Origin of the sequence: Bifidobacterium [indicum] DSM 20214 = LMG 11587, from assembly GCF_000706765.1 — a bacterium.
Lineage (GTDB): Bacteria > Actinomycetota > Actinomycetes > Actinomycetales > Bifidobacteriaceae > Bombiscardovia > Bombiscardovia coryneformis.
This window is the reverse complement of the sequence record NZ_CP006018.1, coordinates 749730-807400: the sequence shown is the minus strand read 5'-3', so window position 1 is coordinate 807400 and position 57671 is coordinate 749730. Positions and strand designations below refer to the sequence as shown.

The 57671-nt window shown below is 59.4% G+C and carries 55 protein-coding genes and 3 tRNA genes (2 of these 58 cut by a window edge); 7 read left to right on the top strand and 51 right to left on the bottom strand.

Features of this window, described 5'->3' with window-relative positions; genetic code table 11:
* From BINDI_RS03065 to BINDI_RS03055, 3 genes are all read left to right on the top strand, one after another.
* On the top strand, positions 1–2442 hold the 3' portion of the coding sequence (locus tag BINDI_RS03065) for a DEAD/DEAH box helicase (protein ID WP_033490021.1). Its footprint begins 129 nt before the window's first position; the window shows 2442 of its 2571 coding nt (coding positions 130–2571); its start codon lies off the left edge, out of view; its stop codon occupies positions 2440–2442.
* Between the two features lie 88 nt (positions 2443–2530).
* Positions 2531–2878, top strand: a complete 348-nt coding sequence (locus BINDI_RS03060; protein ID WP_033490019.1) for an RNA polymerase-binding protein RbpA — start codon at positions 2531–2533, stop codon at positions 2876–2878.
* A gap of 62 nt (positions 2879–2940) precedes the next feature.
* Positions 2941–3666, top strand: coding sequence for an HAD hydrolase-like protein (locus BINDI_RS03055; protein WP_033490017.1), 726 nt, complete (start codon positions 2941–2943; stop codon positions 3664–3666).
* A 136-nt stretch (positions 3667–3802) separates the two neighbouring features.
* Here BINDI_RS03055 and BINDI_RS03050 read toward each other — a convergent pair whose 3' ends face one another.
* The 25 genes from BINDI_RS03050 to BINDI_RS02930 form a co-directional block, all read right to left on the bottom strand.
* Positions 3803–4303, bottom strand: a complete 501-nt coding sequence (locus BINDI_RS03050; protein ID WP_148301966.1) for a hypothetical protein — start codon at positions 4301–4303, stop codon at positions 3803–3805.
* Between the two features lie 89 nt (positions 4304–4392).
* A complete protein-coding gene (locus tag BINDI_RS03045) occupies positions 4393–5028 on the bottom strand; it encodes a MerR family transcriptional regulator (protein WP_033490014.1) in 636 nt (211 codons plus the stop codon).
* A 32-nt stretch (positions 5029–5060) separates the two neighbouring features.
* Positions 5061–5501: an FHA domain-containing protein gene (locus BINDI_RS03040; protein WP_033490012.1), complete on the bottom strand. Its 441-nt coding sequence runs from the start codon at positions 5499–5501 to the stop codon at positions 5061–5063.
* Positions 5502–5507: 6 nt separating this feature from the next.
* A complete protein-coding gene (locus tag BINDI_RS03035; RefSeq protein ID WP_045921781.1) occupies positions 5508–6305 on the bottom strand; it encodes a DUF881 domain-containing protein in 798 nt (265 codons plus the stop codon).
* A 40-nt stretch (positions 6306–6345) separates the two neighbouring features.
* Positions 6346–6678 carry a small basic family protein gene (locus BINDI_RS03030; protein ID WP_033490011.1) on the bottom strand — a complete coding sequence of 111 codons (333 nt, stop codon included), beginning with the start codon at positions 6676–6678 and terminating at the stop codon, positions 6346–6348.
* A gap of 2 nt (positions 6679–6680) precedes the next feature.
* A complete protein-coding gene (locus tag BINDI_RS03025; RefSeq protein WP_033490009.1) occupies positions 6681–7640 on the bottom strand; it encodes a DUF881 domain-containing protein in 960 nt (319 codons plus the stop codon).
* Entirely contained in the window at positions 7633–8247 is a 615-nt protein-coding gene (locus tag BINDI_RS03020; protein ID WP_033490850.1) for a CDP-alcohol phosphatidyltransferase family protein, read from the bottom strand. Before BINDI_RS03020 ends, BINDI_RS03025 begins: the two co-directional genes overlap by 8 nt.
* A 4-nt stretch (positions 8248–8251) precedes the next feature.
* Positions 8252–9103, bottom strand: coding sequence for an ATP phosphoribosyltransferase (gene hisG, locus BINDI_RS03015; RefSeq protein WP_033490007.1), 852 nt, complete (start codon positions 9101–9103; stop codon positions 8252–8254).
* A 51-nt stretch (positions 9104–9154) separates the two neighbouring features.
* On the bottom strand, positions 9155–9418 hold the full coding sequence (locus BINDI_RS03010) for a phosphoribosyl-ATP diphosphatase (protein WP_033490849.1): 264 nt from the start codon (positions 9416–9418) through the stop codon (positions 9155–9157).
* A gap of 30 nt (positions 9419–9448) precedes the next feature.
* Positions 9449–10114, bottom strand: a complete 666-nt coding sequence (gene rpe, locus BINDI_RS03005; RefSeq protein WP_033490006.1) for a ribulose-phosphate 3-epimerase — start codon at positions 10112–10114, stop codon at positions 9449–9451.
* Positions 10115–10150: 36 nt separating this feature from the next.
* Positions 10151–11116 (bottom strand): prolipoprotein diacylglyceryl transferase, encoded by a 966-nt coding sequence (gene lgt, locus BINDI_RS03000; protein WP_052108712.1) that lies wholly within the window; start codon positions 11114–11116, stop codon positions 10151–10153.
* 37 nt (positions 11117–11153) lie between these two features.
* On the bottom strand, positions 11154–12029 hold the full coding sequence (trpA, locus tag BINDI_RS02995; RefSeq protein WP_033490847.1) for a tryptophan synthase subunit alpha: 876 nt from the start codon (positions 12027–12029) through the stop codon (positions 11154–11156).
* Positions 12029–14134 (bottom strand): tryptophan synthase subunit beta, encoded by a 2106-nt coding sequence (gene trpB, locus BINDI_RS02990; protein ID WP_033490005.1) that lies wholly within the window; start codon positions 14132–14134, stop codon positions 12029–12031. The genes trpA and trpB overlap by 1 nt, the downstream gene beginning before the upstream one ends.
* 42 nt (positions 14135–14176) lie before the next feature.
* The gene (hisI, locus tag BINDI_RS02985) at positions 14177–14611 is read right to left on the bottom strand and encodes a phosphoribosyl-AMP cyclohydrolase (protein ID WP_033490003.1); all 435 of its coding nucleotides are present in this window, start codon (positions 14609–14611) and stop codon (positions 14177–14179) included.
* Between the two features lie 124 nt (positions 14612–14735).
* Entirely contained in the window at positions 14736–15512 is a 777-nt protein-coding gene (gene hisF / locus BINDI_RS02980) for an imidazole glycerol phosphate synthase subunit HisF (protein ID WP_033490001.1), read from the bottom strand.
* 119 nt (positions 15513–15631) lie between these two features.
* Positions 15632–16819, bottom strand: a complete 1188-nt coding sequence (rlmN, locus tag BINDI_RS02975; protein ID WP_033490000.1) for a dual-specificity RNA methyltransferase RlmN — start codon at positions 16817–16819, stop codon at positions 15632–15634.
* Between the two features lie 97 nt (positions 16820–16916).
* Entirely contained in the window at positions 16917–17906 is a 990-nt protein-coding gene (locus BINDI_RS02970; RefSeq protein ID WP_033489999.1) for a phosphatidate cytidylyltransferase, read from the bottom strand.
* A 24-nt stretch (positions 17907–17930) separates the two neighbouring features.
* Positions 17931–18485, bottom strand: a complete 555-nt coding sequence (frr, locus tag BINDI_RS02965) for a ribosome recycling factor (protein ID WP_033489998.1) — start codon at positions 18483–18485, stop codon at positions 17931–17933.
* A gap of 102 nt (positions 18486–18587) precedes the next feature.
* Positions 18588–19400 carry a UMP kinase gene (pyrH, locus tag BINDI_RS02960; protein ID WP_081830771.1) on the bottom strand — a complete coding sequence of 271 codons (813 nt, stop codon included), beginning with the start codon at positions 19398–19400 and terminating at the stop codon, positions 18588–18590.
* A gap of 230 nt (positions 19401–19630) precedes the next feature.
* Positions 19631–20485, bottom strand: coding sequence for a translation elongation factor Ts (gene tsf, locus BINDI_RS02955; protein WP_033489997.1), 855 nt, complete (start codon positions 20483–20485; stop codon positions 19631–19633).
* A 75-nt stretch (positions 20486–20560) separates the two neighbouring features.
* Positions 20561–21385 carry a 30S ribosomal protein S2 gene (gene rpsB, locus BINDI_RS02950; protein ID WP_033489996.1) on the bottom strand — a complete coding sequence of 275 codons (825 nt, stop codon included), beginning with the start codon at positions 21383–21385 and terminating at the stop codon, positions 20561–20563.
* A gap of 232 nt (positions 21386–21617) precedes the next feature.
* Positions 21618–22100 (bottom strand): peptide deformylase, encoded by a 483-nt coding sequence (locus BINDI_RS02945; protein WP_033489995.1) that lies wholly within the window; start codon positions 22098–22100, stop codon positions 21618–21620.
* A gap of 5 nt (positions 22101–22105) precedes the next feature.
* Complete coding sequence (locus tag BINDI_RS02940) at positions 22106–24079, bottom strand: AMP-dependent synthetase/ligase (RefSeq protein WP_033490845.1); 1974 nt, start codon at positions 24077–24079, stop codon at positions 22106–22108.
* A gap of 39 nt (positions 24080–24118) precedes the next feature.
* Positions 24119–24682, bottom strand: coding sequence for a hypothetical protein (locus tag BINDI_RS02935; RefSeq protein WP_148301965.1), 564 nt, complete (start codon positions 24680–24682; stop codon positions 24119–24121).
* 271 nt (positions 24683–24953) lie between these two features.
* Complete coding sequence (locus BINDI_RS02930; protein WP_033489993.1) at positions 24954–26078, bottom strand: GuaB3 family IMP dehydrogenase-related protein; 1125 nt, start codon at positions 26076–26078, stop codon at positions 24954–24956.
* Between the two features lie 189 nt (positions 26079–26267).
* Between BINDI_RS02930 and BINDI_RS02925 the strand changes: the two genes are divergently transcribed.
* Together BINDI_RS02925 and BINDI_RS02920 are read left to right on the top strand one after the other, a co-directional pair.
* Positions 26268–27494, top strand: a complete 1227-nt coding sequence (locus BINDI_RS02925; protein ID WP_033489992.1) for an NADP-dependent isocitrate dehydrogenase — start codon at positions 26268–26270, stop codon at positions 27492–27494.
* Positions 27495–27686: 192 nt separating this feature from the next.
* Positions 27687–29357, top strand: coding sequence for a type 1 periplasmic-binding domain-containing protein (locus BINDI_RS02920; RefSeq protein ID WP_237742971.1), 1671 nt, complete (start codon positions 27687–27689; stop codon positions 29355–29357).
* Positions 29358–29404: 47 nt separating this feature from the next.
* On the opposite strand, the gene BINDI_RS07655 is transcribed toward BINDI_RS02920, so the two are convergent.
* From BINDI_RS07655 to BINDI_RS02850, 14 genes are all read right to left on the bottom strand, one after another.
* A complete protein-coding gene (locus BINDI_RS07655) occupies positions 29405–29728 on the bottom strand; it encodes a M23 family metallopeptidase (RefSeq protein WP_237742970.1) in 324 nt (107 codons plus the stop codon).
* Positions 29729–30425: 697 nt separating this feature from the next.
* Positions 30426–30498: transfer RNA gene (locus BINDI_RS02910), tRNA-Asn, on the bottom strand.
* Positions 30499–30594: 96 nt separating this feature from the next.
* Positions 30595–31638 (bottom strand): tRNA (adenosine(37)-N6)-threonylcarbamoyltransferase complex transferase subunit TsaD, encoded by a 1044-nt coding sequence (gene tsaD / locus BINDI_RS02905; protein ID WP_033489990.1) that lies wholly within the window; start codon positions 31636–31638, stop codon positions 30595–30597.
* Entirely contained in the window at positions 31631–32134 is a 504-nt protein-coding gene (gene rimI, locus BINDI_RS02900) for a ribosomal protein S18-alanine N-acetyltransferase (protein ID WP_081830769.1), read from the bottom strand. Before rimI ends, tsaD begins: the two co-directional genes overlap by 8 nt.
* Positions 32134–32937: a tRNA (adenosine(37)-N6)-threonylcarbamoyltransferase complex dimerization subunit type 1 TsaB gene (tsaB, locus tag BINDI_RS02895; protein ID WP_033490842.1), complete on the bottom strand. Its 804-nt coding sequence runs from the start codon at positions 32935–32937 to the stop codon at positions 32134–32136. The genes rimI and tsaB overlap by 1 nt, the downstream gene beginning before the upstream one ends.
* 23 nt (positions 32938–32960) lie before the next feature.
* Positions 32961–33548 (bottom strand): tRNA (adenosine(37)-N6)-threonylcarbamoyltransferase complex ATPase subunit type 1 TsaE, encoded by a 588-nt coding sequence (gene tsaE / locus BINDI_RS02890; protein ID WP_052108911.1) that lies wholly within the window; start codon positions 33546–33548, stop codon positions 32961–32963.
* A gap of 11 nt (positions 33549–33559) precedes the next feature.
* Entirely contained in the window at positions 33560–34543 is a 984-nt protein-coding gene (gene holA / locus BINDI_RS02885) for a DNA polymerase III subunit delta (protein WP_033489989.1), read from the bottom strand.
* Between the two features lie 41 nt (positions 34544–34584).
* Positions 34585–36264, bottom strand: coding sequence for a ComEC/Rec2 family competence protein (locus tag BINDI_RS02880; RefSeq protein ID WP_158332589.1), 1680 nt, complete (start codon positions 36262–36264; stop codon positions 34585–34587).
* 272 nt (positions 36265–36536) lie between these two features.
* Positions 36537–37304, bottom strand: coding sequence for a ComEA family DNA-binding protein (locus BINDI_RS07430; RefSeq protein ID WP_052108706.1), 768 nt, complete (start codon positions 37302–37304; stop codon positions 36537–36539).
* Positions 37305–37421: 117 nt separating this feature from the next.
* A complete protein-coding gene (gene leuS, locus BINDI_RS02870) occupies positions 37422–40391 on the bottom strand; it encodes a leucine--tRNA ligase (protein ID WP_033489988.1) in 2970 nt (989 codons plus the stop codon).
* A 171-nt stretch (positions 40392–40562) separates the two neighbouring features.
* The gene (locus tag BINDI_RS02865; protein WP_052108704.1) at positions 40563–41408 is read right to left on the bottom strand and encodes a glutamate ABC transporter substrate-binding protein; all 846 of its coding nucleotides are present in this window, start codon (positions 41406–41408) and stop codon (positions 40563–40565) included.
* Positions 41409–41415: 7 nt separating this feature from the next.
* The gene (locus tag BINDI_RS02860; protein WP_033489982.1) at positions 41416–42375 is read right to left on the bottom strand and encodes a magnesium transporter CorA family protein; all 960 of its coding nucleotides are present in this window, start codon (positions 42373–42375) and stop codon (positions 41416–41418) included.
* Between the two features lie 185 nt (positions 42376–42560).
* Positions 42561–43331, bottom strand: coding sequence for a DUF1287 domain-containing protein (locus BINDI_RS02855; RefSeq protein WP_237742968.1), 771 nt, complete (start codon positions 43329–43331; stop codon positions 42561–42563).
* A 53-nt stretch (positions 43332–43384) separates the two neighbouring features.
* Positions 43385–44386: a D-2-hydroxyacid dehydrogenase gene (locus BINDI_RS02850; protein WP_052108909.1), complete on the bottom strand. Its 1002-nt coding sequence runs from the start codon at positions 44384–44386 to the stop codon at positions 43385–43387.
* A 243-nt stretch (positions 44387–44629) separates the two neighbouring features.
* Between BINDI_RS02850 and BINDI_RS02845 the strand changes: the two genes are divergently transcribed.
* A tRNA-Ala gene (locus BINDI_RS02845) sits at positions 44630–44702 on the top strand.
* A 235-nt stretch (positions 44703–44937) separates the two neighbouring features.
* On the opposite strand, the gene BINDI_RS02840 is transcribed toward BINDI_RS02845, so the two are convergent.
* The 12 genes from BINDI_RS02840 to glyA form a co-directional block, all read right to left on the bottom strand.
* Positions 44938–46023 (bottom strand): glycerol dehydrogenase, encoded by a 1086-nt coding sequence (locus BINDI_RS02840; RefSeq protein ID WP_033489980.1) that lies wholly within the window; start codon positions 46021–46023, stop codon positions 44938–44940.
* A gap of 131 nt (positions 46024–46154) precedes the next feature.
* Entirely contained in the window at positions 46155–47156 is a 1002-nt protein-coding gene (locus BINDI_RS02835) for a hypothetical protein (protein ID WP_052108700.1), read from the bottom strand.
* A gap of 171 nt (positions 47157–47327) precedes the next feature.
* Positions 47328–48059 carry a histidine phosphatase family protein gene (locus BINDI_RS02830; protein ID WP_033489978.1) on the bottom strand — a complete coding sequence of 244 codons (732 nt, stop codon included), beginning with the start codon at positions 48057–48059 and terminating at the stop codon, positions 47328–47330.
* Entirely contained in the window at positions 48056–48544 is a 489-nt protein-coding gene (gene rsfS, locus BINDI_RS02825) for a ribosome silencing factor (protein ID WP_033489976.1), read from the bottom strand. Before rsfS ends, BINDI_RS02830 begins: the two co-directional genes overlap by 4 nt.
* Before the next feature lie 135 nt (positions 48545–48679).
* Positions 48680–50056: a bifunctional UDP-N-acetylglucosamine diphosphorylase/glucosamine-1-phosphate N-acetyltransferase GlmU gene (gene glmU, locus BINDI_RS02820; protein ID WP_033490834.1), complete on the bottom strand. Its 1377-nt coding sequence runs from the start codon at positions 50054–50056 to the stop codon at positions 48680–48682.
* 14 nt (positions 50057–50070) lie between these two features.
* On the bottom strand, positions 50071–50868 hold the full coding sequence (locus BINDI_RS02815; protein WP_033489974.1) for an HAD-IIA family hydrolase: 798 nt from the start codon (positions 50866–50868) through the stop codon (positions 50071–50073).
* A 68-nt stretch (positions 50869–50936) separates the two neighbouring features.
* Positions 50937–51007: transfer RNA gene (locus BINDI_RS02810), tRNA-Gln, on the bottom strand.
* A 111-nt stretch (positions 51008–51118) separates the two neighbouring features.
* Positions 51119–52135 carry a ribose-phosphate diphosphokinase gene (locus BINDI_RS02805; protein ID WP_033489972.1) on the bottom strand — a complete coding sequence of 339 codons (1017 nt, stop codon included), beginning with the start codon at positions 52133–52135 and terminating at the stop codon, positions 51119–51121.
* A 108-nt stretch (positions 52136–52243) separates the two neighbouring features.
* Positions 52244–52936: a nicotinate-nucleotide adenylyltransferase gene (gene nadD, locus BINDI_RS02800; protein ID WP_081830865.1), complete on the bottom strand. Its 693-nt coding sequence runs from the start codon at positions 52934–52936 to the stop codon at positions 52244–52246.
* 29 nt (positions 52937–52965) lie between these two features.
* Entirely contained in the window at positions 52966–53535 is a 570-nt protein-coding gene (locus BINDI_RS02795; RefSeq protein ID WP_437123908.1) for a phosphoribosylglycinamide synthetase, read from the bottom strand.
* Positions 53536–53552: 17 nt separating this feature from the next.
* Positions 53553–54887, bottom strand: coding sequence for a glutamate-5-semialdehyde dehydrogenase (locus BINDI_RS02790; RefSeq protein WP_033489969.1), 1335 nt, complete (start codon positions 54885–54887; stop codon positions 53553–53555).
* Positions 54888–55155: 268 nt separating this feature from the next.
* A complete protein-coding gene (gene glyA, locus BINDI_RS02785) occupies positions 55156–56463 on the bottom strand; it encodes a serine hydroxymethyltransferase (protein WP_033489967.1) in 1308 nt (435 codons plus the stop codon).
* Positions 56464–56755: 292 nt separating this feature from the next.
* Between glyA and thrC the strand changes: the two genes are divergently transcribed.
* Positions 56756–57671, top strand: partial view of a threonine synthase gene (gene thrC, locus BINDI_RS02780; RefSeq protein ID WP_033490832.1) — the 5' portion only. It continues 575 nt past the right edge of the window; only the first 916 of its 1491 coding nucleotides appear in the window; the start codon lies at positions 56756–56758; the stop codon falls past the right edge of the window.

The following is a 57671-nucleotide window of genomic DNA, read 5'->3' as shown; positions in this document are numbered from 1 at the left end:
TTCGCTCTGGACGGGTTCCAGGTCGAGGCGATTGAAGCCCTGGAGGACGGCCAGAACGTCCTGGTCGCGGCTCCGACAGGGGCCGGCAAGACCATCGTGGCTGATTTTGCCGTCTTCCTGGCCCACGAGCAGAACGTCAAGACCTTTTACACCACACCCATCAAGGCTCTGAGCAACCAGAAGTACCACGACCTGGTGGCCCGGTACGGTGAAGACCATGTAGGACTGCTGACCGGCGACACCTCGATCAACTCCGAGGCAGACATCGTCGTCATGACCACCGAGGTCCTGCGCAACATGCTCTACGAGCGTTCATCCACCCTCTCGGCCCTGAGATACGTGGTTCTGGACGAGGTTCACTTCCTGGCCGACAAGTTCAGGGGGCCGGTCTGGGAGGAGGTCATCATCCACCTGCCCAGCTCCACCCGAATTGTCGGACTCTCGGCTACGGTCTCGAACGTGGAGGACTTCTCGGACTGGATTTCGTCGGTCCGAGGCAAGACCAAGCTGGTGGTCTCGGAGCGACGTCCGGTGCCTCTGGAGCAGCATGTCCTGGTTCAGGCAGACAGACACACCGAGCCTGAAATCATCGACCTGTATCGACATGATGGCTCCGGACGACAAACAAACAAAATCAACCACGGTCTCATTAACCGATTGTCGCAGCTCAAAAGGCAGGGTGAGTTCCGTAGGAGCGCGCGGGGTCAGGCCGGTAATCATCGGCATGGTCGCCATGGCCGCGGGGGAGAGGGGGCCCAGAGCCGCCGTCAGGGTGAGCGGTACCGTCCCAGCCGTGCGGCTGTTGTTGACGAGCTGGATTTCATGGATATGCTGCCGGGAATCTACTTCATCTTCTCCCGTACCGGCTGTGACCAGGCCGTTCAGCAATGCACGCGTGCAGGTCTGCAACTGACCACCGACACCGAGGCACGTAGAATTCGTCAGATTGTCGACTCCATGGCCGAAGGTCAGCTGAGCCGCGATGATTTGAAAGCTCTGGGTTTCGCTCAGTTCAGATTCGCCCTGGAGCAGGGCTTCGCCGCCCACCATGCCGGGGTGGTGACCCTCTTCCGCCAGATAGTCGAACACCTGTTCGAACTGGGATTGGTCAAGGTCGTGTTTGCAACCGAAACCCTGGCTCTGGGCATCAACATGCCCGCTCGCTGTGTGGTGGTCGAGAAGCTCGAGAAGTTCGACGGGACCGGGCACGTCGGTCTGACCCCGGGGGAGTTCACCCAGTTGACAGGGCGCGCCGGACGTCGCGGCATCGACGATATCGGTCACGTGGTGGTCGTGGATCATCGGGACTTCAGCCCCGAAACAATGGCGGCCCTATCCAGCAAGCGCGTCTACCCGCTGCACTCCAGCTTCAAACCCACCTTCAACATGGCGGTCAACCTGCTGAACAGCAGCACCTACGACAGGGCCCGCAAGACCCTGGACCATTCCTTTGCCCAGTGGGAGGCGAACAGGTCGTCCTCCGAGCTTGAAGCCAGGATACAGACCCTGACCGAAGCCCTGGATGGATATCGTGAAGCGGCTCAGTGCAGTCACGGAGACCTGATTGAGTTCATGGAAATCCGTGCCGATCTCTCCTCCGCTCAGAAGAACGAGCGCCGCCAGCTGAAGAAGCAACGTTTCAGCAATGAGCGAGAGCGTACCCAAGCCTTCAGGAGCCTGGACGAACGCATCGAGCAGCTTCGCGAAAAGGAGCGCAACCATCCCTGCAGGCAATGCCCGGACCTTCCCCGTCATATGCGGTGGGGGAATCGCTGGATCCGTGAGCACAAGGAACTTCAGAAGGCCGAGGACAGGTACGAGTCGCGCACCGGTTCGGTCTCGAGGCAATTCGACCGGATATGCACCATCCTGACCGACCTGGGATACATCCGACAGATCGATCTGGAGGATTACCAACTGACCCGGCGCGGGCAACTTCTTCGACGAATCTACAGCGAGCAGGACCTGACCCTGGCCCAGATTCTGGACAAGGGAATACTGGACGACCTGGAGCCGGAAGAGCTTGCCGCGGCCGTGTCCGGCTTGGTCTATGAATCACGTAGGGGAGTCGCGGACAGGGATGATTCAAGGCGGCAATCCGCCCCGCTGGCAGGTGCCATTGCCAGCATGAACCGAGAGTGGGAACTGGTGCGGGATGAGTGTGAAGATGCAGGTCTGGATCTTCCTGGTGAGCTGGATTTCGGCCTGGGAAGAACGGTCTACGACTGGGCCTGCGGGGATTCCCTGGCAACCATCCTCAAGGACACGGACCTCACAGCCGGGGATTTCGTCCGGAATGCCAAGCGCCTTTCGGATGTTCTGACCCAGATTGTCCAGGTTGAGCCCTTCCTGGGGTCAGGTGGCCACAGCCTGGCACTCCGGGCAAGAATGGCAGCCGACCAGGTCAATCGCGGTATCGTGGCCTATACGGGTGTGGAGTAGGGTGCCGGGCTCGAGCCTGGGGAATAAAAAGCAAGTCAAACCTGTTCTGTAGCTTGGGAGTACAGGACCTGAACGTTATGGAGGAAGTATGGCAGAGCGCAGCTTACGCGGCATGAGCATCGGTGCAAAATCACTGGAGTCTGATCAGAACGTGGATTTCGCAGCCCGCAGTGAGGTCGCCTATGTCTGCCCCAACGGCCATCGGACCATCCTGCCACTGGCCGAAGGCGCCGAGATTCCGCAGGAGTGGGAGTGCCGGTGTGGCCAGATTGCCCGTCTGGAAGGCAACGACGACGAGGAGATCGGCAAGAACGGAAAGCCGACCAGGACCCACTGGGATATGCTCCTTGAACGCCGCTCCGAGGAAGAACTTCAAACAGTCCTCGACAAGCGCCTCAAGATGCACAGAGAAGGCTGGTTCCCGGACTACGAGTAACCTGACCATCGGTTACATCATTTTTGCTCTTATGCCTATACAGAGGTAAGGGGATTCGGAACTTGAACACGACGACCACCAGGGCGAATCGAAACGTGGTGCTGCTTGACCTCGACGGCACTCTGACCGCCTCACATCCAGGCATTCTGTCCTCGGTGGTCAAGGTCTTCGAGGAACTTGACCTGCCCGTGCCCGATGAGGCCGCCTTACGCCGGTTCATCGGCCCGGCCATCTCGGTCTCCTTGAGGCGAAACCATGTACCGGAAGACCAGATTGAGCGTGGCGTACGGATTTACCGACATTACTATGCCGACATATCCGCCTTCGAAGACCCTTCGCATCCTGGTACTTTGGTACCCGGTCGTCTCTACGCCTCGGTTTTCCCTGGCATAATCGACCAATTGGATGAAATGAGGCAACTCGGGTTCACCCTGGCTGTGGCCACCTGCAAGCCCGAGTACCAGGCCATACCCGTCTGCGAGTATTTCGGACTGCGTGACCATCTCGATGCGGTCTACGGGGCCAGCGTCGATGATAGCCGCGCCACCAAGGACAAGGTCATCGCCTATGCCTTTGAGGGGCTTGGATTCTCATCTGACAGAGGTGACCGTGCACTCATGGTCGGCGACAGGTGGACCGATGCAGATGGTGCACGAGAGATGGGTCTTGACTGCCTGGGTTGCGGCTGGGGCTACGCTGAGCCCGGAGAGCTGAAAGACCATGGCGCATACAAGGTCATCGACCGAGTCGATCAACTCGCCGATACCGTTAAGAAGTACTTCGCCTGAGGGTATTCTGCAACAGAAAAGCCTCTACAGCCCACCAATACGGTGGAATGCCGGATATGCATCAATAAACCCGTAACGCCGATAATGTACGTTATGTCAGATTCGATAAGCGGTGCAGTCAGAGAACCATCAAGCCTCACTCGCCCAGAGCTGGTGGCACTGCCGGGTATGGCACATTATCGTCCTGACCAGGCAGGTGCCCTGGCTCATAGATACAGCCCGCCTTGTGCAGACAGTCGCTATCTGCCTGGACAATGTAGGTGGTCAGATTTAAGCTGCTGTCTTCCATCAGGTCGCAAAGCCGGTAAACCCTGTATGCCCGCATAGCCGTGACCCAGACAAATGGCGACACAGATACCGAGGGTGAATCAGGAATGTCGAGTGGCTTATCCGGAGCCCACTGCAAGGCAGCGCCATCTTTGAATTGCCGGTCCTCACTGATGGTTTCAATCAATGTCTGGTTGGTATAGGCAGCATCCAGAACATTCCTGTAAGCCAACTCAGTCTTTCCATAATGCCTGTTCGCATCATTTGCCAGAAACCAGGTGCCGAGTAGGCACATCCCGTAGGCAATCAGACAGATGAGCGCAACTTTCACGGCCTTTCTGGCTTTTGAATTTCCCTGTGCGCGAGTCATCCTCGTCCCCTCTTCACTCAGATCCATGGATAGAGCCCAGTGCAGAAGGAAAAGGTGCTCTCTAGGCTTTACTGCTACAGGCAGGTTGTTCAGGCCTGCTGACGTTGCCTGTGCTGGAGTTCCAAACGCTTGCGCATACGCATGGCCGTCAGCTCATCAATTGGCCTGTCGGGCACCCCGGAATGAATCTGACCGCTTTCCAGATCAACATGGTCGCACGCCTCCAGGTCCGCTTCCATGCGGCGCCAGATGGCGCCCACGGAAATGGCGAACACGGCCCTCCCGGATTTCATCAGTGAAAAGACCTGATCGGGACCGCTGCATTCGATAACCTGATCCCCATCACAGACCACGGTCACATCTTCGAGCTGGGTTATGGTTCTCCTGGACAGATAGTTCACTGTTGCCGTGGCATTGACCAGATTGACACCCGCATCCAGGAGCCGTTTCAACACGGCGAGGATGACCACGTCCTTAAATGAGTAAAGTCTCCGGGAACCGGATCCGTGCGATGATTTGATGGACGGCTCGACAATCCTCTTCCGGGCCCAATAGTCCAGCTGTCGGTATGTGATGCCGGCCACCTTGGCGGCTACCGTACCGCGATAACCGCGTGTGATTCCTTCGGCCTGCTCAGGAGTGAAGAGCTCCCCCTGGACCGGCTGATGTGCAAGGCCAACATGAGAGACCACTCCCCCATCTTCGGATTCCGTCCGATTTGCCATCGGCTTCTCCCCCTGCCCTGCAGAAACGATCACTACCTGGATGCAACCGCCGTGTTGTCAAAAAAGACAAGCCGGAACTTGCCAATCATGATCTCGTCGCCATTATGAAGATCGGCCTGTTCAACCCGTTCGCGGTTGACGTAGGTTCCGTTCAGGCTTCCCGTGTCCTGGACCTGAAAGCCATTGGGCACCTTCCTGAAAATGGCGTGGGTCCGGGAGACCGTGGAATCATCAAGGAGAATATCCGCCTTGGGATCCCTGCCCACGCTCACCTGGTCCTGATCAAGCAGGTATCGGGAACCCGACACCGCACCCCTGGTCGAAATGAGCAGGGCCGTCCCTTCGGGCAGACGGGCCATCGTCTCCAGGTCATCCTTGGTCAGAGGCCTGTCACCATTGGACGTCACCGGGATGTTCAGTGCGGGCATGCCGATGACGGTGGTCTCACCCGCAGTTGGAATAGGTTCTGTCATAGTCCTCTATTCTACAGTCTTTGCGTACTGATAATCCTGGCCGCGGCGAACCTGGTCGATTTTGACACTATCGGACTGTTCGACGCTGATTGAGGCATGGTATTGGACCTTGATCCTGGAACCGACTCCACCCGCGATCTGTATGGCGTTCTGAAGGGCATCCGGGTCCCCTATCGCCTTGATTGTATAGGGCGCCGCCATCTTTCTTCCGTCACACTGCAGACCCGACTTGGTATCCAGGAAGTAGGTACTGGTAACGACGCGCACATCGCCGAAGGAAATGACCTCGGCGCCGGCATTACGCAGCTCCTCGATCAGGTTGAACATGGTCGATGCATCAATCCTGTCCGAGGTTTCGGAAATGGTGATGGTCACTCCCCTGCCCTGAGCCGGAAGCCGCCCGGATAGGATGCCCGAGTTCTGCTCGTTCTGTTGTGCCACCCTGGCCGCCTCTTTTTGCTTATCCGCGGCCGATTTGATGGACGTCAGCTGTTGGTTGAGCTGGCTCTTGCGCTCTTCCAGCTTGTCGACCTGGGTGCTGGTCTCATCCAGGAGGCGGACAAGCTCCTCTTCGGAAAGGGTCTCATAGGACGACCGGTTGTTGTGAACCTGGACGGCATACCCGAACCCCAGTAGTGCACACATCAGGGCCACCAGGACACTGGTAATGATCCTGACCCTCGTGGCATTGGCGTTGAGCGACTTGGGTGGCTTGCGGCGAACCACAGGAAAGGCGCCGGTCTCGATGTCATCGTCGCTGGTATGCACCTGCACCTTGGTCTTCGGCGGGATGCTCACGGGCATATCGCCCGCATTGTCTTTTCTGCTGTGCCTCATATTGCGGTCATCCCTTGAAGATGAAACGACGGATGGAAGAGACGTTGGAGAAGATGCGGATGCCCAGGACCACAATCACGGCCGTGGAGAGCTGGGATCCGACACCCAGCTGATTGCCCAGGAAGACCAGGAGGGTCGCGGTGATGACGTTCGATATGAAGGAGACCACGAAGACCCTGTCGGAAAAGCTGCGCTCGAAATAGGAGCGGACAGCCCCCATCAGGGCATCCAGGGCCGCCACCACCATGATGGGGAGGTAGGGTTGCAGTCCGATGGGTATGTCGGGTTGCAGGAAGATACCCGCTACAACCCCTAGGACCAGTCCGAGAATTGCCGCCATAATCACTGACTCCTTTTGGCATAGGAAAGGTTGGGAAGCCCGACTGCATTCATGGTGATGTCGTTCTCCTTGGAGATGTTGACCGTGATATTGGCCTTCTTGAAGCCGCTGAGCCTTCCCTGCAGGTCCTCACGGTCGAGGATGCTCTCCAGACTGGACTGATCGCCGATGGCCTCGATCTGGTATGGGGCCTGGATGGAGGTCGTCCCCACAAGAATCGTCTGCCCGGCCGTCCTGACTGAGGTCTGCGTACCGATTCGGTTCCCGTTGATGGCTATGGCTTCGGCCCCGGCGGACCAGAGCTTGGTCAGGAACCACTGGAGGTCCTGATCGGTCACCGTTTTGATCTGGTCGTTCTTTTCGGGAGAATCCTTGGAAGAAATGGGGTTGGCCAGGTTCAGGACAATACCGTCCCCCTTGACGCGGGAGGACCCGTTGGCTACGTCATCATTTGCCTGGGTCCTACCGACGGCAGAAGCACCGGCCTCGGAAGAAAGACCGTCGATCTGTCCCCTGAGTGACGATATATCATCGGAGAGCCCGTCGGAACGCTTGTTTACCACCTCTACCTGGGTGATCAGTTTCTCGCGGACCTTCTGACGAGGATCCTTATGCAGCACCTGAACGATACCTGTGCCGGCCAAACCCACCACGAGACAGATGACGAAGACGAGAACCCTGTTGAACCAGATGCTGAAGGTCGAACGACCCTCCCGAGGCAGAAGCCGGGCATCTTCGAACATGGGGTCCATGGGCCGGTTGGTCAGATCATCAATCAGTCTCAGGGACTCGTCGGCCATGCGCCTGCGTCGAGTCGCCGCCACCGCAACCGTCTCCGTCGGAAGGTCCACATACCTTGTTCCCAGATTGGCCGTCGAATGCGAAAAGACCGCCCTCCGGTGGATCAAGGCCCGGTCGGGCGGTACTGGGAAGGAGTCCGGAGTCAGCCTGGGCTCAGTCATGGGTACTGTCCGCCCTAAGGAGGCCTATTCCCTGATAGGCATATATCAACCCGGCAAGCCAGTAAAGCGCCACGCCCCAAATGACGGCGCCCAGAGCCACCAGGTGGAAGACACGGAAGAACATGTTGTGGCCCACATCGGCAAAAATCAGCGCGGGTATGGCCAGCATCAGGACCGCCGTGCCGGTCTTCCCGGCGAAGTGAACAGGAAGGGGGCCGTAATCATGCTGGGCCAGGACCAGTGTCAGAATACCCAGGAGAACATCTCTGACACCCACCAGGACCATAAGCCACCAGGGCAGGATATTGGCCATGCTCAGAGCCAGAATCGAGCAAAGAATAAGCAACCGGTCGGCCACCGGGTCAAGAATCTGCCCCAACTTGCTCACCTGGTTGAAGCGTCGGGCAATGATGCCGTCCACCCCATCCGACAAGGCGGATATAAGCAGAACCACCAGCGAGATAATCAGGTGGCGATTGGCTACCAGATAGGCGATGAGGGGTATGGAACAGATGCGAAGCAGGCTGATGACATTCGGCACGGTGAGAATCACCGACCTGGGTTCGGGACTGTACCTGCTGCGTGAGATTCGATCGATCAGAGCCATCATGCTACATTCTAGAGGCTTGCAGGGCCGTTACGATAATGGCGCGCGCACCGACACCATAGAGACGGTCCATGAGGTTGTTGACCTGGTCCTTCGGGACCATAGCCCTGACTGCCACCCATTGCTTGTCATGCAGGGGCGAGACCGTTGGCGACTCGAAACCGGGGGTGATACCGACGGCTTCAGCAACACGTTCGACCGGAATGTCGTAATCCATCAGCACATAACGTTGGGCGGTCAGAACCCCCTCCAGCCTGCGAGACAGGACGGACAAGCGTTCATCATCAGGCTTCAGGTGCGGCGACCTGATGAGAATTCCCTCCGAATGGAGGATGGGGTCACCAAAAACCCGAAGTCCCGCATTGCGCAGGGTGGTTCCGGTGGAGACCACATCGGCAATCAAGTCTGCCACTCCGAGCTGGACCGAGGACTCCACAGCCCCGTCCAGGTGGATCAGCTCTGCCTTGAGACCCTTGCCGGCCAGATAGTCTTCAAGCAGACGATCGAAGGAGGTCCCGATCCGCTTGCCGTCCACGTCCTCAAGGGATTTGACAGGACTGGATTCCGGGGCTGCAAATCTGAAAGTGGAGGCACCGAATCCCAACTGCATGGTCTCGACCGCGCGGGTGCCGGAGTTCAGGAGGAGATCACGACCGGTAATGCCCAGATCGACGGTGCCCAGGCCAACATAGACCGCTATGTCGTTCGGGCGGAGGTAAAAGAGCTCGATACCGTTGTCCGCATCCTCAACCACCAGTTGCCGGTCATTGGAGCGCAAACGGTAGCCGGACTCCGACAGCAGCCTCCATGCAGGCTGTGACAACATACCCTTGTTGGGCACCGCGACCTTCAGCACGGCAACCTCCTTATAGAGCGGAAGTGATTCTACGACGGGATGGTGGAAGGCTCACAGATGCCTGTATACATCCTCCAGGCTGATGCCCCGATCAATCATCATGACCTGTAGATGATACAGCAGCTGGCTCATCTCCTCGGCCGTCCTGTCCGCGCCCTCGTACTCGGCCGCAATCCAGGTTTCCCCGGCCTCCTCGACAATCTTCTTACCGATGAAATGCGTACCCTTGTCCAGCTCGTCCACGGTCAGCGAACCTGCCGGGCGGGACTCGGCCTTAGTCGAGAGTTCCTCGAACAGCTCCTCGAAGGTCTTCATCTGGTCATCCCCATTCTCCCCATGGACCAATCAGTCCCTATAGCTCTCCTGGGCGGCCTGCCGAATCTGGTCGATGGCCTTGGCCGGGTCATCTGCACCATATACGGCTGAACCCGCCACCAGGACATCGGCTCCCGCCTCTGCCACGATTGGTGCCGTAGCGGGGCTCACTCCGCCATCCACCTGGATGCGGGTATCCAGTCCCCGTGCGGTTATCTGGTCACGGAGACGACGGGTCTTGGCCATCTGATTGTCCAGGAACTTTTGCCCGCCAAAGCCCGGCTCCACGGTCATGACCAGAATCATGTCAAACTCGTCGAGAATGTCGAAAATCGGCTCGACCGGTTCGGCAGGACGCACGGCCAGGCAGGCCTTGACCCCCATGTCGTGCAATTGGCGTGCCAGCCGGACAGGAGCATGGACAGCCCCTGTATGGAAAGTGACGGATGCAACGCCCAGCTTGGCGAATTCCGGAGCCCAGCGATCGGGATCCTCGATCATCAGATGCACATCCACCGGAAGATCCGTCACCTGGCAGATGCGTTCCACCACGGGCTCACCAAGCGTCAGGTTGGGAACAAAGTGGTGGTCCATCACATCGACATGGACCATATCGGCGTTGGCAATGGCCCTGAGGTCCCTCTCCAGGTTGGCGAAATCGGCGGACAGGATGCTAGGTGCTATCTGAATGCTCATGAAGATTATTCTAGGGTGTACGACAGACCTGTGGAACTAATTCATGTCCCTGATGTCCGCATCCTTGGCCTTGGCTCCGTCACCCTTGTCCCGTCTTCCCTCGGCCTGGGCCTCCTGACGTTCCTCCAACTCGGTGATGGTTCGCAGTTTTTCAGATAGCAGAGGGGTCGGCTTGCCTGTGCGAGCAATAATCACAAGAGCGATACCCGCCAGGATGAAGACCACCACGGAAACCCAGACATTGACTCTCACACCGAGGAACTCGTGCGCGAAGTCGATACGAAGTGACTCGATCCAGGTGCGGCCCAATGTGTACCACATCACATAGAGGGCAAACAGGGAACCGGCCTTGAGTACCTTCACCGCCTTGTGTCCCACCCATACCAAGAGGGCGGCACCGATCAGATTCCAAATCATCTCATACAGGAACGTCGGATGGAACAGGGTGCCGACAGGACAGGTGGCCCCGTCATAGCACTGTTCACTACTGCCGATGGCGGAACCTGCAGCATCGATCTTCAGACCCCAAGGAAGGGTGGTCGGAGCACCGTACAGCTCCTGGTTGAACCAATTGCCCAACCGCCCAATGGCCTGGGCAACCAGGAGTGCGGGGGCCACACTATCCGCCAGGAGGGCGGTCGGATAGTTCTTGTGACGGCACCAGGCCCATGCCGCCAAGGCCCCAAGGAGCACGGCCCCCCAGATGCCCAGGCCGCCCTGCCAGATTCGTAGGATATTTGCCGGGTTGCCATTGGCCCCGAAGTACCGCTCGGGCGTGGTGACAACGTGGTAGAGCCGTGCGCCGATAATGCCGGCGGGAACCGCGCAGATGGCGATGTCCAGAATCTGATCGGACCGGCCGCCCTCCTTTTTCCAGCGGCGGGCCGTGATCCAGGCGGCCACAATGATGGCCAGGAGCATGGTCAATGCGTAGAACCGTATTGTGACCGGGCCCAGATGAATGCTGGATACCCCTGGCGATGGAATGTAGGCAAGCGTCATAAGGCCCACAGTTTAGACCCTGGGCTTTACAGCCCGCTCACTTCTTGGACTGGGAAATTCCCCAATGCAGATCGGAGCAGGTCGAAGCCAGGGCATCCAGTGCCTGCCTGCGGTCCCTGCGTGGTCTGCCCTGGTCATCCAGGAAGCAGTGCACAAGAGCCGACCCGACTATGACCCCGTCCGAATAGGTACCGACCTGGGAGGCCTGTCGAACGGTCGAAACGCCTATGCCCACGCATACGTACGGAGCTCCAGCCTGCCTGACCCTCGCCACCAGTGCTTCTGCCGACTCGGATACGCTTGCTCTTTCCCCGGTCACTCCCATCCGAGAGGTTGCGTAGACAAATCCTCTGGCTGCACGGGCCGTGAGCTGCAGACGCTCATCAGTCGAATCAGGCGAGACAAGATAGATTCGGTCAAGGCCATACCGGTCAGACTGTTCTATCCACTCCCCCGATTCGTCGACAATCAAATCAGGAGTGACCAGTCCAGCCCCGCCAGCCTCAGCCATGCGCTGGGCAAAGGTTGCCACACCGTGGTGCATGATCAGGTTCCAGTAGCTCATGACCAGGGCCTTTGCCCCGGCCTCCTGGACCTGCTGTACCGCCTCGAAAACACCCTCAACCTTGACCCCATTGTCGATGGCGCACTTGCTGGCGGCCTGAATCACCGGGCCATCCATGACAGGGTCGCTGTAGGGCAGTCCAATTTCAACGATATCGACCCCGTTTTGGACCATGACCCGCATGGCCTCCAAGGATGTGGGCACGTCGGGGAATCCGTACGGGAAGTAGCCGATGAAGGCAGGCCTGCCCTCCTGACGGAGGGTCTCCAGGGTGGTCGCCACCGGACTGATCGCACGGCTGAAACCCCTGGGCTGGGCGGGTGATTCCTGCTTTGACTGGTTGACCATCATCGGGCCTCCTCATCCACTCGACCGTTCTGGTCATGTCCGCCATCGGATTCCGGGGTTCCGGCCTCGTCCTCGGCCAGATAGCCGAACCACCTACCCGCGGTGTCCATATCCTTATCGCCCCTGCCGGAGATGTTGATCAGAATCACGGGATCCTTGACTCCCTTTGAAAGGAGATCCGCTGCGGCTTTGCTGGCACCAGCCAGGGCATGCGAGGACTCCAGAGCCGGGATTATGCCTTCGGTCCGGCAGAGTTCCCTGAAGGCCTGCATGGCTTCCTGGTCGGTCGCATAGTCGTACTTGACCCGGCCGATGTCGCGCAACCAGGCATGTTCCGGTCCGACCGAGGCGTAATCCAGACCTGCTGAAATCGAGTAGGTGTCCACGGTCTGGCCCTGTTCGTCCTCCAGGAGGTAGGACTTCGCCCCCTGAAAGACACCGACCTGACCTGTTCCAGGCGTCAGGCGGATGGCGTGCTTGCCGCTCTTGGGCCCGTTTCCACCGGCCTCGTAGGCATAGAGAGAGACGCGGGAATCATCCAGGAAGGTGTTCATGATGCCGATGGCGTTGGAACCTCCACCAACGCAGGCCACCACACCGTCAGGGTGGTCGATGCCGTAAGCGGAGAGCTGTCCGGACGCCTCTTCACCGATGATCTTCTGGAAATCCCTGACAATGGTCGGGAAGGGGTGGGGGCCTGCAACCGTACCCAGGAGGTAGTGCGTTGTCTCCACATTGGTCACCCAGTCGCGCAGGGCCTCGTTGATGGCATCCTTGAGTATCCTGGTCCCCGTGGTCACCTCGACGACCTCGGCGCCCAGCATCCGCATCCTGGCCACGTTCAGAGCCTGCCTTTGGGCATCTATCTGCCCCATGTATATCCGGCACTCCAAGCCGAGGAGGGCGCAGACGGTGGCCGTGGCCACCCCATGCTGACCGGCACCGGTCTCGGCAATGACACGTTTCTTCCCCATACGCTTGACCAGCAGACCCTGCCCCAGGGCGTTGTTGATCTTGTGGGCTCCCGTATGGTTCAGGTCCTCCCTCTTCAGGAAGACCCTGACCTGACCACCGACGCGATCACTGATCAGCTTGGCGAACCGGGGGGCAGGGGTCAGAGCGGAGGGCCTGCCGACGTAAACCTGGTTGAGTCTGCTCAGCTCCGCCTGGAAGGCCGAATCAGCCTTGGCGTCCTTGTAGACCCTTTCCAATTCGTCCAGTGCACCCACCAGAGCCTCGGGGATGTACCGTCCGCCGTAGGGGCCGAAGTACGGACCGTCATGAGTCGAGAAGGGCAAGGCCTCAGCGGCCTTGAACTTGTGACCGGCCTGGACCAGCACCCTGACCGCCCCCTCCTGGTCCTGGGCGGTGACCAGACCCTCGCCGATCAGGACCGCGTCGGCCCCGGCCCTGGCATACTGTTCAAGTTCAACCGTTCCGAAAACCCCGGATTCCGCCACCTTGACGACATCCGCAGGCAGGTTGGCGGCCAAGCGTGCATACTGGTCCACATCGACGCTCAGGTCCTTCAGGTTCCTGGCATTAATACCGATTACCTTGGCACCAGCCGCAATCGCCCGCTCGATCTCCTCACGATCATGGGTCTCGACCAGAGCGGTCAATCCCAGGCTCTCGGCCAGGGCAAGCAGGTGCTTGAGCCTGGTGTCGTCCAGGGCGGCCACAATCAGGAGGATCATGTCGGCCCCGTTGGCCCTGGACTCCCAGACCTGATAATCGGAGACGATGAAGTTCTTGTTGAGGACGGGGATGCCCACGGCCTCCCTGACCTTACGGAGGTCATCCAAGGACCCCAGGAATCGCCTGCCTTCAGTCAGGACCGATATGGCCGCGGCCCCTCCGTTGGCATACTGACGGGCAAGGGCGGCGGGATCCTTGATATCGGCAAGATACCCCTTGGAGGGGGAAGCACGCTTGATTTCCGCAATGACCGGGATGCCGGCGCTCTCCTTGAGAAGGCGGGCGACGTCCAGCGGTCTACGCTTCATCCCCCCGACCTGCTCCTTGAGCTTCTCCAGGGGAATCTCCCGTACCCGGGCCCTGGCATCCTCCACGGCACCGGCCACCAGTTCGTCCAAGACAGTCATAGAGCCCTTCCCTCCAACATCCTCTGTTTCACCTGCACAACCTTAGCGTCTTTCTGCACGCGACTCCCCCTCCACGCCAGGAATATCCGCCTGACCAAGGCCGCCTTTGACAGCCGGCAGGGGTCCTCCCGCCTCGAAGCATGACCTCGTCCCTGTATGGCAGGCCGCACCTACCTGGTCGACCTCGACAAGAAGGGCGTCACCGTCACAGTCCAGGCTAACCCCCTTTACATACTGGACGTGTCCGGAGGTATCCCCCTTGCACCAGTACTCCTGTCGGGCGCGGGACCAGAAGGTGACCCTCCCTGTGCTCATGGTTCGTCTGAGGGCCTCTTCATTCATATATCCCACCATAAGCACCTGACGACTGTCGTACTGCTGGATGACAGCGGTCACCAGACCCAATGAATCTTTCTTGAGCCGGGCCGCTATGGCCGGGTCCAACTGCGGTCCCCTATCGTCCGAAGACTGTGACATCGGTCCCCAACCTCCTTGGTTCAAGTGATTTGCCCGACCAATCCCGGGCTACCCGTCTTCCATGGTTCGGTTTTTGCGCTCGGATTGGATAATCCTCGTTGCGCCGGAATTCCAACAGATCCGGTCAGGCCTGCCATCGAACCGGGTATCCGGCCGCATGGAGCGCTTGTTTGACATCCTCGATGGAAACCTGGCCGAAGTGGAAAACAGAAGCCGCAAGAACCGCGTCGGCCCCTGCCTTGACAGCTGGAGGAAAATCGGCTGCCCGGCCGGCACCGCCACTGGCGATAAGAGGCAGGGTGACGGCCTTGCGCACATCGGAGATCATCTCAAGATCGAACCCTTGACGGGTACCATCCGCATCCATGGAATTGAGCAGAATTTCACCTGCTCCCAGCTCCTGAGCCCGCTTAACCCAATCAATGGCATCGATGCCCGTGGACCGATGCCCTCCCATGGTGGTCACTTCGTATCCTGAAGTGATTCCTTCCGCATCGGAACGGCGGGCGTCCACTGAAAGGACGAGAACCTGACGCCCAAAACGCTTGGCTATGTCACCAATGACCTGCGGGTTTGCAATGGCTGCCGTGTTGATACCGACCTTATCGGCACCTGATCGCAACAAGGTGTCGACGTCCTCGGGGGTACGCACACCTCCACCGACCGTCAGAGGGATGAAAATCTGGTCGGCGGTTCGTCTGACCAGGTCCACCATGGTGGCCCGACCATTCCCCGACGCAGTAACATCCAAAAAGGTCAGTTCGTCGGCACCCTGCTTGTAGTAAGCGGATGCCAACTCGACAGGGTCCCCTGCGTCTCGCAGATTTTTGAAATGGACACCCTTGACCACACGGCCCTGATCGACATCCAGACAGGGAATGACACGAACCGCTACCGTCATGCCATCCACCTTCCTCCCCGAATCAAGCGCCTGAATGGCATTCTATCGCCCCTACCCTTCAGCCATCAAAGCGCGTCCACATTGCAAACCGGGAGTATCCGGAGTGCGAACCTGCCTCATCAGGCCTGCAGCTTGATGGACTTGGCAGCGAGCTGCCCACAGGCACCATCAATATCCGATCCACGCGTATCCCTCATGGTTGCAGCGATACCCGCCTTGTGGAGGATGTCCAGGAAGCGTTTCTCGTCTTCCGGCTTGGATGCTGTCCAGCGCGATCCTTCAATCGGGTTCAACGGTATGGGGTTGACATGTGCCCAGTCGTCCCCGTAGTGGTTAAGCCGCTTGGCCAGAAGCTGGGCATGCTCGGCCTGGTCGTTGATGCCGCGCATCAGAGCGTACTCGATGCTCACACGCCTGCCACTTGCCAGATAGTAATCGTGTGCCGCGTCCAGGACCTGGGCGGTGTTGAAGCGTCGGTTCATGGGAACCAGTTCATCACGAAGCTTGTCGCTGGGAGCATGGAGGGATACGGCCAAACGGACCGGAATCCCCTCGTTGATCAGCTTGCGGATACCAGGGACCACACCGACCGTCGAGACGGTGATATTCCTGGCCGAGATGCCGAATCCCTTGGGTGGAAGAGCGCTGATTTGCCTCACTGCAGAAAGGACGGCCTTGTAGTTCCCCATGGGCTCCCCCATCCCCATGAAGACGATGTTGCTCAGACGACCCGGACCACCGGCGACCTGGCCTGACTGCATCATCCGGGAGGCTGCCCTGACCTGCTCGAGGATTTCGCCTGTCGACATGTTCCTGGTCAGTCCCAACTGGCCGGTTGCACAGAAGGGGCAACCCATGCCGCAACCAACCTGGCTGGAGATACACAGGGTGGCCCTGGAGGGATAGCGCATCAGTACCGACTCGATCCGCGAGCCGTCGAAGAGCTCCCAAAGGGTCTTGATGGTCGTTCCCCGATCAGCTTCCTGTACAGTGACCGGGGTAATCAACTCCGGGAAGAAGCGCTGCGCGGCCTCTGCACGGCTTGCGGCCGGGAAATCAGTGAAATCAGCCGGGTCCGTGGAGAGATGATTGAAGTAATGGTTGGCAAGCTGTGAAACGCGGAATTTCGGCAGTCCCATTCCGGTACATACTTCCTGCCGCTCCTGCTCATCCATGTCCGTGAAGTGGCGCGGCGGTTTGCCCCTTCGGGCATGGTCCGCCGCCAGGACGTCTCTGAAGGCACCGTCCCTGCCTCCCGGGGTAATGCCGGTCTCAGGTTCGGTACCGGTCACCTCAAGGTCTGTCATACCTCTACCTCATCAAGTATCTGCTGTTTACAAGGGTTGGTGCCGCTCACCCGAAGACACCAGGAGATGCACATGTGAATCGGACCATCTTTCCCGGTCACAGGCCGGTGACCAAAAGGACAAGGGTGATGAAGGGCGCAGACATAAGGATGGAATCCACCCTGTCCAAAACCCCGCCGTGCCCCTTGAGCAGATGGCCCATATCCTTGATGCCGAGGTCACGCTTAATCAGTGATGCACTCAGGTCGCCGACAGTGCCTGTCACTCCCACCATGACGCCCATGACCAGGGCCACCCACCATATCCGGCCCCACTGCGCCGAGGGGTAGGTTGACGCAAAGATGACCAAGGCTCCTATCAGGCAGCAAAGCATGGAACCGGCCAACCCCTCCAGGGACTTACTCGGCGAGATGCGGGGCGAAATTTTGTGTTTGCCGAAGAGGGATCCGAAGAGGAGACCACCGATGTCGCTCAGAGCCGGCAGGAAGATCACCATGAAGGCGTGGGCGGCCGGGTGTCCTCCTAAGGAGATCGGCAGGGTGATCAAGCAGGCCAGGAGGGTGACGTAGACGACGGTTAGGATGGTGACACCCACGTTCGCGACTGTATTTGAGCGCGATGAGACCGTATCGCCAGCATATGAAGCATCTGCCATCGTATCGGCATTCTTCCCGGACAACTTGGCATCCACGGCCTTGACCAGACGACCTCCAAGATGATGTTCGCGGGTAGCCGCAAGAGCCCCGACCAGGGCCGTGGTCAGGACACCAGCGGTCATGACTGCGACGTGATCCGATGCGTAGAAAGAGGCCAGCATGGTGGCAGCCGAGCAGACCCACAGCTCAACCACCGGTATGTGTAAGCCGACGGAGGCGAAGTCCACCCTGAGCTCCCACAGACCCAGGGTCATGAAGACGACGATCAGGTAGATGAACGCGTCTATACGAATCAGGATGCAGGCCAGGATGAGAATGACCAGAAGCGCACCCGTGGCCACCGCCTGCGGCATGTTGCGCCCGGTCCGCTTGTTCAGGGATGCGACGGCATCCTGCCCTGCCTTCTCGGCGGAACTTTCCTTAGTGCTCATGAACAGTGGATTCTCCCGAGTGGTTCAGACCTCGAGAATCTCCTTCTCCTTGGCTTCCAGCAGCTGGTCAATCGTGTCGCTTTTCTGCTTGGTGACGGTCTCCAGCTCCTTCTGGAGCCGGTTGCCCTCATCCTCGCCAAGATCCCCATCCTTGACCTTGGCTTCAAGATCCTCCTTGACCTTACGGCGGATATTGCGGACGGCGACCTTGCCTTCCTCCGCCTTGGTCTTGGCGATCTTGACATAGTCGCGGCGACGATCCTCGGTCAGCTCGGGCATGGTCACCCGGATTACGTTTCCGTCACGGTTCGGATTGACGCCCAAATCGGAATCCCTGATGGCCTTCTCCACCGCACCGGCCTGAGAAGCATCAAAGGGGGTCACAGCCAGGGTTCGGGGTTCAGGTACACCGATGGAGGCCAGAGCCTTGATCGGGGTGGGAGCACCGTAATAGTCCACCATGATGTCATTGAGGAAGGAGGGATTGGCCCTTCCGGTCCGTATACCCGCGAAGTTCTCCTTCGTGGCCTCGATGGTCTTGTCCATCTGGTCCTTGGCCTGATCCACCACTGTGGTCATGATCTGCTCCTTGCTGCTGGGTGCATTCCTGCTTATTGCAGGTTCTGCCTATCAACTACTGTAAGGCCTGTGGCCCTGCTGGGCCAAGGCGGCGGCCTGCCGTCAGAGGGCGACGTCCTCCCCGTTCATGACCAACGTGCCAAGCTCCTTACCCTGGAGGGCGCCCGTAACGTTGCCTTCCCCTTCCAGGCCGAAAACACGAATCGGCATAGAGTTGTCCCTGGCCATGGACAGGGCCGAGGCATCCATCACCGCCAGGTTGTCGACCAGGGCGCGCTGGTAGCTCAGGCGTGTGAACATGCTGGCCGAAGAGTCCTTACGGGGGTCGGAGGTGTAGACACCGTCCACGCCGTTCTTGCCCATGAGAACCTCGGAACAGTGAATCTCCAGGGCACGTTGGATGGAGACCGTATCGGTCGAGAAGTATGGAAGTCCGGCACCGGCACCAAAAATCACAACACGGCCCTTTTCCAAGTGCCTGATGGCCTTCAGGGGAATGTATGGTTCAGCGACCTGGCCCATGGTGATTGCGGTCTGAACACGCGTGGCCTGCCCCTCCTGCTCAAGGAAGTCCTGAAGGGCAAGACAGTTCATGACCGTTCCCAGCATACCCATGTAGTCGCCTCGTGAACGCTCTATGCCTGCCTGGCTGAGTTCTGCACCACGGAAGAAGTTGCCTCCGCCGACCACAATCGCCACCTGGACACCGGTCCTGACGGCCTCAACAATCTCTTTGGCCACACGCTGAACGACTTCGACGTCGATGCCGACCTGTCCGCCGCCAAAGGCCTCACCCGACAGCTTGAGAAGGACCCTCCTGGGGGTTGTATGACCACCACTTTCAACATTGTCTACGATGCACCGCAAAGAACGTCCTCCGAACGATTCGCCTTCAAGTCTGCCAGATCGGGTCATGCAAGAACCATCCTTAATGCTGATATACCAGGCCTATGAACCGTCACTCAGGCTACCTTCAAAGACCGACAACACCGGGACGGACAGGGTTCTGAAGAGGCGGGCCGTAGAACACGGCCAGTAAAGGTCTACAAAACGAGCCCCGCCGGAATACAACAAGGGAGGCGACCACACGGGCCGCCTCCCTTGAGCGGAACATCCTATCGGGCCGAAGAGGCACCGGTCACGACTTACTCCTCGTCGTCACCCGTGCCGACCTCGATGCGGGCAAAGGACAGAGCCTTGCCGCCCGTTTCCTTGAAGAGGTCGCCGACAGTCTTGGAAGAGTCCTTCACGTACTGCTGCTCAAGCAGAACACTCTCCTTGAAGAAGGCGTTCAGGCGCCCTTCGACAATCTTGGGGATGATCTGCTCGGGCTTGCCTTCAGCCTGTGACTTCTCAGTGGCCACACGACGCTCGGACTCCACCACATCAGCAGGGACGTCCTCGCGGGAGAGCCACCTGGGGCTCATGGCCGAAATCTGCAGGGCAACCTCATGAGCTACCGAGGCGCCGGCCTCATCAGTGGCAATCATGGCCACGATGGACGGGGGCATCTCAGCCGACTTCCGGTGGGCGTAGATCTCGACGTGCGGACCCTCGACCCTGGCGACCTGACCGATCTTCACATGCTCATGGAAGAGGGCACCCGCCTCCTCAACGGTATCGTTGACGGTACCGGCCTTGGAGGGAGCCTTGGAGACCTGGTCGGCATCAGAGGCGTCGGCCTTGGCCACATCCTCGATGATTTCCTTGCCGAAGTCCACGAACTGGGGGGTCTTGGCCACAAAATCGGTCTCGGAATTGAGCTCGACTGCATAGCCGATCTGTCCCTGCCCACCATCAGTGATGGTGGAGGCGATCAGACCCTCCTGGGCCTTGCGACCCTCGCGTGCTCCTGCCGCCTGGATACCGGTGGCGCGGATAATCTCCTTGGCGCGGGCGATGTCACCATCGGCCTCGGTCAGGGCCTTCTTGACGTCCATCATTCCGGCGCCGGTCTGGTCACGCAGCTCCTTGATCAGTGCAGCGGTGATCTTTGCCATAACAACTCCTCACTAAACCGCCCCGACACCCGGTCGGGACGGAAAGAAACAATATGGTGGTTCAGGAAGCCCGTATCACTCGGCTTCGGCGGCAGGAGCAGCCGGGGTCTCCTCGGCAGGCTTATCCTCGCCTTCCTTGTTCTCGAGCAGGTTCTTCTCCCACTCGGCCATGGGCTGATCACCCGTCTCTTCGGCCTTGGCGGCCTTCCCGGAACGCTCCAGAAGACCATCGGCCACGGCATCCGCCATGAGGCTGGTCAGGAGCTCCACACCGCGGATTGCATCATCGTTGGCGGGAATCGGGTAGTCGACCAGTTCGGGATCCGTGTTGGTGTCGACCAGGGCCACAACCGGGATACCCAGCTTCTTGGCCTCCGCGACCGCCAGGGCCTCCTTGTTGATGTCGACCACAAAGAGCACGGAGGGGGTACGGTTCATGTTGCGGATACCGCCCAGCTGGCGCTCCAGCTTGTCCTTCTCACGACGGAGCAGGAGCAGTTCCTTCTTGGTCAGACCGGAGCCACGGACATCGTCGAAGTCCATCTCCTCAAGTTCCTTCAAACGACCGACCCTCTTGGTGACGGTCTGGAAGTTGGTCAGCATGCCGCCCAGCCAACGCTCGGAGACGTAGGGCATGTTCACCCTGGTGGCCTGGGTCTTGATGGCTTCCTGGGCCTGCTTCTTGGTGCCGACGAAGAGGACGGTGCCGTTGTGGGCCACGGTCTCCTTGATGAAGTCGTAAGCCTTGTCGATCATGTCGAGCGACTTGAAGAGGTTGATGATGTGGATTCCGTTACGCTCCACCAGGATGTACTGCTTCATCTTGGGGTTCCAGCGACGGGTCTGATGCCCGAAGTGAACGCCGGCCTTCAACATCTCGCTCATGGTGATCTGTGCCATGTCATTGCCTTTCATTGTCGGTTATTGCCTGGTCATGCGCGCCTGCGTGCAGCTCTTGACAGGGCCGACCGACACAGGGCGTCGCGGACATGACGCGATTTATGCGTGCCTGGTTGGGTACAGGATTGCGGAAGACCACCCGTGACAGCGACTTCCACCATATGGCACACTCCTTCCAGTGTACCACCCCAGGGCGATTTCAAATCAGGTAACCGACTAGCCGTTCAGACCGTCATCGACCTGAACGAAGTTCGCGCATGGCCTTCCGCCTGGCTTCCTTCTCAAGACGATCGATGTACACGTGCCCATCCAGGTGGTCGCACTCATGCTGAATCATCCTGCCCATGATTCCGCGACCCTCCAGGGTGACGGTCTGCCCATCCAGGTTGATTCCGTGCGCCTTGGCATATTCGGCCCTTCGGGTCGGATACCAGAGATTCGGAAGGGAGAGGCAACCTTCCTCACCGTACTGCTCCCCCTGGGTCTCATCGATGACGGGATTGATGATATACCCCACCTTGCCGCCGATGTTGTAGGAGAAGACTCGCAGACCGACCCCGATCTGATTGGCCGACAGACCAGCCCTGCCTGGATCATCAACGGTGTCGACCAGGTCCTGCACCAGACTCCTCACGGCCGGTGTAATGGTCTTGACCGGATCGCAGGGGGTGCGCAACACCGGGTCGGGAACCACTCTGATCGTACGAATCGCCACTACTCTTACTCCTTGCTTGTATTCTCGTCCTGATTGTCGGAATCGGTCCTGGACTCTACGCGGGCTGTGGTCTCACGGAACTTACCCGATACGCTGGCCAATGAGTCGCTTACGGTCGTCTTCGCCTTGGTCACCAGGGGGTTGGCAGTCGGGGCCTTGCCTGTGCTCCTGGGGGCGTAAAGGACCTTGTCGATCACATCCGCATACTGCCGAAGGACCTCTGGTCGAACGACTTTCATGCTCGGCGTCAGGGTCTTATCCTCTTCACTGAAGTCCTTATCGAGGATGACGAACTTCCTGACCGATTCGGCACGGGAGACATCACTGTTGGCCTGGTCCACGTACTGCTGGATGAAGGCTCGGATGGCGTCGTTGCGGCTGGCCTCCTCCATGGTCATGTCGGCATCCAACCCCTGTGATGTCAGCCAGGACTTGAGCATCCCCTCGTCCAGGGTCAACAAGGCACCGATGAAGGGCCTTCCATCGCCGACGACCACAGCCTGGGAGACGATCGGGCAGGTGCAGATGGCATCCTCCATGGGGGCCGGACTCACGTTCTTACCACCTGCAGTGATGATGACATCCTTCTTGCGGCCGGTGATGTAGACGAAGCCCTGGTCGTCTATCTGGGCCAGGTCACCGGTGTGGAGCCAACCGTCCTTGTCCAGAACGGTCTTATTCAGCTCGGGGTTCTTGTAGTACCCCGAAAAGACGCTGGGACCCTTGACCATGAGTTCGTCATCATCGCTCAACCTGGCCGTGATTCCCGAGCCGGGCCGACCGACCGAACCCACCTTGTTGGCATCCTCGAAATTGACGATGCAGGGGGCTGCCGTTTCGGTCATCCCATATCCCTGAATGAAGGTGATGCCATCGATTCCGTTGAAGAAGTGGGCCAGGTCGGCGTTCATGGGTGCGCCACCGCAGGCCAGGAAGCTTAGGTTGGAACCAAGGGCGGAGTTGATTGTGCTGCCTACCGTCTTGCTGTAGAAAGCGTGGGCCAGACGGGTGAGCGGCGAATGTCCGCGTCCCTCCTGTTCGTCCTTGGACCACTTGGTGAAATGTTCGGCGGCCTTGGCGAATACCTTGCCGGCCAGTCCGGTGCCGGCCTTCTGCGAGGCGGCGTTGTAGACCTTCTCGAAGACCCTGGGGACGCCCAGAAGGTAGGTGGGACGGAAGGTGCGCAAATCGCTCAGGAGGTGCTTTGATCCGGAGACGTATCCGACCACACCCTGGGCGCCGATGGCGACATATTGAATGTAGCGGGCGAAGCAATGGGCCAGGGGCAGGAAGAGCATCAGGCGGGACGGGGCCGCCGGCATATGGTAAAGCACGTCCCAACCGACGAAGACGATATGCATGAAGTTGCGATTGGTCAGCATGGCCCCCTTGGGCTCACCTGTGGATCCCGATGTATAGACGATGGTGGCCAGGTCGTCGGTCTTGATCTGGGCGATGGCCTGGTCGAGCTGTTCATCCGAGATGGACTGCCCGAAGTCGCTGACCGCGTTCAGGCCGCCCGCCTGGAAGTTGAAGACATACTTGAGCTTGGGTGATGAACCTCTGACCTGTTCCAGTATCTGGGAATGGTCGGAATCGCCCGCGAAGGCCAGGACGCAGTCCACATCCTGAACAATCTTCTGGGCCTGACGGGCTGAATCGGTCTCATAGATGGGAACCGAGACGGCTCCGATGGCGGCGCAGGCGAAGTCGGTCACCCCCCAGTCATAACTGGTCGGGGCGTAGATCACCACGGTGCTTCCCTTGGTTACCCCCAGGGCCAGCATTCCCTTGGCCACGGCGCGGACCCGCTCCGACATCTGCCCTGCTTTGACGTCATGCCAGTTCCTGGTCAGCGGGTCTTGCCACTGGGCTATCAACTCCTCCGGATCCCTGGCCGTACGATTGGCCAGAAGGGAGTAGATGGTGTCTTTGTCGGTCGTGGGATGTTGGATTTCGACCGTATATTCGCGCAACATAGGAACCATCATATGGCGGATACCTGCCAAGATGCTTCATTATCCCAAATCGAGTTCCGTACAGACCCACCGGGAGCCGAGCAATCTCACGACTTCAGTGGCAAGAATCGGCGATTCTCCCACCAAGAAGCCCAAGGTGACGCTGTACTCCCTGGGTGAAGAGCGGTAAATCTCCACAGTCCTGGGAACAAGCGGCAGATGTATCTCGGCACCTTTGACACCCACCTCGGCAACGCCCAACTTGGTGGCCCCCAGCAACCCGGCGAAGACACGCAAACGCTTCCGACAACCATATGAGCAGATGCGTTCCAAAGGGGCGAGAGACAGTCGACCACGCAGGAATTCGAATGATCGCATGACCAGGGAACAGAGATTGGATACGAAGGTCTCCATGGTCCGACCATCGGTGGCTTCTTCGGCACCGAAGTGATTGACTGTTCTGACGTTGACGGGAATTTTCGACTCCCCTATCAGAATCGTCTCTTCATAACCACTTAGCCTTTGCGGGGGCGTCCCCCACCTGCCCCTGTCGGCTGGTGTTTGGTTTTGCTTGTCTTCCCACACGGGAACAAGATCTATGGCGTTCGGATTTGTATTGAGCATAATAATCATGCGCTTGAGGCGCGGTCCTCCCCCGAGGAACAACTTCGCGGCATGGCCGCCCGGAGGATTCCGGATCGGTCGACAACACGAAACCAACGCTATGAAGGGGAAGAGGAAAAGTGAAGTGTGTGTCAGGTCACATTTACGGGCTTCCGAACAGAAACCTGCACATACCATCGGCGACAACCACGGCGCCAATGAAGTAACCCGTCATGGAAAACCGGCCGGAGCGCGCAAGCCCGGCCGGTTGATACCTGCAATCAGAAACGAATCAGACCTGCAGTCCTGCCGCCACAGCGACCTTGCAGCGCTGGAAGCTCTTCACGTCCACATACCCGGTCGAGGCCATGGCACGACGAAGGGCACCGATCATGTTGAGGCTCCCGTCCGTCCTACTGCTCGGGCCGAAGAGGATGTCATGCAGACTACCAACCCGGTCGACCCGTACACGACGGCCTCTGGGCAGGTCAGGATGGTGCGCCTCGGCACCCCAGTGCATCCCCCGGCCCGGAGCATCCGTCGACTTTGCGAGAGGGGTGCCCAGCATGACCGCGTCCGCCCCCATGGCCAATGCCTTGATGAAGGATCCGGATGTACCGGTCTCACCGTCGGCAATGACCTGAACATACCTGCCGCCGGACTCATCCAGGTAGTCCCTGCGTGCCTCGGCCACGTTGGCGATGGCCGTTGCCATGGGTGCCTGAATGCCGACGGTGGCACTGTCGGTGGACGAGGCGCCCCCACCGAACCCCACCAGGACGCCTGCTGCACCGGTACGCATCAGATGAAGGGCGGCCTGGTAGGTGGCTGCTCCGCCCACAATGACCGGGACGTCAAGGTCATAGATGAACTGCTTCAGATTGAGAGGCTCATGATTGCTTGACACGTGTTCCGCCGAAACGGCCGTGCCGCGAATCACGAAGAGGTCCACGCCGGCTTCCACCACCGTCGAATAGAACTCCTGGGTCCGCTGGGGTGACAAGGCACCCGCCACGGTAACCCCGGCTTCCCGAATCTCGTGCAGGCGCCGAGTGATCAGCTCGGGCTTGATGGGTTCCCGGTAGACACTCTGCATGACCTTGGTGGCTTGGTCGGGATCGGCTCCGGCGATGCGCTCGAACTGCGGCCTGGGATCTTCGTATCTTGTCCAGAGACCTTCCAGGTCCAGAACACCCAATCCTCCCAACTTGCCGAGCTCAATGGCGGTTTCGGGACTGGTGACCGAATCCATGGGGGCGGCGACAAGGGGGATGTCGAATTCGTAAGCATCCACCTGCCAGGACGTGGATACGTCCTGCGGATCGCGGGTCCTCCTCGAGGGGAGGATGGATACGTCGTCGAGGGTATAGGCCACCGTGGCCTTCTTGCCGAGACCGATTTCAATTTCCTGTGTCATAGCCACCAAGGGTAATGCCCCTCTATGACCCCGAAGGCACCACTGTGGTCCTTCCCGACTCTTGCTACGGGCAGGTTACGCCACTGTGACCGCGGGAAACAATCGTGGTCTAGATATGACAGGTAATGAGGCGCGTGTCGCGTATCCCGATCGGGTTGACGCCTCGGTTGCTCTGCAGAGGGAGTCTCAATGAAGAAAATCACGGTCAAAGGACGTATTGTCGAGCTGGATGGCGACGAGATGACCCGCGTGATCTGGAAAATGATCAAGGATCAACTGATCAGCCCGTATCTGAATCTGGATCTGGACTACTACGACCTGGGTATCGAAAACAGGGACGCCACCGATGATCGCGTGACCATTGAGGCGGCAAGGGCCATCCAGCGCGAACACGTAGGGGTCAAATGCGCGACGATAACTCCGGACGAGGCCAGGGTCAGGGAGTTCGGCCTGAAGAGGATGTGGAAGTCGCCCAATGGAACCATACGCAACATCCTCGGCGGCACCATCTTTCGTGAGCCGATTGTGATAAACAGGATCCCCCGTCTTGTTCCCGGCTGGACCAAGCCCATCGTCGTAGCCCGCCATGCCTTCGGTGACCAGTACAAGGCGACTGATTTCAGGATTCCAGGCAGGGGAAGCCTGACAGTGACCTTCACCCCGGAAGACGGCGGCCAGCCGATTGAACATCTGGTCTACGACTACCCCGGTGCCGGCGTTGCGCAGGTCCAATACAACCTTGACCAGTCAATCGCCGATTTTGCCCGAGCCTGCCTCAACTACGGCCTCATGCGGCATTATCCCGTATACCTGAGCACCAAGAACACCATCCTCAAGGCCTATGACGGCCGCTTCAAGGACATCTTCGCCCAGATATACCAGGAGGAATACCAGAAGCGGTTCGAGCAGGAGGGACTGACCTACGAGCATCGGCTGATTGACGATATGGTGGCTTCCTCCCTGAAATGGCCTGGGGGCTATATATGGGCCTGCAAGAACTACGACGGCGATGTGCAATCCGACTCGGTGGCACAAGGATTCGGCTCGCTAGGACTGATGACCTCCGTTCTGATGACAGCAGACGGGCGTACCATCGAGGCGGAAGCCGCCCATGGCACCGTCACACGGCACTACAGACGTTGGGTCAAGGGCGAAGAAACCTCCACCAATCCTATTGCCTCCATCTATGCCTGGACGGGCGGGCTCAGGCAGCGCGCAAAGATGGATGGAACACCCGACGTGGAACGGTTCGCCCAAACCCTCGAGGATGTGGTCATCAGAACGGTAGAGTCGGGGAAAATGACCAAGGACCTGGCGGCACTGGTAGGACCAACCCAGACCTGGCTGAACACAGAGGATTTCATGGATGCCCTGGCCCAAGGACTCGCCATCCGAATCAGTCAGGACCAGGACTGAGTCCGTACCCACCAGCATCGGGGAATGCCCTTTGGGAATGAATGTGAATTGAACTACTGCTTTTGCCATCCGGCCCTTGCCTACCCATACAATGGGAATCCGAGACCCGGCCCTCGCCAGGTCCGAATTGAATCTTAGGGAGCGGATGTGAAACGGTCGGGCGGTAAAAATCGTGCAATCAGTATCCTGTCATTGCTGGCTTCCCTGGCTCTGGTCCTGGCGGCAGGGGCCTGCAAAGACCAACCGACAGAACAATCGACAGCCACGTCAACCGTCACCAAGGCGGCAGACAGAGGAAACGTTGCCATCTTCACCCCCGCTGACGGAATCACCCTCTCCCAGCACACCCCTCTGAACAAGTGGGCCGCGCTGGTCCCTGAACTCGAAGAAGGGCTGTCCAAACACCACATCGACGGCAAAAAGGTCTCAACCTACACCGATTCCAGTCTTGACGAGCAGAGCAAGAATCTACAAGACTACGTGGTCTCGCATCTGGCAGGAGGCAAAAAAAGCGGAAAGGCCGTCTCTCCTACCACCCTGGTGATTGCCCCATTCACCTCGCCTGACTCCATCACCCGGCAGTACGGCGACTACGTCAGCCAACCTCGGATCGGGACCAAACAGGACGCTGCCAAAACAAAAAAAGCTGGAGAGGCGGATACATCCCAGAACAACTCTTCAAACAGCCGATCGGAAAACGGCACGGCTGGCGATTCGGATTCCGCAAACCGAAATAGCGAGGTCAAAGCCCACGACCGGTTGGTTTCATCGATCAGGCTGGCCAAGGAGGCTGGGATGCATGTGGTTCTCCTGGCAAATGACATACCCGAGGTGACACCGGACCTGTTTGTCGATATGTCCAATGCCCGCAGCATCGGTGAACTCCAGGCGACCAAGCTGGCCAGCAAACTGGAACTGGATAAGGCCAGCAAGGAGAACCCCGCCAGAATCGAGGTCCTCCTGCCCAGGATGCCTCCTGACGGTGAAGCGGCAAATGCACAGATCGAGGAAGAGGAAGACGAACCGACAACCGTTCCTGATACTGATTCCTTCCCCAGCCAGGCCTTCGCCGGCATCTGGCAGGTCCTGGGCCCTTACTTCAAGGACGGTCGTGCTGTCAGCCCCTCAGGCCTCCTCACTGAAGAGACCACCGAGAAAGACTGGGCAAATGTGGCCTTCGATCCAGGCAAGGATGCGACAGCCACCAAAAAAGAGGTCGCAGCGCGCCTCCACATGGACTCACAGGCAAAGGGCCATACGGCAGTGGACGGAATCCTGGCCATGAACGACTTCATTGTTTCCGGTGTCGTCTCGGAACTGAATGACCTCGGATACTCCGGCTCGGCCGCTGACATCAACCCCGAGATATCAATATCCGGCATTGTGGGATCCATGACAGGCAAGCAGGATCTGCATCGGAAGAGGGTGCCGAGACCAGCCCAGGGCGACGCTTCACGTCAAAGCGCAGACCCGACACGGGGTGGAACCGAGTCCTCGGGCCAGCCGACCGATAAGGACGGGAACGCCGCAGAATCGGATGCGGACAGCGCCGACCATCCTGCTTGGCCCATCATCAGCGGTTATGGTGCCTACATCGACAACATCCCCCAGATTGTTGACGGGGAGCAGTGGATGACCGCCATCGAGGACCGGAAAGGTCTTGCCTCAGACCTGGCTACCGCCTGTGCGGGCCTGAACAAGAATGGTGTCCTGCCGGACAACCTCTCCTCCCTGGTGCAGGATGCCGGATCGGAACGCAAAGTGAATCGGCTGACTCGCCCCCTGGTGGCGGTATCGGCATCAAACCTGAAAAGCACCCTGATTGACACTAATTACATCAAGCCGGCCGAAGCCGGTCTATGACGGAATCCAGTCGATAGCCACCGCTTGGAGCAATGCCCACCAAGACCTCAGACCGGCTTCAGGGCGATGCGATGCCGGCCCAGCTTGGACATCGGATTCACATACTCCCTGTCCTTGGTCCGCAACCCCCAGTGCAGGCACCCATCATCACAGTGGTCCGAATGTCCATGGACCGAGCCCCAGGCCGTGCCGCGTTCCACTCTGTCACCAGGATGCAGATGCGTGACCGCCGGTTCAAAGGTGGAAGTCAGATTTTCCTTGGGTCCATGGCGAATCGAAACCACCGATTTCCCTGCAACCTCGCCGGCAAAGATAATCGTTCCAGCTTCAGGTGCCAGGATATCCGCATCCTGTCCGGCCGCTAAATCCACCCCTCGGTGCCCAGGCAACCAATTATGAGCGGGTCTGTCGAAAGCCCTGAGGGGTTTCGGTGCCCCTCTTTCACCTTCCACCCTGATCGGCGGTATCCATCCGCCCTGACAGCCCTGGACATCCGAAGACTGAGGTGTTGCGCCGGTGGGGTTTACCGTTGGGCTTGCCCCATGCCGAATAGCGGTTCCAGAATTCATCGTGGCACCTAAGGAATACCCTTCGGTAAGCGCTTTATAGCAAGTAGCCCCACACCGAGCAATCGCAGTGCCCTGAATCACGCCGGACAAGCGACCTTCTGACTCCGGGAAGGGGGCAAGCAGTAGACAGAGAAAGAAACTGACGGCAATCCTCCATGACCGAAGTCCAGCAGCGCATCGGCCGGCAGACAGGAACCCTACAACCGGCTTGATCCATACAGTTTTGATTTGCACAGTGACTCCTCAGCTTGACTATATTCCTGTCATTCTGGAGCTCCCATGAAGACCCACCTGTGTCGTACACAAAGTGTGGTCAACTATGCCTTCGACAGATTCGCCAAAATCGGCAACACTCGAAGGAAACACCTGATTGGTCCACTCGTTCTCTCCTCTTGGATGAAGCGGACCCGGATAGGCGTACAAGGCGATGAAGCAGGAAAACAGGACCGAGTTAGTTGAGAACAAAAGAAAAGCCGCCGGAAAACCGGCGGCCAATGTGCTCCCGCAGCTGGGCTTGAACCAGCGACATTTCGATTAACAGTCGAACGCTCTGCCAACTGAGCTATGCGGGAATATCCCGTTCAACTCTCGCTGAACACAATTTCTATATACTAGCCGCGAGGGCTGTCCCTAGCAAATTGGCGTGTCGATACAGCTCGGCATGGAACTCACATGACGATTTTGTCCATGGGCATGGCCGAATCTATAGGAAAGTCCGGTGCAGAAGGTCGTATGCCGGCCCGTACCAGGTTGACGCCCAGCATGGCCACCATGGCTCCATTGTCGGTGCAGAGTTCAATCCGGGGAATACGTACCTTGATGCCCTCCCGTTCTCCTGCCTCCCGCAGCCCAGTCCTCAGCTGCGAGTTGGCCGAGAAACCGCCACCGACAATCAGGGTATCCGAATCAAACCGCTCGCATGCCGCCACTGCCTTTCGTGTCAGCACGCTGGACACGGAATCGGCCAGGGAGGCGCATACATCGTCCACGGGAATCTCACGCCCTGCTGCTTCCTGATTTTCGATCCAGCGCGCCACAGCCGTCTTGACTCCAGAGAAGCTGAAGTCATAAGGGTGTTCCGCACCTGCCTTGCCCTTGGTGAGACCCTGGGGCACCCGGATGGCCCCAGGGTTGCCAAGTCGGGCATGGCGGTCGATGTGCGGCCCTCCCGGGTAGGGGAAACCGAGCAGGCGGGCAATCTTGTCGAAGCACTCGCCGGCGGCATCATCCAACGTGGAACCAACTACGTCCACCTGCCTGGCGATATCCCGGACATGCAGGAGGGAAGTATGCCCTCCGGAGACTATCAGGGCAAGGGTATTATCCGGGAAAGGTCCAAATTGAAGCTGGGTGACTGCGATATGCCCAATTACGTGGTTGATGCCGTAGAGGGGCTTCTTTGCTGCCCAAGCCAGGGCCTTGGCACCGGAAACACCGACAGCCAGGCACCCCGCCAGCCCAGGGCCGGCGGACACCGCTATAGCGTCAACCTGCGCAAGGTCCATATCTGCCTCATAAAGGGCACGGGAGACCACAGGCACAAAAGATTCGGCATGCGCACGGGAGGCGATTTCGGGGATGACACCGCCATAGCGGGCATGTTGGTCCATGGATGAGGCCACCACGTTGGAGAGCAGGTTATCACCCTGAATCAGGGCGGCAGCGGTCTCATCGCAGGTCGATTCGATGCCCAATACCACCGGCTCACTCATTGTCCGTCTCGCTTTCCGTTCCCGGGTCATTCCTGTCTCCGCCCACCGGGCCGATACGCTTCGTCAGGTCCTTTACCATCGTATAGGCGTCGACTCCTTCCGGTTGATAGTATCCCCGTCTCAGGCCGATTCGCCGAAAGCCCATATCCCGATACAGATTCAACGCAGGGTCGTTGTCCACACGGACCTCAAGGAACATCCGATTGGCTCCTTGCTTTCGGGCCTGCTTGATGAGCTCCGCAAGGAGGGTCCTGCCCAGTCCCCTGCGGCGGGCTGAAAGAGCCACACCGAGGGTAAGCAGTTCAGCGTCTTCCCCATTGAACCAAAATCCTCCGTAAGCCAGGATATCCCCCTCCTCGTCCCAGGCCAGATAGGTCCGGGCAGAGGCATTCAGTTCCGACTGGAGCACGCCAAGGCTCCATGCGGACTTGGAAAAGATCTCCTCCTCCATGCGGGCCAGGACCGGCAGGTCCTGTTCTTCCACCTGACGAAGCATCAGGATTTCACCACATGCTTGAGGGGGTTGGGGACGGACACATCCGGCCTCCGCAGATAGAGCGGTTCAACCAAATCACGCCCCTGGTCCGCTGAATCCCGGCTTCTGGCACAATCAACCATGAGGGCCAGCCCGGGAGCACCGCTATCAAGGAAGGACTCCCCCGAAACAAGGGCTTCGGGTAGCCGTGCCCGCCAGTTGTCCTCATACCGCCTTGCTCCGTGACCACTGATGACCACCTGGACCTCTTGTCCTGCGGCCTTCCGATCATCGACAATCCCGGAAACCCGTTCAGCTATCGCATCAGGATAATCGATATCCATCGGAGCAAGCGAACGGACGGAGTCGAACTCCTCACCAAAGTCATCAAAGAGCTGGAAATACAGCTGGTGCCGGCGAGCATCATTGACGGCCAGGGTCAGTATCCGCACCCCTTCACCCATCCGGGCCTGCCCGGATGTTGTTTCACCATATGCGGCAAGGGCCTGCTTATAGGCGAATCTGGCCTGCGGAAGAAGGATGTCCTGTCCCAGCAATTTCGCACCACTGGCATAGGCCAGGGCCTTGGCCGTTACTATACCGGCCCTGAGACCGGTGAACGGTGCGGGACCAAGTCCGACCACAACCGTATCCAGGTCGTCGGGAGCCAAGCCCGCATCGGCCATCACTGCGGCGATATTGACCTGAAGATGCTCCACGTGGGATCTGGAATCGGTTTCAACCCTGGGCTCGCGGCCCAGGACACCAACCGTCGAGCCGAACGAAGTATCAATCACCAGGACCGATCCGGTCGTCTCATCCATGGAGTCATGACCCTCCTGGCCACTCATGCCTGAACCGCCTTCCGCAGAGACCTCATTCTGGATTTCCATGACGAGCCTACCCCACGCAAGGTAACTTCACGCTTTCCGAGGCTGGTCGGGGGCTGATCGGGATTTACTCCCCCCTCCAGGGGGCGGTCGATGATGACCTCCAGACGCTGATTCGCCAGCACCGATGCCATCTGCTCCCCCCATTCCATCAGCACAACCGTCTCCTGGCCCGGCTCTTCCAACTCTTCGTCCAACCCCAGGGATTCCAGCTCATCGAGCAACCGATTCACACTGTCCTCCCCGGGGCCGTATCCATCCCCACCGAGACGATAGGCATCCACGTGAATCAGGTTGACCGGTCTGCCTTCATTCAGACGGCCGTGGAGTTCGCGAGCAATCGTAAACGTAGGTGAAACCACGGACCCGTCCACCTCAAGGCCCTTGCCCAATCCCTGCGCGAAGGTTGTCTTCCCTGCCCCCAGAGGCCCCGACAGCAGCACAACGTCACCGCCTCGAAGGCAGTCGGCCACCATACCGCCGAGCTCCTGCATGTCTGGACTCTCCGGGACGGACAGGCGCATTTCATCGATTTCGGCACCCATCAGTTTCAGACTCATGCCCTTGCCCTCCCCTTGGCGGCAATGAGCTCCACAGCCCGCTCCAACGCATACACAGCGTCACCACCGTTGGTCTTGCACTCTTCATCGGCAGCTGCCAGGGCTTCGAAGCAGGTCGCCAGTCCGTCAGAGGTCCAACCGCGCAGTTGCCTTCGGGCGTCACGCAGCTGCCAGTATGCGGACTTGGCTTCTGCCTGACTGATCGTACCCGCCTGAATAGCCGCTTGTTTGCCCAAAACCCTGAGCTTCAGAGCCAGGACACCTATCAGTGAGATGGGATCGTTGCCCTGCTCGATTGAGGACCGGAGCGCGACCACAGCCTGGGCGCTGTGACCGGCCAGGGCCATGTCGGCTACTGCGAACCCGCTGACTGCAGGATTGTCCGTCAGATATGCGTTCACGGTATCCAGCGTGAGTGGATTCTGGTCAAAATCATCGCATAACTGGGAGCACATGGAAGCCAGCTCGGGGGTCCGCTCCCCCAGGACGTCCACCAGCTGTTGGGCCGCCCGCGGTTCCACCCGTCTTCCGCGTTGTTCGAAGCGGGAAAGCACGAAATTGACCTTCGCATCGAACTTCTTCAGGTCCGGCACCTGCTCCTTGACAGCTCCACCCTTGGTCATCTGATCAAGCAGACGCCTACCCTTGTTGCCTCCGTCATGGCGGCAGATGAGGATGCTGCTGTCTTGCGGATTCTTGACGGCTTCCTTGCAGAAGGCGATGAGCGTTTCACCCAAGGACTCGTCGGCGAGTTGCATATCGTCCAGAAGAACGACGGCCCGATCACTCAACAGGGAGGGGCTGACCGCCTCATCGAAGGTATAGGAGTCGCAGGTGGAAGCGTTAAGCTCCATGAATTCACAGTCCGGATTTGACTTACAGGCTTTGGCGCAGAGTTCCTTGACACGTTGCCCGTTAAGGAAGGTATCTCCGCCGACAACCATCATGACAGGCGCATTTCCCTGTTGAGCTTTCGTCATGATTCAAATCTCCCCGTATCGCTGGACATTGCGGGAGGTGTTCAGCTCCCCTTGTCGGGATTGCATCGGGAAGCGAAACGCATCGAGGATACCTGCTCCCGTGTCTGACGAAGCCACCGTTCCGCCTTGAACCAGGTGGAAGGTCTGAACGATACCCCGACTTCTTCCATGTCACCCTGATCAGGATCCAGCCCAAGCAGCCCGGTGAATCTGATCATGTGTACACAGAGGAGGATGCCAACCTCGACCAGCACCAGGGACAGGATGCCGAGACCACCCGGAGGCCAAGCCAGCGTGCCTATGTTGGATTCTCCCAACCAGGTTGCACCAACCTCCATGACTCCGGTTCCCCATGAGGACACCCAGGCCAGGAGGCGCCCCGCCCCCGGGCAAAACCACGAAATCATCATCCCGGCCAGGCCTGAGATGGTGGCAAAATCCACAACCGGGGCAACAATCAGATTGGCCAGGGGTGAAAAGAGCGATATCTGTTGGGACATGAGAATCTGTATGGGAAGGGTTCCGGCCTCGGCCGCCAAGGTCGTTGCCAATGGCTCGGCCAGCAGAGTCGGCATATGGTCCACCAATCGATCCAATATGGCTTCTCCAAGCATGCTGATACCCAATACAGCGGCCGCAGACAAGGCAAATCCGAAACTGGAAGCCATGGAAGGTTTCAACACCAGCGTCAGGATGACGCACCAGGAAAGGGCATTGATGGATTGAGAACGCCTCCTGCATGCCGTGGCCATGGCAGCCATAAGCCCCATGGTCTGGGCCCTGAGCACGGAATCAGAGGGAACCATGATCAAGCCCAGCCCCAGATAGGATCCCGCCAGAACCACACCCGTCAGCAAGGGCGGCGAGCGCAGAGCCCGCATCAACCGAGTCAGTCCTGCAGCCAGAATCATGAAGTGCCCGCCGGATACCGCCATCAGGTGGAGAATGCCTGACCTCCTGAAGTCCTCTTTCAACCTGGCTGCATACACAGGTTCCACCACCTGTGCCGGCCTGCCATCGACCCACTCGTCGAACACTATGCCTTCACTACCCAGCATTCCCATGGTCAACCCGGGTACCAGCACCCTGCCCTGGTCGCTCAGCGGCCGAGTCTGCGCCAGGAAGGACTCCTGCATCCGATTGACCAGTCGGTGCAGGAAGCCGGGGCATTCCAGTTCCTCAGCCTTGGTCCCCTCTTGTACCTCCACCCACAGAGGCTCCTGACCGAACGTGGCCGCAACCAGAAGCCCGGATACCCGATACCGTCCAGCCATGGCCATCTGGCATGATTTCCCTCTTGCATATACGACTGCCTCCTCGGAAGTGGGCGTACCGACACCGTTTATCACGATGAAGTTCATGCCCAACTTCGCCCGACAATCCCATCCCCTTCGTTCCGATACCTTCACCGGCGATACCAGTCGACCTTGAATCTCCGCTTGGGCCTTACCACTCATGACCTGTCTGTACGCAGGTCCTGCCTGTTCGGAGACCTGCGAGACCAGGGTGACCACGGTCATGACCATCATTGCGGCGCCCACGACCGCTATTCCAGGAAGGCGGGTCCTGACTCCACTCAGAGACCTGTCCAAATCAATGTTCCGCGCCTCCATAGCGGTGGAACGTGCCTTGTTCCTCCCCTCGGGTGACTTCCGCCTTCGGCCGCATGCGAATAGAAAGAGCCCCAGGCTGAGCATGATCGCCAGCAGCAATCCGGTCATGCTCCACCAATATCCGCCCCGCAGGCCCTGGTTGGCGAGTCCGTCCGTTTGAGCAATTCGTGCGCTCTTCGACCCCGGCCTGTCCAGTCCGGGGTGGGCTCGACGGAAGAAGGTCCGTACCAGGAGAACCGTTATCCAGGCGGTACAGGCTACTGGGAGGAGTCTCCAATCCCGACTACCTTGCTCCCGCATCCGGTATTCGGTTCCATGCCCTATAAGCGATAATCGGCATACCGAGGAGAAGAGGCCGGCGCTCCGCCCAGGTTGCCGCTTCACTGGACCACCAGGAAGGGTCGCAACTTATCGAGCGTCTTGGGCCCTATCCCCGGTATGTCCAGCAATTGATCCACCGAGGAGAATCGTCCTGCACGGTTGCGGTGCTCAACGATACGTTGAGCCATGACCGGACCTATCCCCTTGATTCCCTGCAACTGGTCGGCAGTTGCCGTATTGATATCAACCCGGCTCCCGGAGACTCCCCCTTGTGAGGTTGGTGTCCCGGCTCCCGGTGCCTCAACGGCATCCGAAGGAGAGGCTGGCCCCGGTACGTTTTCGGCCCCCATCGCACCGTTCGCGGTTGCAGCGGGATCAATCCCACCCGCCGGCTCTGAGGCGAGGCCTGAGCCACCTGCCGGGGTCTTGATGCCCTTACCTGACCTCTGGCGCTTCCCACCTACAGGTTTTCCACCCGTCGCCCTGTCCGCAGCTTCGCCTGCCTGCGGTGCCGAACCCGCAAGCGAGATGGACTGCTGGACGAAGAGCGTCAGACTTGTGGCGAGAGCAAGGACCAGAACCAGGATGGCAGCCAGGGCATGACTCGGTTTGAAAATCAGTCTGGGGTGGTCCCTGATGATTCCGGCCGGCTCCGCTTCCGGGAGGGAGGATAAGGGCCGGCCAAGCAGAGGCGGCTCCGGAGGAGGCAGCCGGGGAGGCATCTCCTTGGTGTCAGGATTCCCCGACCTGTGTTCACCGTGGACCGGGACCGGAGGAAGACCCCGTCTCCTGGCCCGCCGACCGTCGTATGCAGGATCTGTCTTCATTGGCCCATCCTCGCATGCAAAACCCCCTCCCCGGTGTCGGGAAGGGGGATGTGGTCGAAGGTGGACCCGGTCAGGAACCGAGTCCACTCAATCAGGCGCTCCGCTGCCGGGGAATCCTCAGGCCGGAACCACCGATACGATCTTCGGCGCCTTGACGATGACCTTGCGCGGTTCCTTACCGCCCAGACGTTCCTGGATTGCCGGTAGGGCAAGGGCCTTGGCCTGGAGTTCCTCAGCCGAGATGTCGGGGCTGACCTCAAGCTTGCCGCGGACCTTTCCCTTGACCTGGACCACAGCCGTTACGGTGTCCTGCCCAAGATAACGCTCCTCCCAGGTAGGCCAGTCGGCATGGGCAATGGACTCCTGGTGACCAAGTCTGCTCCAGAGCTCCTCGCAGATGTGCGGGGCAATGGGCGAGAGCATGAGAATCAGGGGCTCGACGGCCGCTCGTGGTGTTGCCTCGAGCGATGTCAGATGGTTGTTGAGCACGATCAGCTTGGAAATGGCCGTATTCGGCCTCATTCCCTCCATCTCGATGGTCACATCGTGGATGGTCTGGTTGAGCAGCTTCAACGTCTTTTCATCCAGCTCGCCCTCCTCCACATGCACCTGACCTGTCGCCTCATCAACGACGTTGCGCCAGAGCCTCTGCAGGAACCTCATACCTCCTACGACGTTCCTGGTGTTCCAGGGGCGCGACTCGTCCAAGGGCCCCATGCTCATCTCATAGAGCCGGAAGGTATCGGCCCCATAGGTGCGGTACATGTCGTCCGGGGTGATGATGTTCTTCAGGCTCTTGCCCATCTTGCCGAACTCACGGTTGACCCGCTGTCCCTGCCAGGTGTAGATGGTTTCCCCATCTTCCTCGCTCTCCTCCACCTCGGCGGCCGGGATGTACTGTCCGCGCTGATCGGTGAAGGCGTATGCCTGGATCATACCCTGGTTGAAGAGTCTGTGGAACGGCTCCTTGGAGGAGACGAAGCCCAGATCGTAGAGCACCTTGTGCCAGAAGCGGGCATAGAGCAGGTGGAGAACGGCATGCTCGACGCCTCCCACGTAGAGGTCCACGCCACCTGATTCTCCGGCCGTGTCGTTGTGATTGGGCCCCAGCCAGTAGTCGAATTCATCGGATTCCACCATATGCTGGGCATCATGCGGGTCGATGTACCTCATGTAGTACCAGCAGGAACCAGCCCAGTTGGGCATGGTGTTGGTGTCCCGATGATAAACCTTGGGGCCATCGCCCAGGTCCAGGGTCACGTCGACCCAGTCCTGGTTTCGGCTGAGCGGAGCCTCGGGATTCGACTCGGAATCCTCCGGATCGAATGTCTTGGGCGAATAGTCCGGCACGTCAGGCAGGGCGACAGGCAGCTGGTCGTCGGGAATCAGGTGGGGCAGTCCCTGGTCATCATAGACAACCGGGAAAGGCTCACCCCAGTAGCGCTGACGGGAGAACAGCCAATCGCGCAGGCGGTAGGAGACGGTTCCCTTGCCGACTCCTGTCGATTCCAGCCAGGCGGTCACCTTTTCGATGGCTTGGTCAACGCGCAACCCATCGAGACTGAGGGCGCTCCCCTCCTCCTCGGTGGCTTCGGTTGAGGAGTTGATGACGATGCCGTCATGGGAGACGAAAGGCGCCTTCCCCTCGAATTCGGCCAGCTCCTGACCTGAACCCGGTAGGGGCTTGACCGTGTAGATGACCGGCAGACCGTACTTCGTCGCGAAATCGTAATCCCGCTGGTCGCCACCCGGAACAGCCATGATTGCTCCGGTACCGTAATCCATCAGGACATAGTCGGCCGTGAAAATCGGAAGGCGTGCCCCTGTGATGGGGTTGACTGCGTAAAGACCAGTGAAGAGACCCGTCTTCTCACCGGCCTCATCCACCCTGTCCTTGGCCGTCTTGGCTTCGGCTGCCTGCCGATAGGCCTTGACAGCGGACTGCGGGTCAGGGTATCCGCCCTTCCAGTCCTCGGCGATACCCTCAGGCCACTGGTCGGGTACATGCCTGAGGAGGTTATGTTCGGGCGACACCACGGCGAAGGTGGTCCCGAAAAGAGTGTCGGGTCTGGTGGTGTACACCTCCATGGTCTCCTCGCCGTCTTGGACGGGAACCTTGAAAAGCACCGATGCACCATGCGATTCGCCGATCCAGTTGCGCTGCATGAGCTTGACCTTTTCGGGCCAGTCCAGGATGTCCAGATCCTCGACCAGACGATGCCCATACGAGGTGATCCGCATGGACCACTGCTTGAGCTCACGCTGGTAGACCGGGTAGTTGCCACGCTCCGACCGGCCCTCGGCCGTCACCTCCTCATTGGCCAGGACCGTACCCAGACCTGGGCACCAGTTGACCGGCGACTTGGAGATGTACGCCAGCCGGTGGTCATTGAGAATGTCCGAGCGCTCGGCCTGGTCGAGTTCATCCCATTTCCGGCCGGGATGACCTGGAATGGGGCGAGAACCGGATCTGAAGGCATCCTCCAGCTCACTGATGGGACGGGCCGAGCCCAGCCCTCCGTCCTTGCGGCGATAGTCGGGGTCATACCAGGATTCATAAATGCGAGAGAATATCCACTGGGTCCACCGAACATAGTCAGTGTCAATCGTGGCAAAGGAGCGGCGGTCATCGAAGCTCAGTCCGAGCCGATGAAGTTGCCAACGCATGTTGGCGATGTTCTGCTCGGTGGTCACCCGGGGATGCTGCCCGGTCTGGACGGCATACTGCTCTGCCGGAAGACCAAAGGCGTCATACCCCATGGCATGGAGAACGTTCTCCCCCTTCATCCTGTGATAGCGGCTGACCACATCCGTGGCGATGTAACCCAACGGGTGCCCCACGTGAAGTCCCTTGCCCGAGGGGTAGGGGAACATGTCGATGACGTAGTAGGGTTTGCGGCCATCGGCGTTCCTGCCTTTGGAATCCTTCAGGTCCCCAGCCACATTCGCGGCCCAGAAGGTGCCGTCCTGATCCCATTCCTTCTGCCAGTGCTCCTCAATGGTCTGCGCCATCTGTGCATCGTAGCGGTACCTGGGTTGATCGGGTTCCTGGGGCCGGTCCTGGCCCCTGTTCTCATTCGCGTTCATAAGCTGAATTATCGCCATTCACATGGACACGAGCCACCTGAGGTCCATTTGTCGAGTCAGTCCGGCGACCGGGGCCGGCCCGAACCACTTGCGTCGCGACGAGCTCACGCCCCCATCAGATTCAATATTGGGTCGTGAGCATCACATGCCCACAAACCGCTGCCCGTCCGATCACTCTTGCGAAGGCGCCCCGTCCAACCGGTCTGGGCGGCGTGCAGCGGGGTCCGTCTTCAGCCCTATGCTCCGGGCGGCACGCATAAGGGCCTGCTTCCATACCCCCTCGCTCATCATCTTCTCCAAGGCTGCGTTGATCGTTGCCACCAGTTCAGGGTCGTCCTTGCGTACGGCGATACCGTAGTGCTCCTGGGTGAAGGGGGCTCCCACCAGTCGTAGCTGATTGCCTCCTCGCACCTTGGCAAGGCCGGCCAAGGCAAAATCGTCACCACCCACAGCATCGGCATCTCCACTCAGAAGGGCCGTAATACACTCCGTGAACTGGTCTCTTTCCTCAACCTGAGCATTGGGGGCATGACGACTGACCACCTCGGCCGTGGAGGAGCCCCTGGCCACACAGACCCTCTTCGAGTCCAGGGAATCAACGCCTGTTATCTCATTCTGTTCACGCCGGACAAGCAGATCCTGACCGGCAAGCAGGTAAGGCCCTGCAAAGTCCACCAACTCCTGCCTGGCGCGGGTTATGGAATAGCCGGCCACAACCAAGTCGACCTTGCCTTCGACGAGCATTCGCTCACGGTCGACGGGCCGAACCTCCTGCCAGACGATCTGGGTATGGGAGTACCCGAGTTCATGGACCACATACTTGGCCACATCCACGTCAAACCCCTGATGGTCTCCTGACTGGACGAACCCAAGTCCCGGCTGGTCAAAGGAGACACCGACATGGATCTTGGGGCCTATCGAGCTGACATCGTATTGCGCCGCTGATTGCCCGCAACCTGCCAGGGGCAGTACCATTACCAGGGCGACCAGGGATGCCAACAACTTGTGAGCTTTCATGGTTCTCCTACTTGAACATCTTGGAACGGGTCAGGAACCATGTGACCATTCCGGCGACCAGCATGGAGACGACGACCACCACCGCGAACCCCCAGGGCTTGTCGGTGAAGGGCATGCCGAACATACCCTCGTTGAAGTTCATGCCATACATGGAGAAAATCAGAGTGGGCACCGACATGCTGATGGAAATGATCGTGAAAATCCTCATGACGTTGTTCACGTTGTTCACGTTGTTCGACACGATCGAGGCGAATGCATCGGTCATGCCTGAAAGCACGCTGGAGTATATGTTGGCCATCTCGATGGCCTGCTTGTTCTCCGTGATGACGTCCCCCAGAAGATCCTCGTCATCGGGGTATTGCTTGATTCGTTCCAGACTGGTCAGCTTTTCGAGGACGATTTCATTCGACTTGAGGCTGGTGGCGAAGTAGACCAGGGTCTTGTTCAGCTCCAGGAGCATCAGAATCTCCCGGTTCTGCATGGAATGGCGAAGCTTCAACTCCAACCTGTCGGACTCCCGGTCGATGATGCGCAGGTAGCGCAGGTACATGGTGGCGTTCCGGTACAGTATCTGCAGGATGAACCGGGATTTCATGAAGGTGTTGAATCCGCGAATGGTCCCCTCCATGAAGGGGTGGAGGAGAACGGTGTCCTGCATACAGACCGTCACAATCAGGTTCTCGGTGACGATGATCGAGAGGGGGATGGTCTCATAGTAATCGCGTCCGTCACGTTCTTCGGCCCGAGGAATGTCAACGATGACCATCGTGTAGTCGTCTTCGGCATCAACGCGCGAGCGCTCCTCGTCATCCAGCGGTGCACGCAGGTCGGCCAGGTCGATACCGGTGCTTTGCGCCACATTGGCAAGTTCCACATCGGTCGGTGCTGAGAGGCATATCCAGGAGCCCTTTTCGCCCTGTTTGATTTGCTCAATCTGACCATTCATGGTGCTGAATACCCTCATCATCGCCATCACCGCCTCTCGCTCACCACCGTGCTCGTCTGCAGAAACCGATACTAACAAAGCCCCAACCGGTACCGATACCAATCATGCAGAATAGTCGTAACCACCCCCATCGCGAGTCCACGGGGAGGTCGCCCCGCGAAACTCGGGGCATCACCGGCGTGCACGGAGCAGGAAGTGACGGCCCGTCACCCGTTCCATGGTTTCAGAACGCTTTGGGGAATCCTGGAGGCGTCAAATCTGAAGTGACCCGAGATGATGCGGTGGGAATCGGATCCCAGGTAGTCGTTCTCACGGTGCTTCTGGGCCATGTTGTGCAGGAGGAGCGGCACGCCCTGCTTATCACGCCGGTCGGAAACCATGCCTATGTGCCATGAAGTGTCGAAGATGACGATATCCCCCTGCTGCCACTGGTCATGGGCTGCCGTATCGGTGGTCAGTTCCTGGGCATACCTGCCGAAAAACACGCCAAGTACATTGGTTCTGCGGAAGTCGATATTGGGATCAGGCCGTGCTATGACACCGGAATAGGCTGTAGGGTTCGCGGCGATATCCGCATCGACCATGGCCTTGAGATCGTAGCCGGCATGGCTGAAGTCGCGCCAGATTTCGTCGGTGCAGGCTCCCCTGTCGTCGGGAGGGTACCCTCCCTGGTAGTAGCCGGTGTCATACTTGCGATGCCGCTCGGCCCCCTCGTGGGCGCCCTGAACCAGGTCGGTATAGTCATCGATACCGTCATTGTCATAATCAACGCTTGATTTCAACCGGGGGTAGGCGGCGGTCTGTTTAAGCGACAGGCCGGGCGTATTGTCCTCCTCCTTGTCGGATTGTCCACGACCAGCCGTCTCGGCCGTCTGGTCGGAGGTTGTGTCGAGACCACGATTGCGGAAAGCAGGCAGACCATGAACCAGACAGGCTCCAAGGATGACGAGGACCACAATGGCGGCAAGCCAGACCAAGAAGTGGTTTCCACTATGCCTCGGATGGTTCCTTCGGGCGTTTGATTCCATGGTTACCTCACTCGGTTGCGCAAAGGTTGTCCTGCCCGATAGCGACGCAGATTATCCAGGCATATTTCGATGATCTTATCGACGTTTGATGCCAGATGGGCCCCTCCGGCGACGTGTGGGGTAATCAGGCACCGCGGCTGAGACCAGAGGGGATGGTCCGCAGGAAGCGGCTCCGGTTCCGTCACGTCGAGTCCAGCACCCAGGATACGTCCGGCTTCCAGGGTTTCAGCCAAGGCCAGGCAATCGACGGCATCTCCTCTGCCTGCATTGACCAGGACGGCGTTCTGCTTCATCAGGGCCAGTCGCTCCTTGCTGATGATGTGGTGGGTTGCCGCCGAAGCCGGCAGAGCCAGGGCCACGATATCCATATCAGGCAGAAGCTGATCCAACCGGTCGGTTCCCGCCATGTAATCAAACCCGTCCACTTGCTTGTCGGGATGGCGGCGGATGCCATAGGTCGTTCCTCCTACGGCCTTGACCAATCGGGCGAAGCTCGATCCCAGGTCACCCGTTCCCAAAACGAGTGCCTTGGCTCCCCGCGGCGAATAGACGGTTCCCCTGGGCTTCCATAGTCCCTTGTTCTGGTTGTCCCTGTATGCGGGAAGGTCCTTCATAAGCGCCCACATCATCGCGAACATCTCCTCGGAAACGGACTGCCCGTAGGCTCCCGAGGCACTGGTCAGAAGGGCGCCGTCCGGCATAAGGCCAGGTTGGAGATATGCGTCCACACCTGCACTCAAGGTCTGGAGCCATGCCAGGTTTTGGCAATCGGCCACCTGGTCGCCAGGTGGATTGCCGAAAATGATCGTTACCTCGTCCCTGTTCCCTTCCGGCAACCGCATCGGCCACTGCATCCGTCCACGCTGGGCAGGATCCAGGACGAATATCTGCCGCACACCGTCTGCGGCCTCTATGAACTCCCCCCGCTCCTCATCGGTCAGCGGCAAGCAATTCACAATCAGCGGTTCCGTCGCAGCGCTGTAGGCCCTCAACTCGTTCCCCATGGCTACGGCACCACCTTTCTTGCGATACATCAGGATTACGACCATGTACCTGCACGCTCACGAATCGGCGCAAGTGCCTGCTGTATGCCCCATCCTATCGTAGAAGGCCCTGCAAAGCCCTGATTCGGTCACTCCTATACCGGCTGCGCTACCTGTTTGTCCAATCCTTGGAAAATCAAGGCAACACACTGATTTGCTCACTTCTGCGACCTTGGTGTAATATAGCCAAGGCTTCACAAGCACGGGGCTATGGCGCAGCTGGTAGCGCGTCTCCATGGCATGGAGAAGGTCGGGGGTTCGAACCCCCCTAGCTCCACAGAGGTCAACCGCCCGATTCAGTCGGGCGGCTTTTTATATCCGTAACTCCTGACACCATTCTGTCGGACAGTTATGTGAGCTTCAATCTCGTCACCCCATCCTCAGCCAGCGTGAAGTAGCCGACCTGAACCACTGACGTCGCTCCCATCCAGGCTCTACTTGTGAGAGTGGCCTCATACATACAGGAAAAGGCCACAGGCTCCACGCCTGTGGCCTTTCCATCAGATGGCGAATCAGAGGTTCTTGCCCACCTCGTCGGCGGCACGCAGGGCGTTGGCCACGTCGACAGGGGTCACCTCGAAGGGCATGTTGCCCATGGTCTCATCGGGGCCGCAAGCGAGCTCTCCGACACGGAGCAGGTCCTCGTCGGTGGCATCTCCTATGCCGATCTCTTCCAGGGAGGTCGGCAGGCCGACCTGACGGAAGAAATCGTAGACCTCTGCCGTTTCGTCCAAGGAGCGATCCTCCAGGACGAACTGGGCCAGGGTTCCGAAGGCCACCTTTTCGCCGTGAAGCATCTTGTGGGTACCTTCAAGAGCGGTCATACCATCATGGATGGCGTGTGCCGCAGCCAGACCGGAGCTTTCGAAGCCCAACCCGCTGAGGAGGGTGTTGGCCTCGATGATGTTCTCCAGGGCGGCGGTACGCACACCGGCCTTGGCGGCAGCGACAGCCTTGACGCCATCTTCCAGGAGGGTGTCATGGCAGAGCTTGGCCAGGGTGAAGGCTGCGTTGGTGGCGTGGCCGCCGGTCATGGTCACGGCGTTCGACCGAACGCAGGCCGCCGCCTCATAGTAGGTGGCAAATGCGTCACCAAGGCCGGACACCAGGAACCGCACCGGAGCCTTGGTGATGATGTCCGTATCCATCAGGACAACATCGGGATTGGCAGGCAGGGGAAGATACTTGTCGAAAACACCATCTGGACGGTAGAGAACGGACAGGCGCGAGCAAGGTGCGTCGGAGGATGCTGCCGTGGGAACGATCATGACAGGCAGATTGGCATAGAAGGCCACTGCCTTGGCCGTATCCAGAGTCTTGCCTCCACCGATGCCGATGACCACATCATTGGATCCGATGTGCTCGCGATGACGGTTGACCTCTTCCGAGGAACACTCGCCCCCAAACTCCATGAGCTGGTAGGGCGTTCCCTTCGCATCAAACGATGAGACGATCTGATGGTGATAGAGCTTGTCGATCATCGGATCGACGATGATATGGGCGCCCTTGGAGCCGATGGCCGCATATTCGTCGGCCAGTTGTCCCATGGCGCCTTCCTGCTGGATATAGCTTCCGGGAGAGCAGAGAACCTTACGCATACAGTTCCTTTCGTAATAACATCCATCGGTCGAACCGACGTTGGTCGCTTAAGGGGATTTCATTATCCGCCTAATTCGGACCTTACCGTCAAGCCGTGACTGGAGATGACCTCACGAAGGACGAAACCGTCTTATTGTGCTGTTTTTTGAGGTGTCGGCGTGGCGGTCGAATCGGGAGAATCTCCTGGAGAGGGGGAAGTCTCCGGAACCTCAGGGGTGTGGGAAGTGGATGCTGACGGACTGGGCACCGGCTCCTGCTGTGTCGGAGCAGTGGTCTGCTGAGGCGTCTGGGTCTGCTCATGACTGGGCTGATTGGTCACACCGGGCTGACCTGGTTCACTCTGATTCCCATGGGTGTGAGTGGTCTCCGACGGTCTGTTTTCCTCGGGGGTCTGCACGACGGTTGATGGACTGACGACATTACGTACCACATGATCGGTGCCTTCACCCTTGGTCAGCAGGTTGATGGCAAGAGCGCTCAGGATGACCGCCACCAGGGCGCTGACGACGGAGACGATGACGATGTTGCGCTTCCTGCGCTTGATTTGCTCCGCGGAAGAGTTCGCCACATGGTCACCCTGGACGGCGCCATCAAGGCGATCGGCTGCCGTAGGGACTTTTCCACCATTGGAGGAGGCCACGGTCCTACCGGTCTGCGACTGCCCCGTCCCTGCCGGAACAGGCTCCATGACACTGGTGCCACCTATATCCGAACCTGTCGGCGACAGAACGGTTGTTTCACCATCCACCTGACCGCCCACGGGATGGAGCACTGTCGTTTCCTGCCCGACCTGGGGAATGGGCCTGGTTTCCTGACCTGCATAAGGGTCGTGATGGCCTCCCTGGGCAACCCGGGGAGTGACTTCGGTTTCCTCTTTTGATGCCATGCTCGTCGACCCCCCGGTATCGTCACCTTCGTCTCCGCCGATGACGGTCTCCTGCAACTTCTGCCCCGAAGCTTCAAGGACGTTCTTGTACAACTGTGACGCCACCGCAGAAACGATGGAGCCAATGGCCACACCGATGATGGACCCGGCGACACCGATTTTCGCAGCCAGCCAGAAGGAGGTCATGGCAGCAAGGGCTCCTGCAACAATCTGAGCCCACGATATGTCATGGAAGAAATTCTTCAAACCCCGGCTCCTTCATACCCATCAACCGTACCTACTGATGAATCATGATATCGCCGGCCTGTGTCGGACGTGTGATAGGCGCTCCCGGCACACCGGTTGCACTCGCGCAAGGCCGAATTCGAACAGAGCAGAATGCGGAACCCTCTCGTATCCTGCCGCATGGTCCAGTGGTCAGTCCTGAACCACCAGACCCATGGGACGATCCCAGTCGCCACGCATGGCTATGGCCGGTCCCCTGTTGAAATCGATCATGGACCAACGCAACTGACCGTCCAGCATGTCCCTGGCCACCAGCCTGGCCCAATGCGCGTTACGCATCGTAACCATGCCCACGTACTCAGGATAGGTCCTGGCCATACCCAGAAGGGCTTGGAGCGACTGGGAGATGAACGACCCATGGGAGAAGACGAACAGGTCGGTATCGGCATCGGCCGACAGGGTCCATTCATTGATGGCTTCAAGTCCGCGCCGACCCACCTCGATCTTGGACTCGGCACCGTGGTTGAGCTCACCGCCTCCGCCGCTCATCCATGAGGCATAGTCCTCAGGCCAACGCTCCATGGCCTCTTCGGTACTGACACCTTCCCAATCGCCGAATCCGCGCTCGCGCAGACGGGGATCGGGATGGACCTCCAGCCCCAGGGGGTCGGCAAAGGCCCGGGCCGTATCCATGGCCCGGCCAAGGTCGGATGCGATGACCAGTTGCTTCCGTCCCTCGGGAGCGGTATCGACATATTCGCGTCGCAGCTCCTCGGCAGAGCGCTCAACCTGCCAACGACCGACCGTGTTCAGGGGGATGTCGATCTGCCCCTGAACACGGTGCTTGGCATTGTAATCGGTCTGCCCATGCCTGACCAGGGTCAGGGAACTCACATGCGGAAGCGAACCGGCTCCCCCGCTCATGACCGCTTCCCCTCATCCTCTTCCTGACGGGCGAAGCGACTGCGCATGTCGGCATCGTCGAATCCGGCCATCAGGGAGTCGGAATCCTCCTCCTCGGATTGGTCATCATCCAGGGTGAATTGATGCTCCAGCTGGAGGTCAACCTGAGGGCAGTCCTTCCAAAGGCGCTCAAGGTCGTAGTACTTCCGGGCCTGCTTGTGCATGATGTGGATGACGAAGTCCCCATAGTCCAGCAGGATCCACTGCGCCTCTTCGACCCCCTCGCGAGAGCGGGTGTCGCGCCCACACTGGATGTGGAGCTGCTTCTCCACCTCTTCGGCGATGGCCAGGACCTGCCGCTCGTTTCCGCCGGTTGCCACCATGAAGATGTCGGTAATGGCGATCGGCTGGGAGACGTCGAAGGCGACGATGTCCATGGCCTTGATATCGTTGGCGGCTTGCGCGGCCACCCGTACCGCGTCTATGGAATCCTGCAATGCTGGCACTGAAACGCCTTTCAATCGGAAGTGTCCGAGGTTTCGAACACTGCTCTATGTACTGTATCCACCATTATTCCCCAAGCCTTGACCCTTTGGAGAAGGAGCCTGGCTTGAGGTCGCGGGTTACCTCGGAGGAACGACTCAGCGCTCCCACTCCGGTTTCCAGTCCTCGACCGTGTGCTGGTCGTTGGTGGAATAGACCATGGCATCGTCAGGGACCTCATGGCGAATCACTGTGCCTGCACCGGTCGTCACCCTGTCGCCGACCTGAACGGGGGCCACGAAGAGATTACCTGCGCCGACATGGACACCTGACCCTATTTCGGTCCGATTCTTGTGCACCCCGTCATAGTTGGCCGTGATGCTCCCGCCGCCGATATTGCTGTCATGACCGATATGGGTATCACCCACGTAGGAAAGATGGGGAACCTTGGTCCCATGGTCGATTTGGGCTTTCTTCATCTCGACGAAGGCTCCGGCCTTGGTGTCCTCGGCCAGGTCATTACCTGGTCTCATATAGGTCCACGGCCCGATATTGGCCCTGGCACCGATGTGGGTCTCCTGCACTCTGGAGCGTTCCACGGTGGCGTCCTGGTCGATGACGGCATCGATAAGGGTCGTATAAGGGCCAACCGTCGCATTCGAGGCGATAGTGGTATGCCCCTGAAGGAAGCAGCCCGGCAGAATCGTGGCGTCGGGCTCGATGGTTACGCCGTCCTCGATCCAGGTGGTCTCCGGATCCAGGATGGTCACCCCGGATCGCATCAGCTCGTGGCATACCCGTATGTTGTGTTTTTTGGACAGGGAGGCCAGCTGGACCCTGTCATTGACGCCTTCGACACTGAGTGGGTCAGGAGCCGTGAAGGCACCCACCGTACCCGACTGGCGGGCCGTCTCCAAGGCATCAGTCAGGTAGAACTCCCCCTGGGCATTGCTGTCCTTGAGGCCCTTGATGGCCTGGCGGAGCACATCGACATTGAAGACGTAGACGGAGGTATTGACCTCTCTGACGGCCAGCTCGGTACCGGTGGCGTCCTTCTGCTCGACGATGCGGAGCACCCGCCCATCCTGGTCCCGAATGATGCGACCGTAGCCGGTCGGGTCATCCAGACTCACGGTAAGGACCGTCGCCCCGTCTCCGGCCTGGATATGGTGGTCAATCAGCCCGCGAAGGGTGTTCGTATCAAGAAGCGGCATGTCGGAAGCGGCAATAAGCACGTATCCATCGGGGTCGAGACTCCGGTCAAGCTGGTCCATGGCACACTGGACTGCGCGGCCCGTACCGGGGCGATCATCCTGCTGGACGATACGGACCCGATCATCATACGAACGCGCTGCGGCGGCGACCTTTTCGGCCTGGAAATGGACCACGACAGCAGTCAGTCCCGGATCCAGGGCCGTGACCGATGCCATGACCCGCTCAAGGAAGGTCTTGCCTGCCAACTTGTGCAGGACCTTGGGACGGGAGGACCGCATGCGGGTCCCCTCACCGGCTGCAAGGATGATACCGGCCGTCAGGCCCGATTCCCGTGTCAAAACTCCACTACCCCGCTCTCGGCGACATCAATCAGATTCTTGATCGAATCAACCACCTTGTCCGGCCTGAAGGGGAAGGTCTCCACCTCTTCACGCTTGGTGATGCCGGTCAGGACCAGGAAGGTGTTGAGACCCGCCTCGACGCCGGCCACCACATCGGTATCCATCCTGTCGCCAATCATGGCAGTGGTCTCCGAGTGCCCACCTACGCGGTTCAGGGCGGTGCGGAACATGATGGGATTGGGCTTGCCTACGAAGTAGGGCTCGCGGTTGGTTGCCTTGGTCACCAGGGCGGCCACCGATCCGGCCGCAGGCAGAATACCATTCTCACTGGGCCCGGTCGCATCGGGGTTGGTGCAGATGAAGCGGGCTCCCCCAAGTATCAGCCGTATGGCCGTGGTAATCGATTCGAAGGAGTAGGTCCTGGTCTCGCCGAGGATGACATAGTCCGGATTGATATCGGAGAGGATGAATCCTGCCTCATGCAGGGCCGTTGTCAGACCGGCCTCGCCAATCACGTAGGCGGAACCGCGAGGAATGGTCCGGGCGACAAAGTCCGCGGTGGCCAGGGCCGATGTCCATATCCGGTCCTCGGGCACATCGATGCCGCTACGCCCCAGTCTGGCAGAGAGGTCACGCGGGGTGTAAATCGGGTTGTTGGTCAGGACCAGATACTGTCGGTCATGTTCCTTCAGGGTCTCGATGAATTCGGCAGCTCCGGGCAAGGCGGTATTCTCATGCACCAGCACCCCGTCCATATCGGTGAGCCAGGTTTCGATCTTCTTGACTGCCAAGTCAGTTCCTTTCGGTTGATCACCGACCCCTTAAGGCCGTCTCCGACCGGAAAATCGGCGAGCGTAAGCTCCCCCACCTGGATTCGAACCAAGACTAAGGGTTCCAAAGACCCGTGTGCTGCCATTACACCATGGGGGAAGGGCGGAATCTAGCGACCCGCCAGGTTTTATTATGCCACAGACCAGCGATTGCGGCACGCCCGGTACAGACCGGGCGCCGTCCGGAACAGCCGAGTCGTCCGAGACCCTCTCAGGCGAAGAGGAATCCCTGACCGTGATGGGCAGGGTAGGTATCAAAGAGCTTGGCGACCGAGCCGTCCTCGAAGACCGCCCTGATGGCCGAGGACAGGAGCGGGGCGATGGAGAGCACCGTCAGTCCGTCCCAACGCTTTTCGGAAGGAATCGGAACCGTATCGGTCACGACCACTTCCTTGGCCTGGCAATCGCGGAGCCTCTGCACGGCAGGGCCGGACATGACGCCGTGGGTGGCCACGATGGTGATGGAGTTGGCGCCGGCATCGCGAAGCACGTTGCAGGCCTCGGCAATGGTGCCACCCGTATCGATCAGGTCATCGACCAGGACGCAGTCCAGTCCCTTCACCTCGCCGACCACACGGTGTGCCACGGCCTTGTTGGGCTGGGTCACATCACGGGTCTTGTGGATGAAGGCCAGGGGGACGCCACCCAGTCGCTGGGCCCACTGCTCTGCCACACGGATGCGGCCGGCGTCGGGAGAAACGACGGCAACCTTGGAGAGGTCCATCCGGTCGCGGACGTAATCCACCAGTACAGGCATGGCAATCAGGTGGTCCACCGGGCCGTCGAAGAAGCCTTGGGACTGCGACGCATGCAGGTCCACCGACATGATTCGGTCAGCACCCGCAGCCTTGAGGAGATCGAACATGAGACGGCAGGAGATGGGTTCACGACCAAGGTGCTTCTTGTCCTGGCGCGAGTAGCCCAGCAGGGGGCATACGGCGGTGATGCTGCGCGCGGAGGCACGCTTCAGGGCATCAATCATGATCAACTGCTCCATGATTGACTTGTTGATGGGATCGGCATGGCTCTGGAGAACGAAGACATCCGCTCCTCGCACCGATTCCGTATACCGTACGTACATCTCGCCGTTGGCGAAGTCGTAGGCCGTGGTCTCAAGAACATCGATGCCGAGTTGATCGGCCACATCCGCAGCAAGCTTCGGGTGGGTTCTACCCGTTACCAGTATGAGATTTTTGCCTGGTCTGCCTTCGAGGATTGCGCTCACCATATCTCCAAACGTTGTTGTCGCTGAAGCGGACAGGACCCATGATAATCGCGCACACTGACACTGTCGGTAATTCGTGTTGCCCGGACCCGTTGCGCCCCTGACCTGCCCTCAATCCGTTTCGGTCTCGCCGCCTCTGTGTCTGTAGAGCCCGTGCTTGTTGATGTACTGGACAACCCCATCGGGGACCAGATACCAGACGGGCATGTCCTTCACCGACCGGCGACGGATGTCCGTGGAGGAGATGGCCAGAGCGGGGATCTCCAACATATCGACCTTATGATCGGGCACGTTCAGGGCGGGCAGGCTGGACGAGTACCCCGGTCGGGATACGGCCACGAAGTGGGCGAGATCCCACATGGTATCGGCATCCTTCCAGCGCATGATCTCGGCAACCGCATCAGCCCCGGTGATGAAGAAGAGATCGCTGTCGGGCCTCAGCCGCTGGATATCGCGGAGGGTGTCAACGGTGTAGGTGACACCCGGTCGGTCGATATCGACCCGGGAAACCGTGAATTTGGGATTGGAAGCCGTGGCTATGACCGTCATCAGATATCGGTCCTCGGCATTGGTCACGGCCTTGTCGAGCTTGAACACAGGCCGCCCGGTAGGCACGAAGATGACTTCGTCCAGGTCATAGACCCATGCCACCTCCGAGGCGGCGACCAGGTGCCCATTATGGATCGGATCGAAGGTTCCGCCCATGATTCCAACCCTGGTCCTCTTACCCGGCTCGGGAACATCGGTATGAAGCCGGGTAGGGTCCGTCGGCCCTGGCTGGTCAATCTTGGACAAATCGGACATTCTGCGGTCCCCGTCCGACTTTCCCGGATTCACCTGGCATCACCAGCCCCGTGCCCATCACCTGCTGATTCGCCGTTTTCCTGCCTGACAAGGGAGGCGTTCTCCTCCCTCTCGGCAATGACCTCCTCCTTGAGCTGCTCGGCACTGGGACTGACCCGATCGGAACCGATACGTTCCATATCGGCATCCCATTCCTCTTGCACAACCCGCCGAATCTCGGCGAAGGTCGGCAGGGGAAACTCGGGCTGGTAGGCGCGGCGCACCTGTGCCACGCATTGGGTGATGATGACCAGGGAGGCCGCCAGATCGGCTATCTTCCCGTCCTGTTCCTGATTGCGGAAGGTAGGGACGTGATCCTCCATGACCGTAATCTGACGACGGACCTCGTTGAGCTCCTCCTCATTCAGATCATGTACCTGATCGGAATCCTCATCCGGCCAGCCAATCAAGACAGCATCGGCGTATTCAAGGCATGCCCGTTGCTCGGCATCGGGAATGCCGTCCTCTATCTGAACCAGGAAGACATATCTGAGTATGCTCAGCCGCTCTGATGCCACCCGAAGCCATATACGCGGATTGTCACGCTCTTGGCAGAACAGTTCCTCAACCTCTTCATTCACGGGCGCACCTGCCCCCTTCCGTAACCGACCCACTTGGTAGTTGTCAACTCCTGCAGGCCCATGGGGCCTCGCGCGTGGAGCTTCTGGGTGGAGATGCCGAGTTCGGCCCCCATTCCGAACTGGCCTCCGTCGGTGAACCTGGTCGATGCATTGACCATGATCACAGCAGAGTCCACCCGTTTGGTGAATTCCTCGACAGCCTCATAGTCCTCAGCCAGAATTGCCTCGGTGTGACCTGTGGAGTACCGGTTGATGTGATCGATGGCCTCGTCGAGGGAATCGACCACCTTGACCCCCATCTTCATATCCAGGTACTCGGTCCCCCAGTCCTCGGACTCCGCCTCCCGGAGCAGTTCCGGGGGTAGGTCGACTCCCTCGCCGCCATTGCCGGCGCCACGGGAACAGAGGATGTCCATGGAAACCGTATCCAGACAAAGTTCCACCTGGGCGGTGGTCAGGGCACGTGCAATACGGGGAAGGAAGTCAGCAGCCACATCGCGGTGGACAATCAGCTTTTCAGCGGCGTTGCAGACACCGACCCGTTGGGTCTTGGCGTTGACGATGACCGGGATGGCCTTGTCCAGATCCGCCGACCTGTCCAGATAGATATGAACGTTACCTGCACCGGTCTCGATTGTCGGTACCGTTGCCTGGGAGACGACGCTCTGGATTAGATCCTTACCACCGCGCGGAATCAGGAGGTCGATATGACCGCGGGCCTGCATCAGGGCCTGAGCACCCTGCCTGCCGAATTCGTCGACCGAGGCAACCAGGGACGGGTTCAACCCCTCTTGCTCCAATACCCCGCCAATCAGATCGACCAGGACCCGGTTGGTTCGTTCCGCCGCATGACCGCCACGCAGAAGAACGGCATTGCCGGATTTCAGGCAGAGGGAGACAACATCGATGGTTACGTTGGGGCGGGCTTCGTAAATCATGGCTACGACCCCAAGAGGCACCCTGACCTGATTGAGCCGCACACCGTTGGGCATTTCATGCCCCTGCACCAGGCTGCCAAGGGGATCTGGAAGGGCGGCCACCTGACGAACTCCCCTGGCGGCCGCAGCCACCCTGATCGTGTCCAGACGCAGCCTGTCAATCAGACCTGCCGACATGCCGGATTCGAAGGCTTCATCCAGGTCGGATCGATTGGCTGCCTCGATATCGCCAGCCGAGGCGATGAGGGCATCCGCCAGGGCCATAAGCAGGGCGTTCCTGGCCTCGCCATCCATCAGGGCCAATCCGGTCTGGGCCTGGGCTGCCCTGTCCGCCATGGCACAGACCCTGGCAGAGATATCCGACTGACTCAGGGAGGTCTGCTGATCACTCATCCTGTGGTCCTCTCGCAATCCAGGGCCGGGGCCCAATCTGGCTATTGCTCCGATTGTAACCCTGACGGCATGGTTGCCCGACTTTCCCACCCGTGGCATCCGTCACAGGAAGTCAGTGATTCCTTGAATCCCGAGAGGATGAATGAGTGGGGTTCCCCGATTACCTGCCCCGGCGAAGCGCCAGTCCCCGCCCACTGAGACAGCAGGAAGACCCAAGTCACGACCAGGTCTTCCGGTTACCGGGAATCGATGATTCCGAGTCTTCCAATCAGTGGGTCTGTTCGAGCCCGGGGTAAAGTGGGAACTCCTCGACCAGACGGTCCACGCGAGCCTTGAGGGCATCAACGTCGGCGTTCTTGCCTTGAGCAAGAGCGGTACCGATCACGTCGGCCACCTCTTCATACTGTGCGTCGCCGAATCCTCGGGTGGCCAGTGCCGAGGTGCCGATGCGCAGACCCGATGCCACGGAGGCCGGACGGGGGTCGAAGGGAACCGTGTTCCTATTGACCGTGATGCCGACGCGCGCCAGAAGGTCCTCACCCTGTTGACCATCCATTTCGCTGTTGCGCAGGTCGACCATGACCAGATGAACGTCCGTTCCACCGGTCAGGACGGTGATTCCATTTGCCGCCACATCGGGAGCCATCAGTCGCTCTGCGAGAATCTTGGCCCCATCCAGGGTGCGCTGCATGCGCTGCCTGAACTCGGGGGTTCCCGCCAGCTTGAAGGCAACGGCCTTGGCTGCGATGACATGCATGAGGGGCCCACCCTGGTTACCGGGGAAGACGGCGGAGTTGATTTTCTTTCCGTATTCCTGCTTGGCCAGGATGAAGCCTGAACGTGGCCCGCCCAGGGTCTTGTGGGCCGTGGAGGAGACCACATCTGCGTAGGGAACCGGACTCGGATGCAGTCCGGCTGCCACCATACCCGCAAAGTGGGCCATGTCCACCCAGAACTTGGCACCGACCTCATCGGCTATCTCTTTCATGGCCTTGAAATCCTCGATACGGGGATAGGCACTCCAGCCGCCGATAATCAGGGCCGGATGGGCTTCCTTGGCACGCTGACGGATTATCTCAGGATCGATGCGATAGGTCTCGGGGTTGACCCCATAGGCCTCAGCCCGATAGAAACGTCCTGAGAAGTTGATCTTCATGCCATGGGTCAGGTGACCGCCATGGTCCAGGGCAAGACCCAGGACGGTATCCCCCGGCTTGATCAGCGCCTGATAGACGGCGGCGTTGGCCTGGGCGCCGGCATGCGGTTGCACGTTGGCGTATTCGGCGCCAAAGAGCTCCTTGGCACGGTTGCGGGCCAAGGTCTCGACCTGGTCGACCCACTCACAACCGCCGTAGTACCGTCTTCCGGGATATCCCTCTGCGTACTTGTTGGTCAACACGGAACCCTGGGCCTGCAGAACGGCCTTGGGGACGAAGTTCTCGGAGGCGATCATCTCCAGTCCGCCACGTTGACGGTCCAACTCGCAATCCAGCAACCGGGCGATCTCAGGGTCGACCTGCGAAATCGAAGAGTTGAAGGCATCGTTTGATCGCTGTATCAGATTCTCTTCGACCATAGGTCTCTCCTTTTGTTTGACGCACAGCCACACGTATTCAAGGCTGGTTGGCAATACTGTACGCTGGACACCTTAACGGAATCGCCATTTCTCCTCGAATCTGTCCACATTATGAACCCACTTCTTGGCAGGCAGGAGCCTATAAAGCCCTTGTCCGGCCTTGAACGAACAGGGTTGCGGCCCTTGGCCACAATAGGGCTTCCCGACCTTACCCAGGAATAGAATTGTGATGTACCTCCTTGTATTTCAAGGCGGACCATCCGGAGAGACCAGGGCGGAAGGGCACTACCGCATGAAGGTATTCCACAGCACACGCAGCACAGAACAGACCGTGACCTCCAAGCAGGCCATTCGTCAAGGAATCGCCCCGGACGGCGGTCTCTTCGTCACCGATCAACTGGCATCGATCCAGGTCGCCCCAGCCTGCCTGGCCGGGCAGACCTACCGGCAGACGGCAGCCAGAATTTTGGGGCTGCTTCTGGATGACTACACGGCCGATGAACTGGACCGGTCGATTCGGGCAGCCTATGGCGAACAATGGTCCACCCCCGCGATCACCCCACTGACCCAGGTGGGCGATGACTATGTGCTCGAGCTCTTCAACGGCCCGACTTCGGCCTTCAAGGATGTGGCCCTCCAGATACTGCCCAGACTGATGAGCCAGGCCCTCCCCCAGGGAGACGACGACCAACGAATCATGATTCTGACGGCAACCTCGGGCGACACCGGCAAGGCTGCCCTGTCAGGATTCGCCGACACCCCGGGCACGGGCATCACGGTCTTCTACCCGGAAGGCAAGGTCAGCCAGGTACAACGGCTGCAGATGGTCACCCAGGCAGGTTCCAACGTTCGTGTCTGTGCCGTCCGAGGCAACTTCGATGATGCCCAGTCAGCCGTCAAGACCATCTTCGCCGACCGGGAGCTGGCCTCCACCTTGGCAAACGGAGCCGGAACGGCCCTGTCATCGGCCAATTCGATAAACGTGGGTCGTCTGGTCCCCCAGGTCGTCTACTACTTCCATGCCTACGGTTCCCTCCTTGATCAGGGTGCCATCAAGGCCGGGGACCCTGTGGAGTTCTTCGTGCCCACCGGCAACTTCGGAGACATCCTGGCTGGTTACTACGCCAAGATGATGGGGTTGCCGGTGGAACGGCTGACCGTTGCCTCGGATCGGAACAAGGTCCTGTCGGACTTCCTGACCTCCGGAG

Bases quoted from the DNA above. Each gene is read 5' to 3' on its own strand.
- BINDI_RS03060 (WP_033490019.1), top strand. From the start codon at position 2,531: ATGGCAGAGCGCAGCTTACGCGGCATGAGCATCGGTGCAAAATCACTG.
- BINDI_RS03050 (WP_148301966.1), bottom strand. From the start codon at position 4,303: ATGACTCGCGCACAGGGAAATTCAAAAGCCAGAAAGGCCGTGAAAGTT.
- BINDI_RS03045 (WP_033490014.1), bottom strand. From the start codon at position 5,028: ATGGCAAATCGGACGGAATCCGAAGATGGGGGAGTGGTCTCTCATGTT.
- BINDI_RS03040 (WP_033490012.1), bottom strand. From the start codon at position 5,501: ATGACAGAACCTATTCCAACTGCGGGTGAGACCACCGTCATCGGCATG.
- BINDI_RS03035 (WP_045921781.1), bottom strand. From the start codon at position 6,305: ATGCCCGTGAGCATCCCGCCGAAGACCAAGGTGCAGGTGCATACCAGC.
- BINDI_RS03030 (WP_033490011.1), bottom strand. From the start codon at position 6,678: ATGGCGGCAATTCTCGGACTGGTCCTAGGGGTTGTAGCGGGTATCTTC.
- BINDI_RS03025 (WP_033490009.1), bottom strand. From the start codon at position 7,640: ATGACTGAGCCCAGGCTGACTCCGGACTCCTTCCCAGTACCGCCCGAC.
- BINDI_RS03020 (WP_033490850.1), bottom strand. From the start codon at position 8,247: ATGGCTCTGATCGATCGAATCTCACGCAGCAGGTACAGTCCCGAACCC.
- BINDI_RS03010 (WP_033490849.1), bottom strand. From the start codon at position 9,418: ATGAAGACCTTCGAGGAGCTGTTCGAGGAACTCTCGACTAAGGCCGAG.
- rpe (WP_033490006.1), bottom strand. From the start codon at position 10,114: ATGAGCATTCAGATAGCACCTAGCATCCTGTCCGCCGATTTCGCCAAC.
- lgt (WP_052108712.1), bottom strand. From the start codon at position 11,116: ATGACGCTTGCCTACATTCCATCGCCAGGGGTATCCAGCATTCATCTG.
- trpA (WP_033490847.1), bottom strand. From the start codon at position 12,029: ATGGTCAACCAGTCAAAGCAGGAATCACCCGCCCAGCCCAGGGGTTTC.
- trpB (WP_033490005.1), bottom strand. From the start codon at position 14,134: ATGACTGTCTTGGACGAACTGGTGGCCGGTGCCGTGGAGGATGCCAGG.
- hisI (WP_033490003.1), bottom strand. From the start codon at position 14,611: ATGTCACAGTCTTCGGACGATAGGGGACCGCAGTTGGACCCGGCCATA.
- hisF (WP_033490001.1), bottom strand. From the start codon at position 15,512: ATGACGGTAGCGGTTCGTGTCATTCCCTGTCTGGATGTCGATCAGGGC.
- rlmN (WP_033490000.1), bottom strand. From the start codon at position 16,819: ATGACAGACCTTGAGGTGACCGGTACCGAACCTGAGACCGGCATTACC.
- BINDI_RS02970 (WP_033489999.1), bottom strand. From the start codon at position 17,906: ATGAGCACTAAGGAAAGTTCCGCCGAGAAGGCAGGGCAGGATGCCGTC.
- frr (WP_033489998.1), bottom strand. From the start codon at position 18,485: ATGACCACAGTGGTGGATCAGGCCAAGGACCAGATGGACAAGACCATC.
- pyrH (WP_081830771.1), bottom strand. From the start codon at position 19,400: ATGACCCGATCTGGCAGACTTGAAGGCGAATCGTTCGGAGGACGTTCT.
- tsf (WP_033489997.1), bottom strand. From the start codon at position 20,485: ATGGCAAAGATCACCGCTGCACTGATCAAGGAGCTGCGTGACCAGACC.
- rpsB (WP_033489996.1), bottom strand. From the start codon at position 21,385: ATGGCACAGATCACCATGAGCGAGATGTTGAAGGCCGGCGTTCACTTC.
- BINDI_RS02940 (WP_033490845.1), bottom strand. From the start codon at position 24,079: ATGTTGCGCGAATATACGGTCGAAATCCAACATCCCACGACCGACAAA.
- BINDI_RS02935 (WP_148301965.1), bottom strand. From the start codon at position 24,682: ATGCTCAATACAAATCCGAACGCCATAGATCTTGTTCCCGTGTGGGAA.
- BINDI_RS02930 (WP_033489993.1), bottom strand. From the start codon at position 26,078: ATGACACAGGAAATTGAAATCGGTCTCGGCAAGAAGGCCACGGTGGCC.
- BINDI_RS02925 (WP_033489992.1), top strand. From the start codon at position 26,268: ATGAAGAAAATCACGGTCAAAGGACGTATTGTCGAGCTGGATGGCGAC.
- tsaD (WP_033489990.1), bottom strand. From the start codon at position 31,638: ATGAGTGAGCCGGTGGTATTGGGCATCGAATCGACCTGCGATGAGACC.
- rimI (WP_081830769.1), bottom strand. From the start codon at position 32,134: ATGCTTCGTCAGGTGGAAGAACAGGACCTGCCGGTCCTGGCCCGCATG.
- tsaB (WP_033490842.1), bottom strand. From the start codon at position 32,937: ATGGATGAGACGACCGGATCGGTCCTGGTGATTGATACTTCGTTCGGC.
- tsaE (WP_052108911.1), bottom strand. From the start codon at position 33,548: ATGGGTGCCGAAATCGATGAAATGCGCCTGTCCGTCCCGGAGAGTCCA.
- holA (WP_033489989.1), bottom strand. From the start codon at position 34,543: ATGACGAAAGCTCAACAGGGAAATGCGCCTGTCATGATGGTTGTCGGC.
- BINDI_RS02880 (WP_158332589.1), bottom strand. From the start codon at position 36,264: ATGACCGGATTGCTGCTGGCGATCATGCTCAGCCTGGGGCTCTTTCTA.
- BINDI_RS07430 (WP_052108706.1), bottom strand. From the start codon at position 37,304: ATGAAGACAGATCCTGCATACGACGGTCGGCGGGCCAGGAGACGGGGT.
- leuS (WP_033489988.1), bottom strand. From the start codon at position 40,391: ATGAACGCGAATGAGAACAGGGGCCAGGACCGGCCCCAGGAACCCGAT.
- BINDI_RS02865 (WP_052108704.1), bottom strand. From the start codon at position 41,408: ATGAAAGCTCACAAGTTGTTGGCATCCCTGGTCGCCCTGGTAATGGTA.
- BINDI_RS02860 (WP_033489982.1), bottom strand. From the start codon at position 42,375: ATGATGAGGGTATTCAGCACCATGAATGGTCAGATTGAGCAAATCAAA.
- BINDI_RS02850 (WP_052108909.1), bottom strand. From the start codon at position 44,386: ATGGGGAACGAGTTGAGGGCCTACAGCGCTGCGACGGAACCGCTGATT.
- BINDI_RS02840 (WP_033489980.1), bottom strand. From the start codon at position 46,023: ATGCGTAAGGTTCTCTGCTCTCCCGGAAGCTATATCCAGCAGGAAGGC.
- BINDI_RS02830 (WP_033489978.1), bottom strand. From the start codon at position 48,059: ATGAGCGGGGGAGCCGGTTCGCTTCCGCATGTGAGTTCCCTGACCCTG.
- BINDI_RS02805 (WP_033489972.1), bottom strand. From the start codon at position 52,135: ATGGTGAGCGCAATCCTCGAAGGCAGACCAGGCAAAAATCTCATACTG.
- nadD (WP_081830865.1), bottom strand. From the start codon at position 52,936: ATGTCCGATTTGTCCAAGATTGACCAGCCAGGGCCGACGGACCCTACC.
- BINDI_RS02790 (WP_033489969.1), bottom strand. From the start codon at position 54,887: ATGAGTGATCAGCAGACCTCCCTGAGTCAGTCGGATATCTCTGCCAGG.
- glyA (WP_033489967.1), bottom strand. From the start codon at position 56,463: ATGGTCGAAGAGAATCTGATACAGCGATCAAACGATGCCTTCAACTCT.